Genomic DNA, 57,671 nt, shown 5'->3' with positions numbered 1-57,671 from the left:
CATGCAGTTGGCGTGGCCGGACCTGAACTTCAATCTGCCCTGGACCAGCTTCGGCCGGCTGCGGCCGCTGCATACGTCGGCGGTGGTGTTTGCCTTCGGCGGCAACGTGCTGATCGCGACCTCGTTCTTCGTGGTGCAGAAGACCTGCCGTACCAGGCTCGCCGGCGATCTTGCGCCGTGGTTCGTGGTGCTCGGCTATAATTTCTTCATCGTCATTGCCGGCACCGGCTATTTGCTCGGCGTCACGCAGTCCAAGGAATATGCCGAACCGGAATGGTATGCCGATCTCTGGCTGACCATCGTCTGGGTGACTTATCTGCTGGTGTTCCTGATGACGCTCGTGAAGCGTAAGGAACCGCATATCTTCGTCGCCAACTGGTTCTATCTCGCCTTCATCATCACCATCGCGGTGCTGCATCTCGGCAATAACCCTGCGCTGCCCGTCTCGGTCTTCGGCTCCAAGTCCTATGTCGCCTGGGCCGGTGTGCAGGATGCCATGTTCCAGTGGTGGTACGGCCACAACGCGGTGGGCTTCTTCCTCACCGCCGGCTTCCTCGCCATCATGTATTACTTCATTCCGAAGCGCGCCGAGCGACCGGTCTATTCCTATCGGCTATCGATTGTGCACTTCTGGGCGATCATCTTCCTCTACATCTGGGCGGGTCCGCATCACCTGCACTATTCGGCACTGCCCGACTGGACGCAGACGCTCGGCATGACCTTCTCCATCATGCTGTGGATGCCCTCCTGGGGCGGCATGATCAACGGCCTCATGACGCTGTCCGGCGCATGGGACAAGCTGCGCACAGATCCGGTGTTGCGCATGCTGGTGGTGTCGGTGGCGTTCTACGGCATGGCGACCTTCGAGGGTCCGCTGATGTCCATCAAGGTGGTCAATTCGCTCAGCCACTATACCGACTGGACCATCGGTCACGTGCATTCCGGTGCGCTTGGCTGGGTCGGCTTCGTCTCCTTTGGCGCGCTCTACTGCCTGGTGCCGTGGCTGTGGAATCGCAAGCAGCTCTACAGCCTGAAGCTGGTCGAGTGGCACTTCTGGATCGCGACGCTCGGCATCGTTCTGTACATCTCGGCGATGTGGGTGTCGGGCATCCTGCAGGGTCTGATGTGGCGCGCCTACACGTCGCTGGGCTTCCTCGAATATTCCTTCATCGAAAGCGTCGAAGCGATGCACCCGTTCTACATCATCCGTGCCGCGGGCGGCGGGCTGTTCCTGATCGGTGCGCTGATCATGGCCTGGAATTTGTGGATGACCGTGCGCGTCGGCGAGGCGGAAGAGGGCGCGCTGTCGAGCCCTGGCGCCACGTTGCAGCCGGCTGAGTGAGGATCAATCATGTCGTTCTGGAGTCGGCACCAAATCTTCGAGAAGAACTCGATCGTCTTGATCGTGGGTATCATTCTCGTCATCGCCATCGGCGGCATCGTCGAGATTGCACCTTTGTTCTATCTCAAGAGCACCATCGAAGCCGTCGAGGGCATGCGGCCTTACACGCCGCTCGAACTCGCCGGGCGTAACGTCTATGTCCGCGAGGGTTGCTATCTCTGCCATTCGCAGATGGTGCGGCCGCTGCGTGACGAGGTCGAACGTTACGGGCATTACTCGCTCGCGGCGGAGAGCATGTATGACCATCCGTTCCAGTGGGGCTCGAAGCGCACGGGGCCGGATCTGGCCCGCGTCGGTGCCAAGTATTCCGATGAATGGCACGTCACGCATCTGAGCAATCCGCGCGCCATCGTGCCGCAATCGGTGATGCCGTCCTACAAGTTCCTGGCCGAGACGCCTGTCAGCACCGAGAACGTCGCCGATCATCTGCGCACCAACCGCGCGGTGGGTGTGCCCTATACGGACGATCAGATCACCAATGCGGTGGCGGACCTGAAGACCCAGGCCGATCCCGACAATGGCGATACCGACGCGCTGCTCAAGCGCTATCCGAAATCGGTGGCACGTAACTTCGATGGCAAGCCCGGCACGCCCACCGAGATGGATGCACTGGTCGCCTATCTGCAGATGCTGGGCACGCTGGTCGATTTCAAACTTTACAACGAAAAAGCAAACCTCCGCTGAGGAGATGGAAGCATGCGCGCAATCCTGACCGTCGAGAACTTCGCGTCGAACCTCGTCCTCACATTCTGGACGCCGGTCTTTGTCGGAATCTTCATTGCAATTCTGACCTACGCATTGTGGCCCCGCAACAAGGCGATGTTTGACGCAGCTGCGCGTCAGCCGTTGCGAGAGGATTGATCAGATCATGAGCGATCACGAAGGTGAATTCGACAAGGCCACTGGCAAGACCACCACAGGTCACTCCTGGGATGGTATCAAGGAACTCAACACGCCGCTGCCGCGCTGGTGGGTGATGACTTTCTATCTCACCATCGTTTGGGCGATCGGCTATTGGGTCGTGTATCCGTCCTGGCCGCTGGTGCAGAGCTACGCGACGGGCGTCATGGGCTATTCGTCACGCGCGGATGTCGCCGTCGATCTCGCTAATCTTGAGAAGATCCGCGGAGGCAAGATGGCGGCGCTCGGCGCTGCACCGCTCGCGGAAATCGAGAAGGATCCGGCTCTGCTGGCACTGGGGCGCGCCAGAGGCCGTGTGGTGTTCGGCGACAATTGCGCGCCGTGTCACGGCACTGGTGCGACCGGTGCCAAGGGCTTCCCCAACCTGAACGATGACGACTGGCTGTGGGGCGGCACGCTGGAGCAGATCGAGAAGACAATCCAGTTCGGCGCGCGTTCCGCCCATGCGGAATCGCATGAAGGATCGATGTTGGCCTTTGGCCGCGACGGCATGTTGAAGAAGCCGGAGATCGAGACGGTTGCGAACTACGTGCGCTCACTGTCTGGATTGCCGACGGCCAAGGGTTACGACGCGAATGCCGGCCAGAAGCTGTTCGCCGACAACTGCGCCTCGTGTCACGGCGACGCCGGCAAGGGAAATCCCGACATGGGTGCGCCGAACCTGACCGATAATATCTGGCTCTACGGGTCGGATGAAGCGACCATCGTCGAGACCATCACCAATGGCCGCAACGGCGTGATGCCGGCCTGGATTGGCCGTCTCGATCCGGCGACCATCAAGGCACTGACGATCTATGTCCATTCGCTGGGGGGTGGACAATAAGTCATAGCGCGCGCGGCCAATCCCGCGCGTGCCTTTGACGTACATCAATTGCATCGCACCGGCGAAGTCTAGGGTCATTCCAAAGACGAGAGTGACCTCCATGAACAAGCCCGTTGCACCCGAGGAATTCGACTACGGCCCGCTCTATGCGGCGCAGAAGAAAGTCTATCCGCAGAAGGTCTCCGGCAGGTATCGCAACGTCAAATGGGCGCTGATGGCGGTTTGCCTTGGCATCTATTATCTGCTGCCCTTCGTGCGTTGGAATCGCGGTCCCGGTGCCCCCGATCAGGCGGTGCTGGTCGACCTGCCGAACAGCCGCTTCTATTTCTTTTTCATCGAGCTGTGGCCGCAGGAAGTTTATTTCTTCACTGGCCTGCTGATCCTTGCCGCCCTCACGCTGTTCCTGATGAATGCCATCGGTGGTCGCGTCTGGTGCGGTTATCTCTGTCCGCAGACAGTCTGGACCGACCTGTTTTTCGCCGTCGAGCGTTTGATCGAAGGCGACCGCCGTGAGCGGATGAAGAAGGAGGCCGAAGGGCTCACGCTGCAGCGTGTCGTCGAACTGACGATGAAGCATTCGATCTGGCTCCTGATCGCATGGTGGACCGGCGGCGCCTGGGTGCTCTATTTCAACGATGCGCCGACACTGGTGAGGGAACTCGTCACCTTTCAGGCGCCCGCGCTGGCTTATATCTGGATCGCGATCCTGACGGCGACGACCTACACACTGGCAGGCTGGATGCGCGAGCAGGTCTGTCTCTATATGTGCCCGTGGCCTCGCATCCAGGCGGCCCTTACCGACGAATGGGCGCTCAACGTCACCTACAAGACCGATCGCGGCGAGCAACGCACCTCGTTGAAGAAGGCGGCCGAGCTGCGCGCGCTCGGCCAACCCGCAGGCGACTGCATCGACTGCTATCAATGCGTGAATGTCTGCCCGGTCGGCATCGATATCCGCAATGGATTGCAGATGGATTGCATCCAGTGCGGGTTGTGCATCGACGCCTGCGACGGCGTGATGAGCAAGATCGGCCGGCCGACCCGGCTGATCGGCTATGACACCGACATCAATATTGCCAGGCGCAAGGCGGGCAAGTCCGAAATCTATCGTATCATCAGGCCGCGTACGGTGGCCTATGTCGGCATGATTGTCGCTGTCGGTGCGGTGATGCTCTACGCGCTGCTGAACCGTTCGCTGCTCGACATCAACGTGTTGCATGATCGCAATCCGGTTGCCGTGCGCCTCAGCGACGGTTCGATCCGCAATGCCTATACGGTGCGCCTCTTGAACAAGCGTGGCGCCGGCCGCGTGGTCACGCTCGATGTCAACGGGCCGGTTAACGCCACGGTGCATGTGGTGGGCATGGATGCGGTGTCATCGGGCTGGCCGGAGATCGTGCTTGGCCGCGACCAGACTACCGAGCTGCGCGTACTGGTGACGGCGCCCGCGGCAATCAATTCCGAAAAGTCGCTCCCGCTCGTGATGCGTGTCACCGATGCCGTCCATGGCGACATGGCGTCGGCGACCGATCATTTCGTTGCACCGTGAAGGAGAACAGTATGAGCGCCGCCGTTGCCGCACCTCGTCCGATCACTGGCCGGTTCGTCCTGATCTGCCTGATTTTGTTTTTCGGCATGATCATCGGTGTCAATGTCGTCATGATGAAATTCGCGCTGGAGACGCTGCCGGGTGTCGAGGTGGATAGTCCCTATACAGCGAGCCTCGCTTACGGCAACGAGATCGAGGCCGCGCGCGGCCAGAGCAGTCGCGGCTGGAAGGTCAGCGCGCATGTCGAGCGCGATGCTGCAGGTGATGCTGCCGTCCGCGTCGAAGCGCGCGATCGCAACGGCAATCCGATCACGGGGCTGAGTTTCACCGGTCGGCTGGAGCGGCCGGCCGATCGCCGCGCCGACCGGCCGGTTGAGCTCGTCGGGGCTGGCGGTGTGCTGTATCGTGGCAAGGTCGCCGAACTTGCGCCGGGACTGTGGGATCTGGTGCTTGAAGGCGAGGCCGGTGGACAGCGCATGTTCCTGTCTAAGAACCGCCTCGTGCTGAAATAGGTCCAACCATGCAGTCCCTCGTCGTCCTCGTGCCGCTGGCGCTCGCGCTTGGGTTGCTCGGCCTCTGGGCCTTCATGTGGTCGCTGAAAAGCGGACAGTATGAGGATCTGGAAGGTGCGGGATGGCGCGCGATTCTCGATGAGGATCCGCCGGCGAAGAAGCCTGGCGATCCCCTCTGAGGCGGCTCTTTCCGTTCAATCCATCACCGCCACAACTTGTGGCCATATTTTTCCAACCGCCATGCCTTTGCCGCGCGTTGCCTCTGCAGCGCGCGTGCTGGCGTCTGCTGTGCACCGGGCGCATAATGGCGGGGAACGAATTTTGCACGCGTTCGCCTGGTCGAGACCGGCGCGATGCGCCGCAGCAGAAAGAAATGAAGCACTATGTATGATGTGATCGTCGTCGGCGGTGGATCTGCCGGCGCTGCCGTGGCTGCCAGGCTCTCCGAAAATCCCGCTACACGTGTGCTGCTGCTTGAAGCCGGGCTCGACTGGCGTGCGGCGGAGGCGCCGTGGGAAGTGACCACGGCGAACCCGATCCCGATCATTCACCAGCGCGAATTCCAGGAAAAGTGGCAGTGGCCGCAGCTGCATTCGCGTCGCGTTGCCGGGCAGGAGCAGCGCTTCTACTGGCGCGGCAAGGGTCTTGGCGGCTCGTCGATGATGAACGGCCAGATTGCGATTCGCGGCGTCGCCGATGCGTTCGATGAATGGGCGTCGTTGGGGTGCATCGGCTGGTCGGCGAAGGAGATCATGCCACTGTTCTCGGTGATCGAGGACGATCTGGACTTCGGCGACAGGCCCGGCCATGGCCGTGGTGGTCCGCTGCCGGTCTACCGCGCGCCGCCGCAGACATGGGGGCCGATCGACAAGGGTCTGCGCGATGCAGCACTGGCCTCGGGTTATGCGTGGTGCGACGACGTCAACGGGCCGGATGGCGAGGGCGTTGCCTGCTACCCGATCAACAGCCGCGATTTGCGGCGTATCTCCACCAATGAAGGCTATCTGGAGCCGGCGCGCGGCCGCGCCAATCTCGAAATCCGCGGTCATGCGCTGGTCGATCGCGTCGTGATCAAGGACGGTCAGGCGACCGGAGTGATCGTGCACTTCGAGGGGCAAGGCACGCAGGAAATCAGCGCGCGCGAGATCGTGCTATGTGGTGGCTCGATCCACAGCCCGGCGATCCTGCTGCGCTCGGGCGTTGGTCCGGCGGACGAGCTGAAGGACATGGGCATCGCTGTCGAGTGCGATCTGCCCGTCGGCCAGGATTTCTTCGATCATCCGCTATTCCGTACGACGATCAAGCTGCATGATGATGTCGCGCCGAAAGACAAGGACACTCGCCACACCAATTGCTGTGTGACCTATTCGTCGGGTTTGGCTGAGGGCGGCAAGCGCGACATGATCCTGATCGCGTTCAATCACCGTGGCATCGGCAATCCCGGTGCCATCGGCGCCGGCCTGTTCAATGCGTTCTCGCGCGGCACGCTGAAGCTCGCATCGACCGATGCGTCGATCGACCCGATCATCGAGGAGAACATGCTGGCAGACCCCCGCGACATGCTGCGGATGGTCGATGCCGTGAAGCGGCTTGCCGTGATCACCACGCAGCCGGCGCTCGCCGGCATCGCGGACTGGATCCGCCTCACCGATACCGACCTGACGCTGACGCAGGCGGCGGCGCTGCCGACGCGCGAGCTCGAAGCCGTGCTGCGCCGTGACACCGGCGATATCCAGCACGCCGCCGGCACCTGCCGCATGACCGGCTTCAAGGACACGGGTGGCGTGGTCAATCCGGATGGCACCGTGAAGGGCCTCAAGGGTCTGCGCGTTGCCGATGCGTCGATCATGCCGTCGGATTGCCGCGCGAACACCCACTTCACCACGGTGGTGATCGGCGAAGCCATTGCGCGCATGATGATGCGCAGGCAGGACAGCGCCGCGCCTGCCGTGGCGATGGCCAAATAACAACGCGCAACGCAAGCGCTTCGAGAGTGACTGAAGGATTACGCATGTCGAACACTACCGAAACCCGAATCATCGAATGGCTGGCCTCGCAAAAGCAGCCGATGATCGACCTGCTGCGCGACGTCGTGAACATCGATTCCGGCTCCTTCGACAAGCAAGGCGTCGATGCCGTCGGCGCGCGCTTCGAGCAACATTTTGCCGAATACGGCATCGAGACCTGGCGCGAGCCCCATGATGTCTATGGCGATGCCGTGCATGGGCTGATCACCAAGCCCGGCAGCAATGAGAAGCCGGTCCTGCTCATGGGCCATCGCGACACCGTGTTTCCCAAGGGCGAAGTGGCCAAGCGTCCCTTCACTATTAAAGGCAATCTGGCCCATGGGCCTGGTGTCGCCGACATGAAGGCCGGCGTCGTCATCAACGTATTCGTGGCCGCCGCGCTAAAGAAGTTCGATGCTGCGCCGTGCCCCATCAAGCTGCTGATCACCGGCGATGAGGAGATCGCGTCGCGCTCGTCGCGGCCGATCATCGAGCGCGAGGGCCGTGCGGCGCGCGCCGTCTATAATTCGGAACCGGGACGTCCGACCGGCAATATCACCACGGGCCGCAAGGGCGGCGTGTTCATGCGCTTCGAGGTATTCGGCAAGGCCGCGCATTCCGGCAACAATTTCTCGGTGGGCATCAGTGCCATCGGCGAACTCGCGCACAAGATCGTGCAGATTCATGCGCTGACCGATATGGACAAGGGCATCACGCTGAATGTCGGCCTGGTGTCCGGCGGACAGTCGGTCAACACCACGGCGCCGCATGCCGAAGGCGAGATCGATTTTCGCTACATCGATCCGGCCGATCGCGCCACCATCATGGGCGCCATCGAAAAAATCATTGCGACGTCGACCGTGCCGGGCACGACGGCAAAGCTGCACATCAACGGCGAATTCCTGCCGCTGGTGCAGGACGCCGCCGCCAAGGCGATGTTCGAAGCCTATCAGGCGGCCGCTGTCGACTCGGGCCTTACCACGCTGACCGGCGAATTTGCCGGCGGCTGCGCAGATTCTGGTTTCACCGCCAGCGTCGGCACCCCGACATTGTGCGGGCTCGGCCCGGTCGGCGGCAATGTCCATACCGACCTGGAGTGGCTGGACATCGAGAGCATCGTTCCGCGTGCACAGACACTGGCGCGGGCGATCCTGCGCACGGAGATCTGACGACGGGAGATGCCGCATGGCATGGTTCTGGCACGGCGATGGTTGCTGACAACGCCTTTGTTTGAAGAGACACTCGCCTGACCATGACATCACCTTCTCCCAATATTTCGGTTCCCATCCATCTCGAAGCCGATGTTCTCGTGATCGGCGCCGGTGGTGCTGGCATGTATGCGGCGCTGGAAGCGGCGAAGGGTGGCGCGTCCGTCATTCTTGCCGATCGCAGTTTGATCGGGCGCGGCGGCGCCACTGTCATGGCGCAGATGACGGTCGCAGCCGCTTTGGGCGAGCAGACACCAGATCACTGGGAACATCACTTTGCCGATACGCTCGCGGCCGGCCGCGGGCTGTGCGACGAACGTCTTGCGGCGCTGCTTTGTGAAGATGGCCCGCAGCGGCTGCGCGAAATGGATGCGTGGAAGGTCGGCTGGGCGCGCGAGGACGGCCATATCAAGCAGGCGCAGGCGCCGGGCCATGATCGGCCGCGTTGTGCCTATGTGGATTTTCTCTCGACGGGCCCCGCAGTGTCGAAGACGCTGCGCACGCAGCTGAATAATGCGAGCGGCATTCGCCGCATAGGCGATCTCACCATTGTCGATATCGCATTGCGTGATGGCGAAGCCTGCGGCGCCACGGCCTTGCATCTGCCGACCGGGCAGGCGGTGACGCTGGCGGCGAAAGCCGTTGTGATCGCGACAGGCGGGCTCACCGGTCTCTATCGGCGTAACAGCGCGTCATCCAATATGGGGGGCGACGGCTATGCGCTCGCATTGCGTGCCGGGGCCGAATTGATCGACATGGAATTCGTGCAGTTTTTCCCCATCGGTCATCTCGCGCCGCGTCTCGTCGGTATGGATCCGATCATGTGGGACCCGTTCCGCTACAAGCTCGGCGGCAAGCTGCTCAATTCCGAGATGCGCGAATTCGAAGAGGACTATGCAACGCGTGACAAGCGCAGCGACGGCACCTATGTGCTAACGCGTGATCTCGCCACCTATGCGATTACCAAGGAGGTCGAAGCCGGCCGCGGCAGCCCCACCGGCGGCGCCTATCTGAGCTTCCAGCATGTGCCTGAGGCCGAGATCCGCAAGGCGTTCGGGCCGGTGGTGGACCGGCTCGCCGAAAACGGCATCGATCTGGCGCAGCGCCCGGTCGAGGTTGCCCCGATCGCGCATTATCATATGGGCGGCATCCGCGTGGACGAGATGATGGCGACCGGCGTACCCGGGCTCTATGCCTGCGGCGAAGCGGTCGGCGGCGCCAATGGCGCCAACCGGTTGTCGGGCAATGCGATCACCGAAGCCTTCGTGTTTGGCGCGCGGGCAGGACGCAGCGCCGCCGAGCGTGCCAAGCAGGGCACTGCGACGTGGTTTGCCGATGCGGCGAAGCCGACCATCGATCTGCTGCGCAGTGCCAGCAAACGTGATGCGCCAAATCCCGCAGCGGTCATCGCGAAGCTGCAGGCCGTGATGGCCGACGATGTCGGTCCGTTCCGCACCGATGCGAAACTGCGGTCGGCGATTTCTCAGATCGCGCAATTGAAGGCCGATATCGGCGATACGCCGTTCGCGTCAGCGGAAAGCTTCGATCCCGTGCTGGCCGACTGGCTCGATCTGCGCAACATGCTCGCTGTCGCGCAATCGGTTGCCATACCGGCGCTGGCGCGTACCGAAAGCCGCGGCGCGCATCAGCGTGATGATCATCTCGGTCTGAACGATGCGTGGAGCGTCAACCAGATCGTGTCGATGTCGGATGGCGACATGACCCTGCGCAAAGTGATGCCCACCACCGGAAAGGCCGCCGCATGAAGGCGACACTCAGCATTCAGCGCGGCGCACTCGGCGAAGCGCCGCATCAGGACACGTTCGACATTCCCTTTGAACACGGCCAGTCCATTCTCGATGGCTTGCGTGCCATCAGGCGCAGCATGGATCCTTCGCTGGCGTTTCGCTTCTCCTGCATCAATGCGAATGCGTGCAAGGAATGCATGATGCTGATCGATAGCAAGGTCGATTACGCCTGCACGGTTCGGCTCAAAGAGGGAATGACGACGCTCGCGCCGCTGCCGAAAAAGGCGCTGATCCGAGATCTCGTCACTGAAATCGCACCGCCTGATGAACGGCTGATGCTGCGGTCCTGAATAATTGTCTGCCTGCGTGGCGATCAGGCTGATTAATTTATAGCCGTTCTAATCTGGCGAAACTTGCTGTGAGCACCCTCATTCCGCGAGATCGGGCGCCGCATTGCGGCTGGCATTCTCTGCGACGATGCGCTGCATCAGGTCGATGAAGGTGGCCTGCTCCGTCTTCGAGAGGCTGCCCAGGGTCGCGCGATGTGCGTCGCGAGCGGCGGCTTCGATCTTGTTCAGCAGTGTGGCACCGGCCGGTGTGAGCCGGCAGACGCGGGCGCGGCGGTCGTCGTCGCTGACTGGGCGCTCGACCAGCCTGCGTGCTTCGAGTCGCTTCAGCGCGCCCGTCGTCGTCGTGCGATCCAGAGCAATATCAGCAGCTAAGCTGGTTTGATCGGCCGTTCCGCGCGCAGCCAATGCGGACAGCAGGCTGTACTGGAGTGGTGTCATCTCGAAGGCACTGCAGGCTTCCTGGAACAGCGCGACATGGATCTGGTGTAGCCGTCTGATCAAAAACCCCGGTCGCTGGGCCAGCGGCCAGGGCTTGTGGACGGGCTTGTCACGGCGCGGCTTGGCCTGGGGCAACGCAGTCTCTCCTTGTGTCGGCTACGACTCGTATGGTGCGAGCGCGTTGAAAAACTACCGCATCGCAATGTTTATGGCACGGACTTTGCTTTTGTAAAATACGAAGTATGCTTCGTATTTTGGTGGATCTCTAATGTCCGCCGGAACGCAAGGAGACCGCCATGTCCGTTACCGCCTCATTCGACCTGCTGCTGCGCGGTGGTCGTGTTATCGATCCCGCCGCCGGTGTTGACGGCATCAAGGATGTTGCCATTCGCAACGGCAAGATCGCCGCCGTGCAGTCCGATATTTTGCCGACCAGCGCAAAGGAAGTGGTGGATGTGACCGGCAAGCTGGTACTGCCGGGCTTGATCGATACCCACGCGCACGTCTTTCAATATGTCAGCGGTCGTTTCGGCATGCAGCCCGACATGGTCGGCGTGCAATCCGGCGTCACCACGCTGATCGACCAGGGCGGCCCGTCCTGCATGACGCTGCCCGGCTTTCGTCACTTCATCGCCGAGCCCGCGAAATCGCGGGTCTACGCGTTTCTCTCTGCCTATCTCGTCGGTGGTCTTGAAGGCCACTTCTATCCCAACCTCTACAGCCCGGACGGCGTCGACATCGACGCCACCGTGAAGTCGGCGATTGCCAATCGCGATCTGGTGCGAGGCATTAAGGCCCATGCGGAAATCGGCGGCTTCGCGCGCTGGGGCATTCGCGTGATGGAAATGGCGGCCGAAATCGGCAAGCGCGCGGAGTTGCCGGTTTACGTGCATTTCGGCCAACTCTGGGGTCTGCCGGAGTCAGGCAATAATGGCGAGGACGTCGATACGATTCTGGAGCGCGTGATTCCGCTGCTGAAGGAAGGTGACGTGCTCGCCCATCCGTTCACGCGGCATCCTGGCGGCTTCGTCAATCGCGAAGGCGAGGTGCATCCGGTGATCCAGGCGGCGATCGATCGTGGCCTCAAGATCGATGTCGGCCATGGCAGCCACTTCTCCTATCGCCTGGCAAAGAAGGCGATTGCGGCCGGCATTGTGCCGAACACGCTCGGCGCCGACATCCACGGTTACAACACCGAGGTGCCTGCGCCTGCCGGCACGCCGGATGAGCACGAGGATGACGAGAACCATCCGTTCAAGGGCCAGGCCAAGTTCAGCCTGGTGCAGGCGATGAGTTCGATGATTTCGCTCGGTCTCACGCTGGAACAGGTGGTGCCGATGGTGACGTCGAACCCGGCCAAGATGATCGGCCTGTCCGACAAGATCGGCTCGCTCAAGGTCGGCATGGATGCCGACGTTTCGGTGCTCGTCGAAAAGCCCGGTCGTTACATCCTGCGCGACAACGAGAACACCGACGTGATTGCGAACGGCCTGCTGCAGCCGGCCTTCTGCCTGCGCGCGGGCACCCGCTTCGATCCGATCGCTCCGATCCTTCCTCAGGCCGTTGCGGCCTGAGCTTTGCAAGCCAGCTCGCTAGTCAATCCGGAAGACGCCGGGAGTTCGTCGATGCGCAATGAGCGAGATATCTCGCCCGCCGCGCCTGCTTCAAAGCAGGGCGTCGGCGCGCGCGTACCGCGCAAGGAGGACGATCGCCTCATGCGCGGGCGTGGGCAATTCGTCGGCGATATCAGACTGGCGGGATTGCAGGACGTCGCGTTCGTGCGCAGTCCGCTAGCGCATGCGCGAATCCGGGCGATTCATATTCCCGAGCGTTACCGCGATGTGGTGTTCACGTCTGCCGATCTTGTCGGTATCAAGCCGATCCGCGCGATCACGGGATTGGCCGGCTTCAAGCCGTCCGATCAACCCATTCTGGCCACCGACAAAATTCGTCAGGTCGGCGAACTCGTCGCCATGTGCGTCGCGCCGACGCGTGCCGAGGCTGAAGATATCGCGGCCTCCGTCACGCTCGATCTCGAAGAGCTGCCCGCCGTCTACGATATGCTCAAGGCGCGTGAGGCCGGCTCGCCTCTGGTGCATGAACACTGGGGCGACAACGTCTTTCTCGAAAGCTTCTTCGAACTCGATATTTCCGGCGCGCTCGACGCACCGATCAAGGTGACGCGCGAGATCTCGACCGCGCGACAATGCATGTCGCCGCTCGAAGGTCGGGGTGTCATCGCCACGTTCGATCATCGTCTCGATCAGCTCACGCTCTATACGGGCAGCCAGATGCCGCACATTGTGCGCAACGGTCTGTCCGATTGCCTTGAGATGGATCAAGGACAGATCAGGATCGTCTCGCCGGATGTCGGTGGCGGCTTCGGTCACAAGGGCATCTTGCTGCCGGAAGAAGTCTGTCTGTCATGGCTCACCATGAAGCGCGGCTTCCCGGTGCGCTGGATCGAGGATCGCCGCGAGCATTTGGTCGCCAGTTCCAACTGCCGCGAGCATCACTACAAGATCACCGTCTATGCCGATCGCGACGGCACGCTGCGCGGCATCGATTGCGAAGCCACGGTCGATTCCGGCGCCTATTCGTCTTACCCGTTCTCGGCCTGCCTCGAAGCGGCGCAGGTGGTCAGCATCTTGCCCGGCCCCTATCAGATGCCGGCCTATCGCTGCCGCACCTATTCGGTGGCCACCAACAAATGTCCGATCCTGCCCTATCGCGGCGTCGCCCGCACTGGTGTGTGTTTCGCGCTGGAGCTGATGCTCGATCTCGTCGCGGCGGAAGCAGGGCTTGAGCCCGGCGACGTCCGGTTGCGCAATCTGGTGCGGCCGGAGCAGATGCCGTTCGACAACATCACCAAGAAGCATTTCGACAGCGGCGATTATCCCGAAGCCTTGCGCCGTGCGGTGGCGCAGATCGATATCGATGGCATCCGCGCGCGCCAGCGCAAGGGTGAAGCCGACGGACGGCTCATAGGTGTCGGTCTCTCGATCTATTGCGAGCAAGCCGCACATGGCACCTCGGTCTATTCCGGCTGGGGCATTCCCATGGTGCCCGGCCATGAACAGGCCACCGCGCGACTGACGCCGGATGGTGGACTCGAACTGAAGGTCGGGGTGCATTCGCATGGGCAGGGCCTGGAGACGACGCTGTCACAGGTCGCATTCGAGATGCTCGGTGTCGATGTCGGCAAGATTCGCGTGGTCCATGGCGACACGGCGATGACGCCCTATTCGACCGGCACCTGGGGCTCGCGCTGCATGGTGATGGCCGGTGGTGCTGTCGCCACGGCCTGTCACGAACTCGGCGAACGCGCCAAGAAGATCGGCGCCAAGCTGCTGCAGGTCGACGAAGCCAATGTCGTCCTGGTCGATGGCGAAATTCGCGGGCCGAACGGCAGCGTGACGCTGAAGGAAATCGCACACACCTGGTATCGCCGCCCGCAGGATCTGCCGGGCGATGTCGATCCCGGCGGGTTGGAAGCGACCTCCGGTTACAAGCCGCAGCGTGACAGCGGCACGTTCAGCTATGCCGCCCATGCGGTCACCGTCGCCGTCGATCCTGATTTGGGCGATGTGGAAATTCTCGATTACGTCATCGTTGAGGACGGCGGCGTGCTGGTCAATCCGATGATCGTCGATGGCCAGATCTATGGCGGCCTCGCGCAGGGCATCGGCACGGCGCTCTATGAGGAGATGCCGTTTGATCGCGCCGGTCAGCCGCTGAATACGACGCTGGCCGATTATCTGCTGCCCGGCCCGACCGAAGTGCCGGCGCCATGGCTGGATCACATGGAAACGCCGTCGCCTTACACCAAGTTCGGCGTCAAGGGCATCGGCGAAGGCGGGGCCATCGCGCCGCCGGCGGCGATCGGCAATGCGGTGAACGATGCGTTGCGCGGTCTCGGCGTCGAGATGCTGCAGTCGCCGATCACGCCGCGCCGCGTGCTGGAAGGCATTCTGGCCGCCCGCGATGCGAAGAGGACCGCCGCATGAAGCCGGCACCTTTCGCCTATGAACGCCCGCGCGACGTCGCCTCGGCCTTAGCCGCAATGGCTGGCGATGGCGTGGTCAAGGTCATGGCCGGAGGCCAGTCGCTCGGACCGATGCTGAACCTGCGTCTGGTGGCTCCTGACACCATCGTCGATATCACCGGCCTCGCCGAGCTGAAGCATGTGGAAGTCGCCGGGGAAGAGCTGGTGATCGGCGCCTGCGTCACCCATGCCGATATCGAGGATGGCCGCATTCCCGACGTGACGCGCGGTGCGATGCAGCGCGTGGCCAGCGCGATCGCCTATCGCGCGGTGCGTAATCGCGGCACGATCGGCGGTTCGCTCAGCCATGCCGATCCATCGGCCGATTGGGTCTCCACCTTCGCGGCGCTCGGCGCAACGCTCTCGCTGCGCAGCGCCAAAGGCGCGCGCCTGGTAGTGATGAAGGATTTCATGCTGGGTGCACTGGAAAGTGTGCTGCAGCCCGGCGAAATGCTGGAAGCCGTACGTGTGCCGGTGATGTCCCCTTCGGCGCGCTGGGGTTATGTGAAGAGCTGCCGCAAGACGGGTGAATTCGCGCATGCCATCGGGGCGGTGCTGATCGATCCCGAGGCAGGCAGCGCGCGTGTCGTCATCGGCGCGGTCGAGGCCGCTCCCATCATCGTTGAGAATGCCGACGAGATGTTCGGTGGGCGTGTCACCTGCGATTTCAAGTCGCGCTTCGATGGGCGCGTCGCCGACACCCTGCTGTCGAAGGCCGGCATGAGCGATGCCGCGGATCGGCATATTCACGTCACCATTCTGCGCCGCGCTGTTGCGGAGGCCGCGGCATGAACTCGGTCGAACTCACCGTCAACACCCGTGCCGTGAAGAGGGATGTCGAGCCGCGCACGAGTCTCGCCGACCTGATGCGCGACACGCTGGATCTCACCGGTACGCATCTCGGCTGCGAGCATGGCGTCTGCGGCGCCTGCACCATCCTGGTCGATGGCGTACCGACGCGCTCCTGCATCACCTATGCGGTGGCATGCGATGGCGCCGATGTCACCACCATCGAAGGTCTTGATGATGACGAGATTGCCACGGAGCTGCGCGCCGCCTTTACCCGCGAACACGCGTTGCAATGCGGCTACTGCACCCCGGGTATGCTGGTCTCGGCGCGCGATCTGGTGAAGCGCCTGCCGGATGCCGACGAGAAGCAGATCCGCATCGGTATGTCAGGCAATCTCTGCCGCTGCACCGGCTATGTCGGTATCGTCCGTGCCGTGCAGTCGGTTATCACCGAGCGCCGCGCGCGCGATATCGCGCCGGAGCCGGATGGCGGGCGCAAGGTGCTGGGACCGGCAGGGTCAGGGCACAAAGCCTGTGTCAGCTCCCTGAAGCTGATGCCCGCGCAGCCTGCTGTATCCGAACCGGCTGCCGCCGTCGCACCGCTGGACATTCCAGACTTCACGCCATCGACCACGCTGGATCAACAGTTCACCGTCGCGCATCCACCCGCGAAAGTATTCGCACTGTTCGATGACATCGCGGCCGTCGCCTCGTGCCTGCCGGGCGCCACGCTGGTGGGCACGCCCAGACCCGAGCGGGTCGAAGGCGCGATCCGCGTCAAGATCGGGCCGATCTCGGCCAACTTCAACGGCGCCGCCCGCGTTGAGCGCAACGAGGCCGATCTCGCCGGCCGCATTCTCGGCATAGGCAGTGACCAGCGCAGCCGCTCCACCACGCAAGGCGAAATCCGTTACCGGCTGGTGCCGCAGGACGACGGCGTTGCCACGCGTGTGGAGCTTTCCATCGGCTACAGCCTCACCGGCATGCTGGCACAGGTCGGTCGCAGCGGGCTGGTGCGCGATCTTGCGGGCCGGCTGGTCGCGGAATTCGCCGGCAATCTCGATCGCCGCTTGTCGGGCGATGTGACGTCGGCGCCGTCAGCGGCCGCCGATCTGAATGGTGTTTCGTTGATCCTTGGTCTCCTGCGTGAGCGCGCGACGAATGTCGTTCGCCGACTCACCGGGCGTGGAGGATCGGCGTGAGAGATCGACGTTCGCGCGGACATGCGAGCGGCGGGGTTTGGACTGCGCAAGCTTCATCAGCGTAACACTGGAGGACCACATGATACGGACCATCAAAGCCGCCTCGGCGACCGCCCTGGCCATTGCTTTCCTGAGCAGCGCCGCCACTGCGCAAACCATCAAGATCGGCGTCAATGAGCCCCTGACCGGCGCCTTCGCCGCATCGGGCACCTATGTCGTCAACGGCGCCAAGATCGCCGCCGATGAAATCAATGCCAAGGGTGGCCTGCTCGGCAAGAAGATCGAACTCGTCATTGAGGACAACAAGAGCAACCCGACCGAAGCCGCTGCCGTCGCCGAGAAGCTGATCACGCGCGACAAGACGCCAGTCATGCTCGGCGCCTGGGGCTCCAGCCTCACCCTCGCGGTGATGCCGAAGCTGGTCGAATACGAAACCGCGATGGTCGTCGAGACCTCGTCGGCGAGCAAGATCACCACCTCGGGCAATCCTTACGTGTTCCGTATCTCGCCACCGTCCTTTGTCGAGGCGGCTGCGTTCAAGAACATCGTCGACAAGCTGGCGTTGAAGAAAGTCGACTTTCTCGTGATCAACAATGACTGGGGCCGCGGCACCGCCGAGGACTTCAGCAAGATGATGAAGGAGAAGGGCATCACCATCGGCTTGGTCGAGACCATGGATCAGTCAGCGCAGGACATGAGCGCGCAGCTCGCCAAGATCAAGGCAACGGACTCCGAGACCGTGATCATCACCGCCGCGGTCGACCAGCTCACGCTGATCTTCAAGCAGGCCGCAGCACTCGGCCTGAAGAAGCGCATCATCACCACCGGTGGTTCGCAGAACCCCGACCAGATCATCGCGCAGGCCGGTGCCGCCGCGAACGACACCATGCATCTGACGACCTTCCTGCCCTGGATGCCGGAGAAAACGCCCAATCCGGAAGCCACCACCTACTTCATCGGTGAGTGGAAGAAGCGCGGCTTCGATTTTGCCGGCTGCACCGAGAGCTTCCGCGGCTATGACGGCATCCGCACCATTGCGGCCGCCATCGAGAAGGCTGGCAAGGCTGAGCCCGCGGCGATCAAGGACGCGCTCTGGAAGATCGACGTCAAGGGACTGAACGGCGACATCATCTTCAAGAAGTCGGGCCCTGCAGGTCAGGAGAGCGGCCAGAGCTTCCCGAACGTCTATCTAGTCGAAATCTCCGGCGGCAAGATCGTGATGAAGGATCTGTGATCCAGACGAACTCCGGCAGTGAGCTCCCTCTCCCCGCTTGCGGGGAGAGGGGTGGGGTGAGGGGCACTTGCGAGTGAAACACTGGCTCCCCCTCACCCGAAGCCTCGCTGTCGCTCGGCTCCGACCTCTCCCCGCCCGGCGAAGCAAAGCTTCGTTAGGCGGGGAGAGGTTAGCACCATACTCGAACCTTTAGGGCCGCTCGTGGACCAGCTCCTGCAACACCTCGTCAATATGCTCGTGCTCGGCGGCACCTATGCGCTGCTCGGCATCGGGCTGACGCTGATCTTCGGCATCATGAACGTGGTGAACTTCACCCACGGTATCCTCTACACGTTCGGCGCCTATATGATGTTCATTGTCGTGCATCAGCTCGGTCTGAATTTCTTTGTCGCGCTGCCGGTAGCGATCGTCGCGGGCTGGCTGCTGGGCGCCGTCATCGAGATCACGCTGCTGCGGCCGCTGCGCGGCGCGGACATCGACACCACCATGTTGGTGATGATCGGCGCCTGGATCGCGATGCAGTCCGGCGCGCTGTGGATCTGGGGTGGCGTTGCCAAGTCGATCGACAATCCGTTTCCCGACGCGCCGCTGGTGATCGGACCTGTGTCCGTGTCCTGGCTGCGCCTGTTCGTTCTGTTCGCAGCGGCGCTGCTGATCGTACTGGCTTACTCGCTGATCAATCTCACCAAACTCGGCAAGGCGATGCGCGCGACCTTCCAGGATTCAGACACCGCCGCACTGATGGGGGTCAATGTCAGCCTGATCTACACCTCGACCTTTGCCATCGGATCGAGCCTTGCCGCCGCCGCCGGTGCCTTGCTCGGTCCGGTCTATGTCGTGTTCCCGCAGATGGGCGATCTCGCCGCGGTGAAGGCCTTCGCCATCGTCATTCTCGGCGGCCTCGGCAATATCACCGGCGCTGTCATCGGCGGCTTCATTCTTGCACTCGCTGAAGAGCTCGGTGCTGGCTACATCTCGTCGGGCTATCGCGATGCCATGGGCTTCCTGATCATCATCATGGTGCTGATCTTCAAGCCGACAGGACTGTTCGCACGGGCGGAGCGCGTCGGATGAAACAGATCGTCACTCTCCTCTGTCTCGCCTTCTTTGCCTCCGTGCCCATGTGGCTGACGGATCCGTATCTGCTCAACGCGCTGATTACGACCGGCATCTTCATCATCGGCGCCATGAGCCTCAATCTGCTGCTCGGCTTTACTGGACAGCTCAGCCTCGGCCATATCGCCTTCTTCGGCATCGGCGCCTATGTCAGCGCGCTGACATCGCTGGGATTCGATGTGCCGATCTACGGTGATTTCCATATCGTCCACGTGCCGTGGCCGCCGATTGCGGGCTTCTTTCTGGCGATCCTCATTTCGGGCTTCTGCGGCTATCTGGTCGGACGCCTGTCCTTCAGCGTGCGCGGCGCTTACTTCGTCATCGTCACGATCTCGTTCGCCGAAGTTGTCAGGCTGGTGGCGCTGAACTGGGTCGAGCTGACGCAGGGCCCGTTGGCGCTGACCAATATCCCGTCGATCACCATTGGTCTGCCGGGGCTTGGTTATCTCGTGCTGAAGACCAAGTTTCACAATTACTATCTTGTGCTCGCTGTCGCCGCGATCTCGTATTTCCTGATCTCGCGCCTCGTTCATTCGCACTACGGCCGCGCCATGCGCGGCTTGATGGAGAACGAGACGCTGGCTGTCGCCGTCGGTATCGACGTTACCAAGACGCTGACACTGGCTGCCGTGATCTCTGCCGGTATCGCCGGCGCGGCGGGAAGCCTTTACGCGCATTACATCCGTATCATCGATCCCGACGTCTTCGCTTTCATCTCGACGGTGACCATGGTGATCATGGTGGTGTCGGGCGGCAAGGGATCGCTGGCCGGGCCTGTGGTCGGCGGCGTCATCTTTGGCCTGCTGCCTGTGTTCCTGCGGCCGATCATGCCCCCTGAGGCGCAGTGGATTACCTATGGTGTGGTGCTCATCGTCATCCTGTTCGTGATGCCGCGCGGCATCGTGCCGTCGCTTGCCGCGAAACTCGGTTTGGCCCGTGCCGGCGGAACCAGACGGGCGTCCATCGCCGTCTCCGAACGCACCGCCGAGGAGCACGCGTGATGGCCGAGACAGTCCTCAGCATTGAACATGTCGCGGTCCATTTCGGCGGCCTTGTCGCAATCTCGGACATGAATTTCCATGTCGACAAAGGCGAGATCGTCAGCCTGATCGGGCCGAACGGTGCCGGCAAGACCACGGCCTTCAACGTCATGACCGGCTTTCTCACGCCTACGAAGGGCGCGGTGAACTATTGCGGCGCGGACCTCAAGGGCAAGAAACCGCATGAAATCGCGGATCTCGGTCTGATCCGCACCTTTCAGCGCACCAGCGTGTTTCCGAACGACACCGTCTACGACAACGTCCTGATCGGCCTGCATCGCCAAGGGGAGCTTAAAGGCAAGCTTGGCCTCGCCGAAGCCATTCTCGGCCTGCCGCGCGCCCGCGCATCGGAGAAAGCGCAGCGCGCCCGTGCCGCCGAACTGGTGCGCTGGATCGGGTTGGAAGCGCGCGCCAACGATCTTGCGGGCTCGCTGTCCTACGGCGAGCAGCGTCTCGTCGGTGTCGCGCTGGCGCTCGCCGCGCAGCCGAAGATGCTGCTGCTGGACGAGCCTGTGTCCGGCATGAACGCGTCGGAGACGCATACTTTCGTGCAGCTGATCCGCAATATCCGGGATCGTGGCGTCACGATCCTCTTGGTCGAGCACGACATGCCGATGGTGATGAGCGTGTCGGATCGCATCGTCGTGCTGAATTACGGCCGCATCATCGCTGAGGGGCCGCCCGACGAAATCCGCAAGAATCCCGCAGTGATCGAAGCCTATCTCGGTCAGAGCGCGAAGGATGTGGTCAAGGAGGTCGCAGTCCATGCTTGAGATCCGTGACATGGTCTGCGCCTACGGCCAGATCTCGGCCCTCAAGGGCATTTCGCTTTCGGTCAAGGCTGGCCAGCTTGTGGCGCTGATCGGCGCCAACGGCGCCGGCAAGAGCACGACGTTGCGCGCGATCTCGGGCCTCGTGCCGTCGCGCTCCGGCAGTCTTCATTTCGACGGTGAAGACATCACCGGTATTGGCGCGCAGCGGGTGCTCACCAAGGGCATAGCGCATTGCCCGGAAGGGCGTCGTGTATTTCCGCATATGACGGTGGCCGAAAATCTCGACATGGGCGCCTATCTGCGCTCGGACACGAGCGATGTCGCTGTTGACCGCGACCGCATCTATGGCGAATTCCCGCGCCTCGCCGAGCGACGCAAGCAGGCGGCTGGTACGCTGTCAGGCGGCGAGCAGCAGATGCTGGCCATCGGCCGTGCATTGATGTCGCGCCCGCGCCTTGTGATGTTCGATGAACCCTCGCTCGGTCTCGCGCCCAACATCGTCGAGCGTACCTTTGCGATCATTCGCGCGATCCGCGACGCCGGCACGACTGTTTTGCTCGTTGAGCAGAACGCCTTCGCCGCGCTCGAGATGTGCGATCATGCCTATCTGCTGGAGTCCGGCCGCGTCGTGCTGTCCGGCGCAGGAGCGGAGTTGATCGAGAACGAGCATGTCCGACGGGCCTATCTTGGCGGATGACGGAGATCCCGCCCGATGGGTCGCGGTCTGTTCGCGCGAGCGCCTGACCGAACAGACAATCGTCTGCGTCAACGTGGCTGCCCTCGGTGTTCTCATCGTTCAGGATGGCGAGACAATCTACGCCTGCGAGCGCGCCTGTCCGCATGAGCAGGCCGATCTCAGCCTTGGCCGCGTCGCCGATGGCCGGCTGCACTGTCCGCGTCATCTGGCCTGGTTCGATCTGGCAGACGGCAGCATGTCGCCGGGTTGGCCGAGCAGGGGTTTGCGACGCTATCCGGTGCGTGAAAGCGATGCGCAAATCTGGGTCGATGCACAGGCCGTCGTCCCGAAGTAACAAGCCTTCGCGCGAGTTACGCGGCATCGGGCCTGGATGCAGAATTCGTTGGCGCTGCAGCATTCAATTGGTGCAGTTGCGGTATAATAATCATGCTTGCCCCCTCGTAAAGCGCGGATAATACTGCTGAAAAGTCGGACTCCTGAGTGTGTCTGGCAGTACACAAATGGGCGCAAGAGCCATGCTTCTCGTCGATCTTTCAAGCGATCTCCGTCAAGGGCCAGGGATGTGACCATTATCGATTTCGGCAGGGCCATCCCATCGTCGCAGGGGCGCGGCTGGCAGCAATGGCCTGGCCATGAAGACTTTTCGCTGCAGTTCTTGCGCGTGCTGCGCGCGGCGCAGGAAGGCGGAAGTACCGTTTCGGAATGTTTCCTGGCGGCGGAGCGTATCAATCCGCGCGATGACGAGAGCTGGTATCGCGAATGGTATAGCGCGGCTGATATCAACCGTGAGCGCGCCGCGGAGGCGCTGGCCAGCGGCCACATCCCGACGGCGCTGAGCAACTGGCTGCGCGCGGCCAACTACTATCGCACTGCTCAGGTCATGCTCGCTTGCAGCGATCCGCGGCAGGGCGCCGCCATCGCCTTGATGCAGGATTGTGCCCGACTTTACGTGCAGCATGCAACGCCTGCCGGCGAGGTCGTCGAGATCCCGTGGCGGGACGGTGTGTTGCAGGGATACTTCGTTCCTGCGCCGCGCGTGACGCGGCCGCTGCCGGTCGTTCTCTGCGTCGTCGGGCAGGGCCACTACAAGGAAGAGCATCTGCACAGGGTGCCCAGCTACGCGCTGGAACGCGGTCTCTCGCTGTTGCTCGTCGATTTGCCCGGTCAATCCTATAGCCAGGAGATGATCGGATCGCCTTGTCGGTATGAGGTCGAAACGGCGATCAGCGGCTGGGTCGATTTCCTGGCTGACCGCAGCGATATCGATCAGGAGCGAATTGCGATCTTCGGAGACGGCCTGGGAGCTGCCTTTGCGACGCGCGGCGCCAATCTCGACGACCGCTTTGCAGCAGCTGTTTGCGATGCCGGAATCTGGGAGCTTCACGAGCGCGCGTTTATTGCCAGCCGCATTTCAGGCCGCGCAGGTCTGGGCTGTCCGAGTGAAATCGAGGGCTTCAACAGCAGCAGCGTTGCCGCCAATATCAAATGCCCGGTCCTAGTTGCGATGGGCGAGCGCGACTGGCTCGATGTCGATCACGTCACGGAATGTTGCCGCGTCATGAAACAAAACGGCCTCGACATCGAACTGAAGATCTTCCGCGCGTCGGAAACGGTGGCCCCGCCCGCCCAGATCGATATTCCGACAGTGGGCAACGAGTTCATTTTCGACTGGATTGTCGATCGTCTGGACTCACGAACGAAGTAGGGCGCGGCGGGGTCGATTGATCCGCCACTCACCCGGCGATGGTCAGCTCTCGACTTCCAGCATCAGTGTCGCTTTTTCGAGGCGACTCTTGAGCCGGGACATGTGCTGTCCGATCTCCTTCAAGGCCTGCTCGTCGAAATCGCTGAGAATGAAATCCCCGAGCGACTCTCTACGAGCTGATAGCGCGGAGATCTTCTTGCTGGCCTTTTCGGACAGCGACATCAGTACGACGCGGGCATCCTCGCGGGACGCAACGCGCCGCATGAAGCCATTCTTCTCGAGCATTTTGGATTGGGTGGTAACGAAAGAGGGGTCGACGTGGAGCATGGCGGAGACATCTTTGACCGGCACGCCGTTGCCGCGATCGAGGTCGCTGACGGCCATCAGGATCATCCATTGCGGTCCGCTGATGCCGAGCTCCTTGGCCCAGAACTGGCGGATTCCCTCAAGATGAACGTTGATCGACGCGATGTCCCAGATGAACTGTCGGATGATCTCCTGATTCTGGCCGGTCACCCAAATCGAAAGCTCATTTTCGTTCCAGCCCGCAGATCCCCCACGCATAGTCACCACTGCCCCGCCGGCCATTCCATCGTCCCACACTTCTCAGAATTCTATAATTGTATCAGTGAATTGTGACGCGCAAACCACGATTTCGTGTGTTGCCGGGAAACCACACTGCATCGCGATAAAGTTACCTGAGTTCATAAAGTATTTTGCTTCTAAGAATTGCGCAGGCATTCTCAGTTCCGGCGATGGGGAAACCCTCAGTCGTCCCGTTGAAGTAGTTCGCTTGAGTGCCTCGCGTTATGCGGGTGTTTCCGAAAGCGCGAAGTGCTCTAGCGGTTAGTTTGGGGACTTGGGGGACTAAATCTTCGGGCGCACGCGCCTGGCAGATCCGGAACCTTCCCTTTTGGACAACTTGGAGGTTTAACATGACGATGATTAAGAGCCTTATCCTCGGCTCGGCGGCGGGTCTGATCGCCATCGGCGGAGCTCAGGCAGCCGATCTTCCGGTGAAGGCCAAGGCAGTGGAATACGTGAAGATCTGCTCGCTCTACGGCGCAGGCTTCTACTACATCCCGGGCACCGATACCTGCATCAAGATCGGCGGCGCGATCCGTTTGGACGTTGCGTTCAACGGCAGCACCTACGACGTTCCGTTCTGGCAGGGTGGTGCCGGCGGCAACAATCTCTGGACCAAGAACTATTTCTCGACCCGTGAACGCGTCAACTTGACGACGGACACCCGCACCGCGACCGAATACGGCGTGGTTCGTACCTACGCGAACATTCAGTTCGACTTCCTCCAGGATCGTGAATCGATCGCTGGCGGTTACACCGAAGTCGACTACGCGTTCATCCAGTTCGCCGGCTTCACCTTCGGTAAGGCCGTCTCGCAGTTCGATCCCCAGTGGGCGCTCGCCAAGCCGTACATCTCGTCGGGCTTCAACGCTGGTTCGAACAACGCGACCGGTATCCCGCAGCTCGCTTACACCGCTTCGTTCGGTAACGGCGTGTCGGGCACGATCTCGATCGAAAACGCATCGCCCTACCGCAACGCCGGCCTCTGGAACACCAACGCGTTCATCGTTGGCCCGGGCGCGGGCACGTTCGCCGGTACGTTCTACGGCACGAACTCGAACACCTTCGTGGGCAATTCCTACGGTGGCAACCACATTCCTGACATCGTTGGCAACATCCGCCTCGACCAGGCTTGGGGCACCCTGCACTTCGGCGCTGCGATGCATGCGATTACCCCCGGTTACTACGGCTCGACCGACGCTACCGGTCATGCTGATGACAGCTACGGCTTCGCAGTTACCGGCGCGGTCGAATTCAAGAACCTACCCACCGGCGCAGGCGACAGCTTGAAGATCGAAGCGTCGTACGGCAAGGGCGCAGCCAAGTACGTCTTCGGTGGCACGACCGACACCACGGGTGGCGGCCGCTACGCGAAGGTTGATGGTAACAGCCTTGGCTTCGGCTACGTGCTCGATGGCGTCTACACCACCAACGGCCAGATCATCCAGAGCTCCGCTTGGGAAGTCAGCGCTTTCTACGAGCATTACTGGACTCCGGCTTGGCGTACCTCGCTGTTCGGTAACTACAGCCATATTTCGTATGGTTCCGGCAACGACCTGATGATGGCCGCCTTCCAGGGCCTGACCACCGGTGGCCCGGGCTTCAGCTCGTCGACGGCTGCTGCTGCTCGTGCAGGCGTGTTCGCCGGCACCGGCAACTTCGACCTGGGTCTCGCCCAGATCGGCACCCGTACAGCCTGGACCCCGGTTCAGAACCTGACCCTGTCGGCTCAGTTCACCTACAGCCGCCTCGATCAGAACCTGAACGGCACCTACACCACCAATACTGGTGGTATGTCGGGCAAGCCGGCTGGTACGGTCTTCAATACCGCCGACCAAAACCTCTACAACGGTTCGGTGCAGATCCTGCGCTCCTTCTAATTCTGATCGTCTCACGACGACCAGTCTTTGAAACAAAGACCCCCGGCAGAAAACTGCCGGGGGTTTTTGCTTGATGAACCTTAACTGTGCTCGACGAACGCGGCAGCCTCACCATCGAGCCAGTCCTCTGCTTCTCACGGTGGTTGCGCTGGAGCGCCGCTTCACCAACACCAGCCGAGCGCGCCTGCGCCTTACCCTCTCTTTCTTTGACTGATATGTGTCTGTACCCTTCGATCCACGTTGCTCGACTGTTTCTGATGGAATCGTTTGGCCTTTACCGACGAAGGTGATGGCACTACTTAAGGTTCGGGCTGCCTGTCGTGGCAGGTGAGAATGCTTGAGGGGCGATGGCTCAATCGGATACGGGGAAACATTTCTTTTTCGCAGCTTTGGATCAACTTGATGCGAAGAACTTTGCGGAGGCCGAGCGGCTGTTCCGCGCCACACTTGAGGTGGTCCCGAACCACCTCTCCTCGCTTAATAATCTCTCGATTACGCAGCTCGAGCAGGACAAATTTTCCGACGCAGCGGCAACGGCTCGGATAATTCTCGGCCTGGACCGGAACAATCTGGCCGCCCTCACGATGCTGTCGACCTGCGAACTGCACGACGGGCGTGCTGCCGATGCCCTTGCAGCATGCCGGGCGATCGTGGCGATTGATCCGCGGAATGCTGAAGCCCATCACAAGATTGGGCTGATCAAGACAAGCGAAGGCGCATTCACCGAAGCACTCGCGGCTTTCGATAAGGTGCTGGAGATCCAGCCCGGCGCTGCCGAGACCTGGCTGCGGCGCGGACATCTCGCGACGGAACTGGCGCGCTATGGCGATGCCCTCACGTCCTACGACAGCCATCTTGAACTCGTGCCGGATTCGATACCGGCCATGCTCGGCCGCGGCTATGTCCTCAGCGTAGGTGCGCGTTTCGAGGAGGCGCTCGATGCCTTCGACCGTGTGGTTGCGCTGGATGCTGGCCACGCCCCCGCGTGGCTCGGCCGCGGCCATGTTCTCGTGTCGCTGGATCGCCTCCCGGAGGCGGCGGCATCCTATGAAAAGGCCGTTTCGCTGGGCGGCAGCGCGGCCGAAGCGTGGATCGCACTAGGCGATGTGATGAACCGACATCATGATTTCCACGCAGCGTTACGCGCCTTTGATGCCGTGATCGCACTGGCGCCGAAGGCGGGTGCGGCGCGCCGCGGCCGCGCTGCCGCGCTGTTTCGTCTCGGTCGCCACGCTGAGGCTGAAGCGGAGTTCCGATCGGCGCTGACGCTTGTGCCCGGCGATAGTGACCTGTGGATCAGCTTCGGCAATCTGCTGACCTCATTGTCACGCTTCGACGACGCGCTTGCTGCGTATGGCGAGGCAAGAAAGATCGATCCTATGCATCCGGGCGCGTGGCTTTGCCGGGCGAATGTGCTGGGCCTCGTCAAACGCTATGACGAAGCGCTCGACTGCTACCGAGAGGCACTGCGTCTGAAGCCCGATGATACCGATGTATTCGACAGCCGTGCAAACATGTTCCTGCAGATGAAGCGTTTCGAGGATGCACTGTCAGACTACGACACCGCCCATCGCTTGCGTCCGGACGCCTTCCATATCGAAGGTGAACGTTTGCATGCTCAACTGCATATCGCCGACTGGACCGATGTCGAGGTGCGACTTGCCGGTCTGGAGGCTGCTATTCGCGATGGCAGGGAGCTATCGACGCCATTCGTGTCTCTTGGCTTGCTGCCGTCGGGCGAACTGCACAAGCGGCATGCGTCGCTATGGGCTGAGCGCCTGCCACGCGCGTCGACCGAACCGTTGTGGAACGGCGAGCGCTACAAACATGCGAAGATCCGACTCGCTTATGCATCCGCCGATTTTCACGAGCATGCGACCTCGCAACTGATGGCTGGCCTGTTCGAGCGACACGATCGGTCGAGATTTGAGCTTCTGGCAGTCTCGTTCGGTCCAGACGATCGGTCGGCCATGCGGAAGCGCATCCTCGCCCCCTTCGATCGCGTGATCGATGTGCGCGACCGTACCAACCCAGAGGTGGCGCAGGACATCAGGTCCGCCGAAGTCGACATTCTGGTCGATTTGAAAGGCTATACGGGAGACAGCCGTCCCGGCATTTTCCTTCACCGGCCCGCGCCGATACAGGTGAGCTATCTCGGTTATCCCGGAACGCTCAGCCTGGATGCGATGGATTACATCCTGGCCGACAAAATCGTCATTCCCGAAAGTGCTCACGGACATTACACGGAGAAAATTGCCTATCTCCCGCACAGCTATCAGTCCAATGACGAGAAAAAAGTCATTGGCGCGCGCCACTTAAGTCGGACGGGAGTTGGTCTGCCGGAGGACGGTACCGTATTCTGCTGTTTCAACAATGTTTACAAGATTTTGCCCGATGTCTTCGACTGCTGGATGGCTATCCTCAAGCGTACTCCGAACAGTGTACTGTGGCTGCTCCGGCCAAATGCGATAGCCGAACGGAACCTGAATCGCGAGGCCGCAGCGCGCGGCATCGATCCGGTGCGACTGGTCTTCGCTGCGCGCGTTCCTCTGGCGGATCATCTCGCCCGGCATGGTCTCGCCGATTTGTTTCTGGATACCCTCCCTTACAATGCGCACACCACTTCCAGCGATGCGCTCTGGGCCGGCCTCCCCGTGCTGACGCAGCGGGGAGAGACCTTCGCGGGGCGGGTATCCGCCAGCCTGTTACATGCGGTGGGCCTCGCCGAACTCGTTGCCAACGATCGTCAGAGCTATGAAGATCTCGCGGTGCTGCTGGCCACCGATTCCGCCCGCCTGAATGGCATCAAGGCCAAACTAGCGGCCAGCCGCCTCGCCAGTCCGCTATTCGATAGCTTCCGCTTCACCCGTGATCTTGAGGGGCTGTACGAACAGATGTATCGCCGCCACCTCCACGGCCTGCCGCCCGACCATATTGAGGCCGGCCGTTAGGACCATCGATAGATAGTAAGATAGGCGGGCAATGTAGTTGCGCCGCTCCGGGCGTTCTCGACGCCGCGGAGGCGGACGTCTATACCGGGCGGCGTGGCCCCCGGCCATGCAAGCCGCAAAGCCCGAAGTCCGCAGGATCATGGCGTCTCCAGCTGAACTGTTTCAAAACGCATTCGCCGCCTTCCAGCAGGGCCGCCTCCAGGAGGCCGAGCGCGGGTTCAGCAAGTTCTTGCGCAAGGATCCAAAGCATTTCCCGGCGCTGAACATTCTGGCCATCGTCCTGGTCGCGCTGAAGCGCCATGCGGAGGCCGAGCCGCATCTGAAGGCGGCTCTACGCATCAATGCGACATCGGATGCCACGTTCTACAATTACGGCCTGGTGCTGAAGGCGCTGAACCGGCCGGATGAGGCGCTGCAGCGTTTTACCGAAGCGCTGGCGCTCAATCCCGGCAATGCCGAAACGCTGAATAACCGTGGCACGGTTCTGAACGATCTGCGCGACTACCCCGCCGCGCTGGCTGACTTCGATCGCGCGTTGGCGCTCGACCCGCGCTATGCCGCAGCCTTCTTCAACAAGAGCAAGTCGCTGGCAGAGTTGAAGCGCTATGACGAGGCGCTTGCAGCCTGCGAGTCGGCGCTCGCCTTGCAGCCCGATCTGGCGGAAGCCTGGTTTGGCCGCGGCTACATCTTTGGCCAGATGCGGATGCCGCCTGAAGCGGTGGAGGCCTATGGCCGCGCACGCCAGCTCAATCCGGACCTGCCACTGCTCAAGGGCAATCTGCTGCATCAGAAGATGCTGGCCTGCGACTGGCAGGGGACCGACGCGCTGATTGCCGAGATCGAGGCCGATCTTGCCGCGGGCAAACTGGCCGCCGAGCCGTTTGGCTGGCAAGGCGTGGCCACTTCGGAACGCAGCCTGCAGCGCTGCGCCGAATTGACCAACGCCTCGCGTTTTCCCACGCAAGCCCCGCTGCTGCGTGCTTCCCCGACCGGGCCGAATGCAAAAATCCGCATCGGCTATCTCTCGGGTGAATTTCGTCAGCAGGCGACGTCGCTGCTGCTGGTCGGTGTGCTGGAGCAGCACGACAAAAGCGCGTTCGAGATTTTCGCCATCGACAACGGGTATGACGACGGCAGCGACATCAGGCGACGCATCGCTGGCGCCGTGGATGGGATCGTCGATATCTCCACACTGAACGATCCGCAGGCGGTGGACGCCATTCGCGCGCAGCGCATCGACATCCTCGTCAATCTCAACGGCTATTTCGGCGAGCAGCGCACCGGCGTGTTCGCGCGCAGGGCCGCGCCGGTGCAGGTCAATTATCTCGGCTTTCCCGGCACGCTCGGCGCAAGTTTTATGGATTACATCCTCGCCGATCAGCACGTCCTGCCGCCCGAGCACCGGCAATTCTATAGCGAGAAGGTGGCCTGGCTGCCGAATTGCTATCAGGCCAATGACGATCGCCGGGAGATATCGGTACGTGCATTCGCGCGCGCGGAGGCCGGTTTGCCTGCGCAGGGCTTCGTGTTCTGTTGCTTCAACAATGCCTACAAGATCACGCCCGATGTCTTCGACAGCTGGATGCGGATCCTCTCAGCCGTTGACGGCAGCGTTCTCTGGCTGTTGGAGGACAGCGCTGCGGCTGTGGCGAATCTGCGCCGCGAAGCGGAATTGCGGGGCATCGACCCCGCGCGTCTGGTGTTTGCCGCGCGCATGCTGCCGGCCGAGCACCTGGCGCGGCATCGTTGTGCGGATCTATTTCTCGATACGTTGCCGTACAATGCGCATACCACAGCGAGCGACGCATTATGGGCTGGATTGCCGTTGCTGACGTGTCGTGGAGAAACCTTTGCAGGGCGCGTTGCCGCGAGTCTTCTGCAGAATCTGGGTGTGCCGGAGTTGATTGCCGCGAAGCGAGATGCCTATGAGCGTATGGCGATCGAGCTGGCGGAAAATCCCGAGCGGTTGTCGTCGATCCGGGAGAAATTATCGGCCAATCGTCTGAACATGCCGGCCTTCGATACCCGGCGTATGGCGCGTGATATCGAAACCGCATTTCGCAAAATGGCCGAACGGGTCCGGGCAGGGCTGGCGCCAGCCCACATTATGTTTCCCGCTAACGATAGCGGCCAATAATATATTTGATTGAGCAAATCAGGTATTGCGCTCAACATTCTGGCTCATGTAATATTTTCGTGCGCAGCCGGCAAATTTTTGACGGCCCTAAGTCTTCGAGGAGACTCGCGCACTCTGCTGTAAATCTCCGAAACCACCGGCAATGCCCTGCCGGTGGTTTTTCGGCTTTTTTGGGGCCAGTTTCGAGTGGCCCGCTGGTATTCCAGGATTATTGCTAACGCGGAAAGGGCGCGGGAACTGTGTCATGCCGGCACGCCCTTGAATCAGTCCAACCCCCTCTGAAAACGGCAGAATTGCTGCTGACCAGATCGGCAGCATGAGATGGAATCTGTCGCAGAGACATCCAAATTATGACCTGTTGCCCATCGTTGCATATCAGGACTGACGAGCTATCTGACCGAAATTGCTAGAGATTTCTTGCTTTTTGAGCAAGTTGTGGCTAAAAGCCGCTCATCGTGGAGAGTATGAATAATGGCGCATAACTACGCAATTAATGAGGACGTTCACCACCAGCTGCAGGGGCCGCAGGGCCGTTCCACCATCAAGGAACGCAGCATCTACACCATCACCTCTCGCCTTCCGATCGAAGCCGATGGTCGCCCGCGTTACCGGATCAAGAGCAAGTCCGAGAACATCGAGCGTGTCGTGACCGAAGAGCAGATCAGCCGCCTGGGTTGATCTCGGATCAGCCTTCTTGCTGATCGTACTTGCCGTTTGCTGTCGTCGCCGGGGCCTTGGACCCCGCGACGAAGCAGACCGCCCCAAAGACCCCAACCAGATTCTATCTTGAAGCGGGAAGCTTGGCCGGGGCTGATCTCTACTCGTCCTGCTGCGATGGTTGCGGCAAAGCGGCTTCGCACCATATGCTTTGCCCCGAGGGCGGGTACCGAAGGCCACACACGTGATCGTCGCGCCGCACCTCGGCAAAAATGATGTGGTCGGAGCGGGGCGTCCCTTGATCGAAAAACTTGAACTGCTGTTGTCGCTGGCGAAGGAACGGCATTTCGGCCGCGCCGCCGAAGCTTGCGGCGTGACGCAGCCCACCATGTCCACCAGCCTCAAGCAGCTCGAGGACATGCTCGGCGTGATGCTGGTGCAGCGCGGCTCGCGCTTCCAGGGGTTTACGCCGGAAGGCGAACGCGCACTCGATTGGGCACGCCGCATCGTCGGCGATGCTCGCGCGATGAAGCAGGAAATCAACGGCCTCAAGGACAGTCTATCCGGCGAGATCCGCATCGCCGCAATTCCTACGGTGCTCGGCATGGTCGCCTCACTGACGACGCCGTTTCGTGCGCGGCATCCCGATGTGCGGTTTCGCATCGTGTCCTGCACCTCCACGGCCGTGCTCGGTCTGCTTGAAAATCTCGAAGTCGATGCGGGCCTGACCTACATCGAGAACGAACCGCTCGGCAAAGTGCGTTCGATCCCGCTTTATAAAGAAAGCTACCGGCTGCTGACCTCGCCGGACAGCATGTTCGGCGATCGCAAGAGTGTCACCTGGTCCGAAGTCGGCCAGGTGCCGCTATGCCTGCTGACCCCCGACATGCAGAACCGGCGCATCATCGATCGTGCCCTGAAGTCGGTCGGCGCCGAGGCGATGCCGATGCTGACGTCGAATTCGATTATCGTGCTCTATACCCATGTGAAGACCGGCCGTTGGGCCAGCGTGATGCCGGCCAAGCTGGCGGAGACGCTGGGTCTGACCGCCAACGACTCGGTCCGTATGATCCCGATCGTCGATCCTGTGGTGAATTACGGCGTCGGCCTCGTGGTGCCCCAGCGCGATCCCATGACCCCGCTGGTGGCGACTCTGGTCCAGATCGCCCGGGAGGTTGCGCCGTCGCTGGAGGCGTAAGACCTTCGTTTCGGGTGCTGCAATTGCTGCGCTGCAACCGAGCTAACCATTTCAAATTCATCGATTTCGCCGGGTGTCGATACCGTTTCCGTATCGCAGCATGAGACAGCTTTATTGATCTTTGGATCGATTCCAATTTTGATTGGTTCTCCAGTCATAAGATCAATTGAGTACCGGGATGAACGCAGCCTACGAGCCGAATGCTTATGAGCCTTGGAGTGCCGACCGAGGCACCGAGATCATCGAGAGCCTGTCCCATGTGGAAGGCGGCGTGATCGTGATTCTGCATGCGATGCAGGAAGCCTTTGGTTATGTGCCAGAGGCGGCAATCCCGATGATCGCGCTAGCGCGTAACCTGTCGCGCGCCGAGGTCCATGGCGTGTTCACCTTCTATCACGACTTCCGGCATGAACCGGCTGGCAAACATGTGCTGAAGATCTGCCGGGCCGAGGCTTGCCAGGCGGCTGGCGGCGATGCACTTGCGGCGCGCGCGGAAGCGAAATTGGGTGTAAAGTTTGGAAACACGACGGCGGATCAGCGTGTTACGTTGGAGCCGATCTATTGCCTCGGGCTCTGCGCCACGGCGCCATCGGCGATGCTCGATGGCCGTCTGGTTGGCCGCCTCGATGAGAAGCGCATCGATGCGCTGGTCGCGGAGGCACAGCGATGACATCGTCTGATAAAACTCTGAAGATCTACATTCCGCGCGATGCGGCCGCCGTTTCCGTCGGCGCCGATGAACTCGTCAGTGCCTTCGAAGCGGAGGCTCAAAAGCGCAAGCTTGCAATCGAGATCATTCGCCCCGGTTCGCGCGGATTGCTGTGGCTGGAGCCGATGATCGAAGTCGCGACGCCGGAAGGCCGTGTCGCCTTCGGGCCGGTCGAAGAGAAAGACGTTGCGTCGGTGCTCGATGCGATGGTCGCAAACGGTTCTCACGCGCTGCGTCTTGGTGTCGCGGAGGAGATTCCGTGGCTCAAGAAGCAGACGCGTCTGACCTTTGTGCGCTGCGGCGTTGTCGATCCCCGGTCGGTCGAGGATTACATCGCGCATGATGGCTACAGGGGCCTCACGCGCGCGCTGACGCTGGATAGCGCCGGCATCATTGCCGACGTCACCACATCCGGCCTGCGTGGCCGCGGTGGCGCTGGCTTCCCGACCGGTATCAAGTGGAAGACCGTTGCCGATACCAAAGCCGATCGTAAATTCATCGTCTGCAATGCGGACGAGGGCGACAGCGGCACCTTCGCCGACCGCATGATCATGGAAGGCGATCCCTTCGTGGTGATCGAAGGCATGACCATTGCCGGCATCGCGGTGGGCGCCACCAAGGGCTACATCTATATCCGTTCGGAATATCCGCATGCCGTCGAGGCGATGAATGAGGCTATCGCTGCCGCCAAGCGCGCCGGTTATCTCGGCGACAAGATTCGCGGCTCGGCGCACGCATTCGATCTCGAAGTCCGCGTCGGCGCCGGCGCCTATGTCTGCGGCGAGGAGACCTCACTGCTGGAGAGTCTCGAAGGCCGTCGCGGCATCGTCCGCGCCAAGCCGCCGCTGCCGGCGCATAAAGGCCTGTTCGGCAAGCCGACGGTCATCAACAACGTCCTCTCGTTTGCGGCGATACCGTTCATCCTCGACAACGGCGCCAAGGCCTATGCGGATTACGGCATGGGCCGCTCGCGCGGTACGATGCCGATCCAGCTCGCGGGTAACATCAAGTTCGGCGGCCTCTTCGAAGTCGCTTTCGGCATCACGCTGGGTGAGCTGATTGATGATATCGGCGGCGGCACCTTCACCGGCAAGCCGGTCCGCGCGGTGCAGGTCGGCGGTCCGCTCGGTGCCTACTTCCCGCGCGAATTGTTCGACACGCCGTTTGACTACGAGGCTTTCGCCAAGCGTGACGGCCTGATCGGCCACGGCGGCATCGTGGTGTTCGACGACACCGTCGATATGTCGAAGCAGGCGCGCTTTGCGATGGAATTCTGCGCCATCGAATCCTGCGGCAAGTGCACGCCGTGCCGCATCGGCTCCACCCGTGGCGTTGAGACCATCGACAAGATTCGCCGCGGCGAACGCGTCGCCGAGAACATCGCCGTGCTGCAGGACCTCAGCAACACCATGAAGTTCGGCTCGCTCTGCGCGCTGGGCGGCTTCACGCCGTATCCGGTGATGAGTGCATTGAAACATTTCCCCGGAGATTTCGGCCCGGCGCCCACGCGCCTTCAGGCCGCAGAGTAAAGGAGCAACACATGTCGCTCGTTCACGAAATCGATTTTGGTACGCCGCGTTCGAAGTCCGAAAAGATGGTCACGCTGACCATTGACGGGCAGAGTGTCTCGGTGCCCGAGGGCACCTCCATCATGCGCGCCGCCATGGAGATGGGCACGCAGATTCCGAAACTCTGCGCCACCGACATGGTGGATGCCTTCGGCTCCTGTCGTCTCTGTCTCGTCGAGATCGAAGGCCGCGCGGGCACGCCGGCCTCCTGCACCACGCCGGCCATGGAAGGCCTCGTGGTTCATACCCAGAATGCGCGGCTCGCGGCGCTGCGCAAGGGCGTGATGGAGCTCTATATCTCCGACCATCCGCTCGACTGTCTCACCTGCGCCGCCAATGGCGATTGCGAATTGCAGGACATGGCCGGCGCCGTCGGCCTGCGCGACGTGCGCTACGGTTATGACGGCGAGAACCATGTGTTCGCCAAGTCTGGCCCGAAGCACAATCACAATTCGCCGGAAGCCTGCGAAAATGATCACTGGATGGCGAAGGACGAGTCGAATCCGTACTTCACCTATGACCCCTCCAAGTGCATCGTCTGCTCGCGCTGCGTCCGCGCCTGCGAAGAAGTACAGGGCACTTTCGCGCTGACGATCTCCGGCCGCGGCTTCGAGAGCCGCGTCTCGCCGGGCATGAGCGAGAGCTTCCTGGGTTCGGAATGCGTGTCCTGCGGCGCCTGCGTGCAGGCCTGCCCGACCGCGACGCTGACCGAGAAGGCCGTGATCGAGATCGGCCAGCCTGAGCACTCCGCTGTGACCACCTGCGCCTATTGCGGCGTCGGCTGTACCTTCAAGGCGGAAATGCGCGGCGAGGAACTGGTGCGCATGGTGCCGTACAAGGACGGCAAGGCCAATCGAGGCCATTCCTGCGTCAAGGGCCGCTTCGCCTGGGGCTATGCAAACCACAAGGAGCGCATCCTCAATCCGATGATCCGCGAGAAGATCAGCGATCCATGGCAGGAAGTGTCATGGGATGAGGCCTTCAATTTCGCGGCCAAGAAGTTCAAGGGCATCCAGGCCAAACACGGCAAAGACTCCATCGGCGGCATCACCTCGTCGCGCTGCACCAATGAAGAAGTCTTCGTGGTGCAGAAGCTGATCCGCGCCGGCTTCGGCAACAACAACGTCGATACCTGCGCGCGCGTCTGCCATTCGCCGACCGGCTACGGCCTGTCCTCGACCTTCGGCACCTCGGCCGGCACGCAGGATTTCGACTCGGTGGAAGACACCGATGTCGTGATGATCATCGGCGCCAACCCGACCGATGGCCATCCGGTGTTTGCATCGCGCCTGAAGAAGCGTTTGCGCGCCGGCGCCAAGCTGATCGTGGTCGATCCGCGCCAAACCGATATCGTGCGCTCGGCCCATATCGAGGCACAGCACCATCTGCCCCTGATGCCCGGCACCAATGTCGCCGTGCTCACTGCGCTGGCCCATGTCATCGTCACCGAAGGCCTCGCCGACGAGACATTCATCCGCGAGCGCTGTGACTGGAGCGAGTTTGAGGACTGGGCGGCCTTCGTCGCACAGCCGAACCACAGCCCCGAAGCCACCGCCATCATGACCGGCGTCGATCCGAAGGAGCTGCGCGCCGCCGCCCGTTTGTTCGCCACCGGTGGCAACGGTGCGATCTATTACGGTCTCGGCGTCACCGAGCACAGTCAGGGTTCGACCACCGTAATCGCGATCGCGAACCTCGCGATGGCGACCGGCAATATCGGCCGTCCCGGCGTCGGCGTGAATCCGCTGCGCGGCCAGAACAACGTGCAGGGCTCTTGCGACATGGGCTCGTTCCCGCACGAGCTGCCGGGCTATCGCCACATCTCGGGCGATGCGGTGCGCGAGCAGTTCGAAGCGATGTGGAACGTCAAGCTCAACAGTGAGCCGGGCCTGCGCATTCCCAACATGTTCGATGCCGCCACCGAAGGCACTTTCATGGGCCTCTACGTGCAGGGCGAAGACATCCTGCAGTCCGACCCCAACACCAAGCATGTGGTCGCGGCGCTGTCGGCGATGGAATGCGTCATCGTCCACGACCTGTTCCTGAACGAGACCGCCAACTACGCCCACGTGTTCTTCCCGGGCTCCACCTTCCTGGAGAAGAACGGCACTTTCACCAATGCCGAACGTCGCATTCAGCGCGTCCGCAAGGTGATGTCGCCGAAAAATGGTCTTGAGGATTGGGAAGTGACCTTGGGATTCGCCAAGGCACTCGGCTATGAGATGTCCTACAATCACCCCTCGGAGATCATGGACGAAATCGCGGCGCTGACGCCGACTTTCGCCGGTGTCTCCTATGCGAAGCTGGAGGAGGTTGGTTCGGTGCAGTGGCCGTGTAACGAGAAGCAGCCTCTGGGCACGCCGATTATGCATATGGACGGCTTCGTGCGCGGCAAGGGCAAGTTTATGCTCACCGAATACATTGCCACCGACGAGCGTACCGGGCCGCGCTTCCCGCTGCTGCTCACCACCGGCCGTATTCTCAGCCAGTACAATGTCGGCGCGCAGACACGGCGCACCGAGAATGTGGTCTGGCATGAAGAGGATCGTCTGGAGCTGCATCCGCATGACGCCGAACTGCGTGGCATCCGCGACGGCGACTGGGTGAAGCTGCAGAGCCGCGCCGGCGAGACGACGTTGCGTGCGCTGCTAACCGAGCGTATGGCGCCGGGCGTGGTCTATACGACCTTCCATCACCCGACCACGCAGGCCAATGTTATCACCACCGAGTTCTCGGACTGGGCGACCAATTGCCCGGAATACAAGGTGACGGCGGTGCAGATCTCGCCGTCGAACGGTCCGTCCGAGTGGCAGAAGGAATATGACGAGCAGGCTCGCCAGTCGCGCCGGATCGCCATGCCTGTCGTGGAAGCAGCGGAGTAGGTCTGGAGACCAGACATGCACGAGCCGGTTCGCTCAGTCCCCCGCAAGATCTGGCGCCAGTCCGGCGTCAGCGAGGGGTTGCGCGCGGTGCCGGAAGAGACCGCGCTGGCGATCACCTATAATGGCGGCACCTATGCCGTCATGATGGGGACGCCGCAGGACTATCGCGACTTCGCCTATGGCTTCAGCCTGAGCGAAGGCGTGGTCACCTCGATCAACGAGATCGAGAGTTTCGAGGCCGTTGAATTCGACGATGGCGTTGAGCTGCGCATGTGGCTCGCAGGCGAGAAGGCCGAGAGCATCAGCGCGCGGCGCCGGCAGATCGCCGGGCCGACGGGCTGCGGTCTGTGCGGCATCGACTCGATCTCGGAAGCCGTTAAGCCGGCGGCCATCGTCGCGCCCGGCGGCGTGTTCTCCTTCGACCAGATCATGGCGGCGATGGAGACGCTGTCGCCGCTGCAGAAGGTCAACATCCAGACCCGCGCCGTGCACGCCGCGGCGTTCTGGACGCCGGCCGACGGCATCGTCGCGTTGCGTGAGGATGTCGGCCGTCACAATGCGCTCGACAAGCTGGCCGGCGCGCTGGCGCAGGCCAAGGTCGATGCAGGGCAGGGCATGGTCCTGCTCACCAGCCGCGTCTCCGTCGAGATGGTGCAAAAGACGGCTGCCATCGGCGCGCCGCTCATGGTGTCGGTCTCGGCCCCCACCGCACTGGCCATCCGTATGGCGGAAGCCGCAGGCATTACGTTGGCCGCGATCGCGCGCAGCGACGGGTTCGAAGTTTTCACACATCAGCATCGCGTGCGTCAGCACGGCGTCACCGCGGATGCATCAGGGCAAGAGCATGGACACCCACACATCGACGTCGCCTGACCGGCTGATCTATATGGCCAACCAGATCGGCGACTTTTTCAACAGCCAGGGCCACGATCACGCCGTGGCCGGCATTGCCGAGCACATCAAGAAGTTCTGGGATCCGCGCATGCGGAAGAAGATCTTCGAACATCTGGATGCGGGCGGCGCCGGGCTGAAGCCGAACGTCCTCGAGGCGATCGCGTCGCTGAAGAAGTAGGACCAGCCCACACTCGTCATTCCGGGGCGGGGGCGCGTCTTCGTGCGCGCGAACCCGGAAGCTGGACATGGCTTGGCGCTGTTGGAGACTCCCATGCTGAGATTCCGGGTTCGCGATCGCCGAGTGGCGCTCGCGCCCCGGAATGACGGTGTAGGGTGCCGCGACGAAACCTAGCCCGCTTCCTTCGGCGTCTGCGGTTTCAGCGCCAGCGCATGTACCGTTCCCGCAAGTTCCGCCGCCAGCAGTTCGTTGATCATGCGATGGCGGTCGATCCGGCTCTTCCCTTCGAAGGCCTCCGACACAATATTGACCCTGAAGTGGGTTTCACCCTCCGGGCGGTGGCCCATGTGACCGGCATGCAGATGCGATTCATCTGAAACGTCGAGGCTGAGGGGCGCGAAAGCCTCTGTCAGCTTCTTTGTGATGTTATCTTTCATGGTCATGATGGCCGGCTTAGCGGTTTGCCCCGCTCATGGTCAATCACGATGTGGCGACCATATTGGTGCGGCGCAGGGCGCCGAATGAGGTAATCGGAATGTCAAGACTTGAAGCTTTTTGCATTGCGTTGTCATAGTCAGCCATGCCCATCGACTCATCCAAATTCTTCGACAGCATCCGTATCAAGCCGAACAAGCTGAGCGCGAAGCAGCAGGCCGCTGCGCGCGAAGAAGCTATTATGTGCGAGTGGCCCGAGTGCAAGAACAAGGGTCCGCATCGCGCGCCCAAGGGCCGTGCGCAGGACAAGGAATACTGGCACTTCTGCCTGAACCATGTCCGCGAATACAATCAGGGCTACAACTTCTTCCAGGGCATGGCCCCAGACGCGGTCGCCAAGTACCAGAAGGATGCGCTGACCGGCCATCGTCCGACCTGGAAGATGGGCGCCAACGGCTCTGCGGACAAAACCAAGGCCGGGCAGCCCGACCTCGACGGCGCGATCGATCCGTTTGCCATGTTCAACGAGATGAACGGCATGGGTATGGGGCGCGGCCGGGCCCGCAAGCCGCAGCAGCCGATCAAGGAAGAAACCCGCAAGATCTTCAATGCCGAGCGCAAGGCGCTGCAAGTCATGGGTCTCGGCCCCAGCGCGACGCTGGACGACGTCAAGGCGCAGTACAAAGCGCTGGTGAAGCAGCACCACCCCGACGCCAATGGCGGCGACCGCTCCACCGAGGACCGGTTGATCGAAATCATCAAGGCTTACAACTACTTGAAGACCGTGGTCCGGGGCTCCTGAGGCGCTCCGAGGTTGTCCACGCCCTTGCCAATGTTCGTCGTGCCCGGCCAGCGCGAAGCGAGCTTCGCTGGATGTGCCGGGGCATCCACGTCTTTGGCGGCGAGTGAACAAAGACGTAGGTGGCCGGGACAAGCCCGGCCATGAGGGTCGAGAGCGCTGCCAAACTATTAAGCATAACCCATCGCCGCCTGCTTAATTCGCCTTCCCGCCAGATACCGCCGCAATTCCGCCCGGCCTGAGATCTTCAATCTCTGTTGACCATCGCCGGAACGGAACCTGTTGCTCACGGCCAGTTGCCTTGCGAGCAAGGGGCCTTAAGGCTAATATTTGCGTACGAATAAGGGCTCATTTGTCTTTATTCCTTGGGGTGTCGACGTCCCGTCGGCTGCGGAGCTTGGCTTTGAAACATCGCTCGCTTGTTCGCGCGCTGCTGACGTCGGTCGTACTTGCGACAGGCGTGGTGCTGGCCGGCTGCAACGGCGAAGACATGTCGCTCGCCAGCAACGCGAAGGCCAACCAGCCCGTTCCGCCCAAGCTCGTCGCCGAGATGACTGAAAAGGACATGGACCTGCAGTCGCCGATGCTGGTTCGTGTGTTCAAGCAGGAAGCCGAACTCGAAGTCTGGAAGCAGAACCGCTCCGGCCAGTTTGCGCTGCTGAAGACCTATCCGATCTGCCGCTGGTCCGGCGACCTCGGTCCGAAGGTCAAAGAAGGCGATCGCCAGGCACCGGAAGGTTTCTATGCGATCACGCCGGCGCAGATGAATCCGCGCTCGTCCTATTATCTCTCGTTCAATACCGGTTTCCCCAACGCCTTCGACAAGTCGCTGGGACGCACCGGTTCGCAACTGATGGTGCATGGCGATTGCTCGTCGCGGGGCTGTTTCGCCATGACCGACGAACAGATCGCCGAGATCTATTCGCTGGGCCGTGAATCCTTCTTCGGCGGACAGCGCTCGTTCCAGTTCGCGGCGTTTCCGTTCAAGATGACGCCGGTCAACATGGCCAAGCATCGCAACAACCCGAACATGCCGTTCTGGAAGATGATCAAGCAGGGCTATGATCATTTCGAAGTGACCCGGCAGGAGCCGAAGGTCGAGTTCTGCGAGAACAAGTATGTGTTCGATCCGGCCGCGCCTGCGGGATCGACCAAGCCGCTGGTGTTCAATGCCTCGGCCAAGTGCCCGGTCTACCAGATCCCGTCCGAGATCGCCGATGCCGTCAGCGCCAAGCAGGCGCAGGATGATGCGAAGATTGCCGAACTGGTTGCCAAGGGCACGCCGGTCGCACAGCGCCGTCCCGATATCGACGGCGGCATGAACCGCGTCTTCGCCTCCAAGTTGCCCGATGGCGCCACCGGCCTGTCGGATCCGGAGCCGCCGGGTGTGCAGACCGCCGCCTATTCGCGCGCACCGGGCACCATCCCGCCGCACGTCAATCCGCCGAAGGCGACCGCTGCGGCGACAACCTCCTATTCGGCGTCGCTGTTCGCAGCATCGGAAGAACCCGTCGTCGCCGTGCCCTCCACACGTGTTGCGTCGGCCTCGTCGGATGGTGGCTTCTTCAGCAATCTCGCCAAGAAGGTCGGCATCGGCGGCTCGGAAACGACCGCGACCGCAACTACGGCGCCAGCCGCTCCGGTGCCGACACCGGCCGCCAAGCCGAAGGCCGTCGCCAGCAAGTCTGGTCCATCGCCTGCTCCGGCTGCGACTACTCCCGCTGCGCCTACCTCCGTAGCCGCGAAGCCGGCACCCGCACCGCTCGTCGCCACCCCACGCCCGCCGCTCAAGCCGACGCTGTCGGCCGAACCATCCACGCCAGCCTCCGGCGGCGGCGCCGGCACAGCCGCGCTGTCAGGCGCTGCACCCGTCGTGTCCGCGAATTCGTTCACGGATCGCTTCTCGGCGATGCGCTGAGGCGCGCTCGATTTTCCATCCACTCGATTCGCGCGAAGCTGACGATTTTGTTGTCAGCTTTTTCTGTGCTGAAATCCTGACAGGCGACGTCAGATCCAGTCGAGACGATTGCGATGGAAGATCGTCAAAGATACTTCGCGCGCAAATTACGGGCTGAGCCCACCAATGCCGAGCGTGTTCTATGGCCGCGGCTTCGCCATGACATCGCGTTCGCAGGTTCGCATTTCAGGCGTCAGGCGCCGATTGGCCCATTCATCGTCGATTTCGCGAGCCGAAAGGCGAGGCTCGTGATCGAGCTGGATGGTGGCCAGCACGACTGGCAGCGGGAGGCTGATGCCAAGCGCACGGCGTATATCGAAGCCCGCGGCTATCGCGTATTGCGCTTCTGGAATCACGATGTGTTGGAGAATATCGACGGAGTGCTTCAGGTCATTCAGAGCGTGGTGACCCCCATCCCCGACCCTTCCCCGCAAGGGGGAAGGGAGCACTAATAGCGTCGCCAACTTACTGCGAATTTGAGCAGTGCAGAGCGCGGGACATCTCAAAGACTGTGGTGGTCGCTTTCGCCTGAGCCGAACGCTGTGACTCCCTTCCCCCTTGCGGGGAAGGGTTGGGGATGGGGGTACCGCAGGCGATGAACTATCCGTTCAAACCAACAGCAGCCCCGCTCGCCCAACTCGGCTTACGCATACCGCCCGTGGCAGTGCTTGAACTTCTTGCCGGAGCCGCACGGGCAGTCCTCGTTGCGGCCGACCTTGCCCCAGGTATCCTGGTTGTTCGGATCGCGGGCGACGGCGGGCTGCTGCTGTCCCATTGGCGCGAGCGCCGCATTGGCGAAAGCCATTTCGTCTTCGCCGGTGTTGTAGTCGAGCTTGTGCGCTTCCATGACAGGCAGTTCTGGCTGCACGTCCGGCGGCACGATTTCGACGCGCATCAATTGCGCGGTGACGGCTTCGCGCAGATTGGAAATCATGGCCTCGAACAGGTTGAAGGCTTCCGCCTTGTATTCCTGCAACGGATCGCGCTGGCCGTAGCCGCGTAGGCCGATGACCTGACGCAGGTGGTCCAGCATCACCAGATGCTCGCGCCACAGATGATCCAGCGTCTGCAACAGGATCGTCTTCTCGACGTAACGCATCACGTCGGGGCCCCACTGGGCGACCTTCGCGGCCATGTGCTCGTCGGCCTTCTGCTCGATACGGTTGAGCAGCTCCTCGTCAGCGATGCCTTCTTCCTTGGCCCATTCGTCGACCGGAAGATCGAGATCGAGCACGCGCTTGAGCTCTTCCTTCAGGCCGACCACGTCCCACTGCTCGGCATACTGGTTTTCCGGCACGTGTTTGGTGACGAGGTCCTCAACGAAGGCGCGGCGCATATCGTTGACGGTCTCGGCGACGCTGTCGTTCTGCATCAGATCGACGCGCTGCTCGAAGATCACCTTGCGCTGGTCGTTCTGCACGTCGTCATATTTGAGCAGGTTCTTGCGGATGTCGAAGTTGCGCGCTTCGACCTTCTGCTGGGCCTTCTCGAGCGCCTTGTTGATCCACGGATGGATGATCGCTTCGCCTTCCTTCAGGCCGAGGCGCGTCAGCATCGTATCGAGACGATCCGAGCCGAAGATGCGCATCAGGTCGTCTTCCAGCGACAGGAAGAACTTGGATCGACCGGGGTCGCCCTGACGGCCGGAGCGGCCGCGGAGCTGGTTGTCGATGCGGCGCGACTCGTGGCGCTCGGAGCCCATGATGTAGAGGCCGCCGGGCTTCTCGACGGTCTTGGCCGGCTTGCTGCCCTTGGCGGGTTCGATCTCGACCACTTCCTTGGCGTTCAGCACGATCTCGCGGAAACGCTCGATCTCGGCCTTGATCTCGGCGATCTTGGCGGCCTTCTCGGCCTCGTCGGCGATCTCGGCCGTTTCGATCTGCGCGCGCATCTCGACCGAGCCGCCGAGTTTGATGTCGGTACCGCGGCCGGCCATGTTGGTGGCGATGGTGATGGCGCCGGGAACGCCGGCTTCGGCGACGATATAGGCTTCCTGCTCGTGGAAGCGCGCATTCAGCACCGCGAACAGTTTCGCCGGCTTGCCGGAACGCGCGGCCGCATAGAGCTTGTCCATCGCCTTCGGCTTGGTGAAGTCGATCAGCTTGTAGCCGTTCTTGAGCAGATACTCGCCAAGCACTTCCGATTTTTCGATCGACGCGGTGCCGACCAGCACCGGCTGCATCCGCGCATTGGCGCGCTCGATTTCGGCGAGGATGGCGGCGTGCTTCTCGTCTTGGGTGCGATAGACCTCGTCGTCCTCGTCCATGCGGCCGATGCCGACATTGGTGGGCACTTCGACGACTTCGAGCTTGTAGATGTCGAACAGCTCATCCGCTTCGGTCAGAGCCGTACCGGTCATGCCGGCCAGTTTCTTGTACATGCGGAAGTAGTTCTGGAACGTGATCGAGGCCAGCGTCTGGTTTTCCGGCTGGACCGTCACATGTTCCTTGGCTTCCAGCGCCTGGTGCAGGCCTTCCGAATAACGGCGACCTTGCATCATGCGGCCGGTGAACTCGTCGATGATGATCACTTCGTCGTCGCGGACGATGTAGTCCTTGTCGCGGTTGAACAGCGAGTGGGCGCGCAGCGCCTGATTGATGTGATGCACGACGGAGACGTTCTCGACGTCATACAGCGTCTCGCCCTTGAGCTGGCCGGCATCGCGCAGCAGGGTTTCGATCTTCTCCATGCCTGCTTCGGTCAGCGTCACGGTGCGCTGCTTCTCGTCGACTTCGAAGTCGATGACCTTTTCGAGCTTGGGCAGGAAGGTGTCGATAGTGTTGTAGAATTCCGAGCGGTCGTCGAGCGGGCCGGAGATGATCAGCGGCGTCCGCGCTTCGTCGATCAGGATCGAGTCGACTTCGTCGACGATGGCATAGAAGTGCTTGCGCTGGACCATGTCCTCCAGCCGGTACTTCATGTTGTCGCGCAGATAGTCGAAGCCGTATTCGTTGTTGGTGCCGTAGGTGATGTCGCAGGCATAGGCCGCCTGGCGCTCGGCATCGTCGAGGCCGTGAACGATCACGCCGGTGGTGAGGCCCAGGAAGCTGTAGATCTGGCCCATCCAGCCGCTGTCGCGCTTGGCCAGATAGTCGTTGACGGTCACGACATGCACGCCCTGGCCGGCGAGCGCGTTCAGATAGACGGCGAGGGTGGCGACCAGCGTCTTGCCTTCGCCGGTCTTCATCTCGGCGATGTCGCCCTCATGCAGCACCATACCGCCGATCAGCTGCACGTCGAAGTGACGCTGGCCGAGGGTGCGCTTGGCGGCTTCGCGGACGGTGGCGAAAGCGGGAACGAGGAGATCGTCGAGAGTCTTGCCGGCTTCGAGTTGCGCCTTGAACTCGGCGGTGCGCGCTTTGAGCGCATCGTCCGACAGCGCTGCGACCTCAGGTTCCAGCGCGTTGATCGCGGCAACACGCGATTGATATCCCTTGACGCGGCGGTCGTTGGCAGAGCCGAAGAACTTGCGGGCGAGCGCGCCGATCATCACGAAATCCTGTCTTTAGCAATGCGGCCCGAGGGCCGTGGAATGGTGCAGCGGTCGCCCAGCCTCGTCATATCCAAAGTCTGTGGCGGATTGCTGTCTGGACCCCGGTGCGGGAGTGCCAAAAAAGCAAGACCCCGGGAGATGAGTGGGAGCAGGGCAATCAGGGGTTCAATGACCACGGCGCAGCCGAAATCGCGCCTTCGCCACCGGCCCGGTCGGGGAGAGATATGGCCCGTATGGGGGGTTGTCAACGGCGCGAACCTCTCAAGGATTTCATCATTTTGACAGAGTTTTCGCGTTGCCAAGACGGTACGTTTGGGAGAGTGTCCGCCGTCCCCAACAGGCTCTTATCCGAGATAAGGATTTTCCATGACCTTCGTATCGCTCGCCCTGACGCCGGGCCTGCGCCCGGGCCGCACCCTGGCTGCCCTGACCGGCGCCGTTGCGGTGGCCTTTCTCACCAGTTTCCCGGTTTACGCGCAGGACGCCAATCCGGTCCTCGCCAAGGTCAATGGCCAGGAAATCCGCCAGAGCGACGTCACCATTGCCGAGGAGGAGCTCGGTCCGAGCCTCGCCCAGATGGATCCCGCGACCCGGAAGGACAATGTGCTGTCGTTCCTGATCGATATGAAGATCGTCGCCAAGGCCGCCGAGGACAAGAAGATCGCCGATCGTGAGGATTTCAAGTCCAAGCTGGCCTTCGCCCGTAACCGCCTGCTCATGGACAACCTGTTGGCCGTCGAAGGCAAGGAAGCCCTGACCGACGACAACATGAAGAAGGTCTATGAGGACGCGGCCAAGCAGATCACCGGCGAAGCCGAAGTCCATGCCCGCCACATCCTGGTAGAGAGCGAGGCCGAGGCCAAGACGGTCGCCGACGAGCTGAAGAAGGGCGCCGATTTCGCCGAACTCGCCAAGAAGAAGTCGAAGGATCCGGGCGCGGCCGATGGCGGCGATCTGGGTTTCTTCACCAAGGACCAGATGGTGCCGGAATTCTCCGCCGTCGCCTTCGCGCTGGAGCCGGGCAAGATCTCGGACCCCGTGAAGTCGCAGTTCGGCTGGCACATCATCAAGGTCGAGGAAAAGCGCAACCGCAAGGCGCCGGAATTCGACCAGGTGAAGCCGCAGATCGAACAGTATGTCGTGCGCAAGGCGCAGGCCGACTACGTCACCAAGCTGCGTGAAGGTGCGAAGGTTGAGCGTATCGATCAGGCCGCCGCAACGCCTGCTCCGGCGGCACCCGCCGCGCCTGCTGCCAAGGACGCGCCGAAGCCGGCCGACAGCAAGATGGCTCCGGCGAAGAAGTAATTCTGGACCCGAAAAGCCCGCCCTCTGTCGAGAGGGCGGGCTTTTCGCTGCCTGTAACACATACGCTGTCATGGCGGGGACAAGCCCGGGCATGACGGAGTTTTAGTTGCCGGGCTTGGCAGATAATCTCCGGCCGAGCCGACAACGTCTATGCCGGCACGGTCACCCGATAGCGCGGCGCTGGCGTCGCATGACCGAATTTGGTCGAGAGGGCGCGGCGATCTGCTTCGAAGCGGGTCCAGTTCGCGCCGTCCTGCAGGCCCGGAATGGTGACGCGTTCACCCTGGTCGAGGCCCGCCAATGCAGCATCGACCATGTTGTCCGCGCGCATCACGATGGCCTGATCCATATTCTGGTGTGGGAAGCCCGCGATGTCCCAGAACTCCGTGGCCGTTGCACCCGGCAACACTGCCTGCACGCGGATGCCCTTGTCGGCCAGTTCATGCACCAGCGAATGGCTGAAACTGAGCACATAGGCCTTGCTCGCTCCGTAGACGCCATTGAGCATCTCCGCGGCGATGCCGACGATCGATGAGATGTTGATGATCGTGCCTTTGTTGCGCGCGACGAAGCCGGGCACGGCGGCATAGGTCAGCCGTGTCAGTGCGGTGACGTTCAGCGTGATCATGTCTTCCATTTTGTCGACATCGGCATTGAGCAACGATGCCACCGCGCCGACTCCGGCATTGTTGACCAGCATCGTAATGCTCGCGTCGTCGCGCAGCGCGGCTTCGACCTTGGCGAGATCGGCCTTGTCGCCGAGATCGGCGGCCAGCGTGCGGACCGATCGTCCGGTCTCGCTGGTCAGTCGCTCGGCGAGGGCCGCCAGACGGTCCTGGTTCCTCGCCACCAGAATGAGGTCGTAGCCGCGCTTGGCCAGCCGGTCCGCATAGACGGCGCCAATGCCCGTCGAAGCGCCCGTAATCAGTGCCGTGCCCTGATGTGAATTCGTCATTGTCGTTCTCCTGAATGCTCTCGGCCGCAGCGGCCGTGTCAGGAAAGCTAGTCTTGCGCGAGCGTGTCTTAAATGTCATATAAGCGGCGTTTTAGGACGTTTTGTCTTGAGAGAGCTGACACATGCAGCGCATCGGCCTTGTTGTTTCCCCGGGATGCTCGCCCATCAGCCTTGCGGCGATGTCGGTCTTTGAACTAGCCAATATGCTGACCGATCCGCCCACCTACGATCTGCATGTGTTGTCGGAGCGGGGCGGTCAGGTCGGCACCTCGCTGGGCATGAGTTTGACCACCGAACCGTTCAATGCGGCTGATGCCTATGACACGCTGATCATTGCCGGCGGTCTGACGGTCGAATCCGCGACGCCCGGCCTGATCGATTTCGTGCGACAGGCGCCCAAACATGCGCGGCGTGTTGCGTCTATCTGTATCGGCGCCTTCGTGCTCGCCGAAGCCGGCATTCTCGATCAACGGCGCGCGACCACGCACTGGTTCTATGCGCGCGACATGCAGAAGCAATTTCCGAAAGTGAGGGTCGATGAAGACCGCATCTTCGTGAATGACGGTCCGGTCTGGACCTCGGCGGGCATGACCGCGGGCATCGATCTCGCACTGGCGATGGTCGAGGCTGATCTCGGCGAGGACGTTGCACGCAACATCGCGAAAAAGATGGTCGTGTATCACCGCCGTGCCGGCGGTCAGTCGCAGTTTTCCGCGCTGCTGGAATTGGCGCCGAAGTCGGACCGTATCCAGAAGGCGCTCGCTTTTGCGCGAGACAATCTGCAAAAGCCACTGACGGTGAATGATCTCGCCGATGCTGCGAGCCTGAGCCCGCGGCAGTTCAGCCGCGCCTTTCACGCCGAGACAGGCCAATCGCCCGCCAAGGCCGTCGAGCATCTGCGGCTAGAGGCCGCGCGGTTGATGATGGAGCAGAGCCGGCATCCCATCGACACCGTCGCGCAGCAGACGGGGTTTGCCGATCGTGACCGCATGCGCCGCGCATTTCTGCGCGCCTATGGCCAGCCGCCGCAGGTGATCCGCCGAAATGCGCGGTCTCAGATGGACGCGTGAGAGAACGTCAGCTCAGCCGATCTTGCGGCCGATATCCAGAAACTTCTGCCGGCGCTGCTGACGAATAGTCGCCGCGTCCATGCCGCGCATGTCGTTGAAAGCCTGGGCCATGGCGTCGCCGGTGATAGCAATCATGGCGGCGGGGTCGCGGTGTGCGCCGCCCGGCGGCTCTTTCAGGATGGAATCGATCACGCCGAAACGCAGCAAATCCTGCGCGGTGATCTTCATATTGGTCGCGGCTTCCTGCGCCTTGGATGAGTCGCGCCACAGGATCGACGATGCCGCTTCCGGCGAGATCACGCTGTAGATGGCGTGTTCCAGCATCAGCACCTTGTTGGCGGTGGCAATGGCGATGGCGCCGCCCGAGCCGCCTTCGCCGATGATCACGGCGACATTGGCAACGCCGAGGCCGAGGCAGGCATCGGTCGAGCGTGCGATGGCTTCAGCCTGGCCGCGCTCTTCCGCACCGATGCCGGGATAGGCGCCGGCGGTGTCGACCAGCGACAGCACGGGAATGTTGAAACGGTCGGCCATCTCCATCAGGCGAACCGCCTTGCGGTAGCCTTCGGGGCGGGCCATGCCGAAATTATGCTTGAGGCGGCTCTCGGTGGTGTTGCCCTTTTCCTGGCCGAGTACGCAGACGCTCTCGCCGCGGAAACGGCCGAAGCCGGCCACCAGCGCTTCATCTTCGCCGAACTTGCGGTCGCCGGCGAGCGGCGTGAATTCGGTGATCAACGCTTCCACGTAATTCATGCAATGCGGGCGCTGCGGATGCCGCGCGACCTGGGTCTTCTGCCACGGCGTCAGGTTCGCATAGAGCTCGTGCAGAGCGGCGACGGCCTTGTCCTCGATGCGCACGATCTCTTCGCCGATGTCGCTGCCGCTGGCGGCCAGCGTGCGCAATTCATCGATCTTGGAATCCAGTTCGGCGACGGGCTTTTCAAAGTCGAGATAGCTGCGCATGGGTTCGGACATTCACTGGATATGGGAAGGACGGACGGCGGGCGAAACTGCCGGTGCAGGCTTTTCAAGTCAATCGGGGCTGCAAGTCAAGCCGCGAAGGTGTCATTTACTTTGAAAAATCAAAGAGATATTTCAACGTTCAAGCGCCTTTTTATGACGTTTCCATTGCTGTGTTGCGCTTGCGGCGATGCCACCACCAGATGGTGGCACCGGCCAGCACGGCCGCCACGATCACGGCCTGAATCCAGTAGTGTTTGGCTTGGCCTTCGAGGCCGGCAATGCCGCCATAGCGGTCCAGCACCGACACTGCGAGCACGCCGGGTAACACGTGCGCCGGCGCCCAGAGCAATGCTGCGGGGATGTTTACGGCATAGAATTTCGCCGGTGCGGTCCCCAATGCTCCGGCCGTGACCGGCACGAAAGCGCGGATGGGCGGAACGAAGCGGCCGAGGAACACGGCCAGCGTGCCGAAGCGATGGAAGAAGGCCTCGCTCTGCGCCACCACGCCCGGATAATTCGAAAGCGGCCACGCGTCGAGCAGTTGTCGTTGCCGGACATGCCCGATCCAGAATGCGCTCCCGTCGCCGAGCACGGCGCCCGCCACGGCGGCCGCCAGCACCGCCACGAGATCGAGGTCGCCTGCCGGAATCAGGGCGCTCAGCGCCAGAATGACCGTGGTGCCTGGGATGAATGTTCCGAGCACCGGCACGGCTTCCAGCAGGGCAGCGAGGAAAATAGTGAGGTAGCCCAGCCAGGCATGCGCGGCGACAAAATGGGTCAGGGAATCGATGAAGGACGTCACGAAATTCCGATCCAGCGCGGGGTGCCTCAGCCAACTGACAGCATATATGATTGAAATGGCCGGCCGCGCCGTTCGATCCCCAAATACCGCTGCAAATTGATCGGCCCGGAGCATCGGCTGATTCGCAGGGCAGACTTCCAAAAATTGCCGTTAGAACCTATCTCGATGATAACATTCGGGAACTTTGATGAAGAGCTGGGCTTTGTCCAGCCGCGGCTCTCTGATACGTTCCACAAAGCACCCCATCCGCAGCCATTACTAGACTGGTTTCGGGATATCCGGGACCACGGAGGATTGATGACCGCCGCCTCGACCAAACTGCAAGAAAAGACCGACGCGTTGATTGGCATTCCCGACAAGATGGTGTCGGTGCGCAAGTTGTTCGGCATCGATTCCGACCTCGAAGTGCCTGCCTTCTCCGAATCCGATCCGCATGTGCCGGACACCGATCCCGATTACCGGTTCGATCGCGCCACCACGCTTGCCATTCTCGCCGGCTTCTCGCGCAATCGCCGCGTGATGGTCACGGGCTTCCACGGCACCGGCAAATCGACCCATATCGAGCAGGTCGCTGCCCGCCTCAACTGGCCCTGTGTGCGCGTCAATCTCGACAGCCACATCAGCCGTATCGACCTCGTCGGCAAGGACTCCATCGTGGTCCGCGACGGCAAGCAGGTCACCGAATTCCGTGACGGCATTCTGCCCTGGGCGTTGCAGCACAATGTGGCGCTGGTGTTCGACGAATACGACGCCGGCCGTCCGGACGTGATGTTCGTGATCCAGCGCGTGCTGGAAGTCTCCGGCCGCCTGACGCTGCTCGATCAGAACAAGGTCATCAAGCCGCATCCGGCGTTCCGTCTGTTTGCGACCGCGAACACCATCGGTCTCGGTGATACGTCGGGCCTCTATCACGGCACGCAGCAGATCAACCAGGGCCAGATGGACCGCTGGTCGATCGTCACCACGCTGAATTATCTGGCGCATGACGAGGAAGTCGAGATTGTACTGGCGAAGGCCAAACACTATCAGAATCCCGAGGGCCGCGACATCGTCAACAAGATGGTGCGCCTCGCGGATCTCACGCGTAACGCCTTCGCCAATGGCGACCTGTCGACGGTGATGAGCCCGCGTACGGTGATCACCTGGGCCGAGAATGCCGACATCTTCAACGATATCGGCTTCGCGTTCCGCGTGACCTTCCTGAACAAGTGTGACGAACTCGAGCGTCCGCTGGTCGCCGAATTCTATCAGCGTTGCTTCAATGCAGAGCTGGCGGAAAGCTCGGTGAATGTGGCGCTGAGCTGATGTGATGGCGAAGGTCACCGTGGAGCGCACGATTGGAGCAACCAAGCGCGCGGTTCAAGGTGGCCTGTTTCGCTACAATGTCGAGAAGATGGGGAAGCAGAAGCACAAGAGCTTCGCCATCTCTTTGCGCGACAAGAAAGAGGTCGTCGGCGGCATTGTTGGCGAAGTCTGGATGACCGTGCTGTTCATTCAGCTCTTCTGGATCGATCAACAGTTTCGCGGCAAGGGTCATGGCAAGGCGCTGATCGAATCGATCGAGGATCAAGCGCGAAACTTCGGCGCGGTGCGTGCCTATGTTGATACGATGAGTTTTCAGGCGCCAGACTTCTACCGCGCCTGTGACTATGAAGCTTTAGGCACCATCGATGGTTATCCAGGCGGCGTGACGCGCCACTGGTTTACCAAGGCGCTGTAGGGACTGGCGATGAGCACGACGACGACCAACAAATTCCGCCCCGGCTCCAAGGAAGCGCCGACCGAGCCGTTCAAGCGCGCGGTGACGTCGTGTTTGCGCGCCATCGCCAAAGCGCCCGAGCTTGAAGTGACCTTCGCGGCCGAGCGGCCGGGTCTCTCACCGGGCAAAGCCCGTCTTCCTGAACCCGCGCGAAAAATGAGCAAGCGCGACGCCGCCATCGTGCGCGGCCACGCGGATTCGATCGCGCTCAAACTCGCCTGTCACGATCCCAAGGTTCACCGCAAGCTGATGCCGGGCAATCCACAGGCGCGCGGCGTGTTCGAAGCCGTCGAGCAGGCCCGCGTGGAAGCGCTCGGGTCGCGCCGCATGGCCGGCGTGGCCAAGAACCTCACGGCGATGCTCGACGATCATTTCCATCGCGGCAAGTTCGACGAGATCACCGACCGCGCCGATGCGCCGCTGGCCGACGCGCTGGCGATGCTGGTGCGCGAGCGTTTGACCGGCATGGCGCCGCCGGCCGCCGCGAAGAAGATGGTCGACCTCTGGCGGCCGGTTCTCGAAGACAAGATCAGCGATCGCCTCGACCAGCTTGATCGGTTCGCGGAGAACCAAGCCAAGTTCGGCGATGCCGTGCATGACCTGCTGTCGGCGCTGGAGCTCGGCGACGACCGCAATGCCGAACCGGATGACGAGGAGAGCGAGGACGACGAGCGCCAGGGCGAGAACGATCAGGCCGGTGCCGAAGGCTCGCCGGAGAGTGACGCCTCGCAGGAAATGAGCGCCGATCAGGCGCAGCAGTCGTCCGACGAAATGTCGGACAGTTCGATGGAGAGCGCGCAGGCCTCCGCATCGGACACGTTCGACGAAGACGGCGAGATAGGCGACGACGAAACGCCCGGCGAAGCTACGCGTCCGAATTCGCGCGGCGCGAACGAGCCGCGCGGTCCCGAATATCACGCCTTCGCGCCGAAATTCGACGAGGTCATCGCCGCCGAAGACCTCTGCGATCACGACGAGCTCGAGCGGCTGCGCTCCTATCTGGACAAGCAGCTCGCACACCTGCAGGGCGTGGTCGCACGCCTCGCCAATCGGCTTCAACGTAAGCTCATGGCGCAGCAGAACCGCGCCTGGGACTTCGACCTCGAGGAAGGCATCCTCGATCCCGCGCGCCTGTCGCGCGTGGTGACCGACCCGCATCATCCGCTGTCCTTCATGCATGAGAAGGAAGCGACGTTCCGCGATACGGTGGTGACGCTGCTGCTGGACAATTCCGGCTCGATGCGCGGGCGCCCGATCACCGTGGCTGCGACCTGCGCCGACATTCTCGCACGCACGTTGGAGCGCTGCGGCGTCAAGGTCGAGATTCTCGGCTTCACGACGCGTGCGTGGAAGGGCGGGCAGTCGCGCGAGGCGTGGCTCGGCGCCGGCAAGCCGGCCAATCCCGGCCGCCTCAACGATCTCCGCCACATCATCTACAAGTCGGCCGATGCGCCGTGGCGCCGCGCGCGCAAGAATCTCGGCTTGATGATGCGCGAAGGTCTGCTCAAGGAGAACATCGACGGCGAGGCGCTCGACTGGGCGCACAAGCGCCTGCTCGGCCGTCCCGAGCAGCGCAAGATCCTGATGATGATTTCCGACGGCGCGCCGGTGGACGACAGCACATTGTCGGTCAATCCCGGCAACTATCTGGAGCGCCACCTGCGTCATATCATCGAAGAGATCGAGACCCGCTCGCCGGTCGAATTGATCGCCATCGGCATCGGCCATGACGTGACGCGCTACTATCGCCGCGCCGTGACCATCGTCGACGCCGAAGAGCTCGGTGGCGCCATCACCGAGAAGCTGGCTGAATTGTTCAGCGAGACGGCGGGACCGGCGCCGACCCATGGTCGGCGACGCAAGACGCATTAGGCTTTACAGGATGGGTTTTGCTTTGCTCTACCCATCCTCCGGGGCCATCGCTTGACTGCTCATCTCACCCGTCGTCACTTTCTTGCAGTCGCGGCTTCAGCAGCCGCGCTGCCATCTCTTGCCCGTGCGCAGCCCGTGCTGGCGCCGGCAACGCCATCGGCCCGTGCGCCGGTGTCGATCGAGATCGAAGCGCGGCCGATCCCGGCTTTCGATACGCGCGACCGCGCGCATACACGGTTCGGGTCGCTGCAATATCGCAGCGGATTGGTCCTGACGTCGCGCTACAAGGACTTCGGCGGCATCTCCGGTCTTCGCCTGGACGACAAGGGCGAGGGTTTCATCGCCATCAGCGACAAGGGCAACTGGTTTACCGGCAAGATCGCCTATAGCGGCGATGCCATGGTCGGCATTGTCGATGTCGAGGCGGCGCCGATGCTGGGCGCCGACGGCAGGCCGATCACCGCGCGCGGCTGGTACGATACCGAGTCCATCGCGGTGGACGGACCGACGGTCTATATCGGCCTCGAACGCGTGCACCAGATCCTGAAATTCGACTTCGGCCGCGATGGCGTGCGCGCCCGGGGCGAACCGATCCCGCAGCCGCCGGGCATGCGCAAGCTGCCCAGCAATGGCAGTCTCGAAGCCCTGGTGATGGTGCGCAGGGACAGGTTCAAGACCTCGCCGCTGGCCGGCATGCTGCTGGCGATCTCGGAGCGCGGGCTCGACAGCGCCGGCAACATCTCAGCCTGGATCATTGGCGGCAAGGCACCTGCAACATTCTCGGTCCGCCGCACCAAGAATTACGACATCAGCGATGCGGCGCTGCTGCCATCCGGCGATCTGCTGCTGCTGGAACGCAAGTTCTCGCTGTTCGGCGATACCGGCGTCCGCATCCGCCGCATTCTCCTCGCATCGATCGTGCCGGAGGCCGTCATCGACGGTCCCACCATCTTCGATGCGGATCTCGGCTACGAGATCGACAATTTCGAAGGGCTCGATGTCCATGTGACGCCGGAGGGCGACACGGTGCTGACGCTGATCTCGGACGACAATTTCTCGATGCTGCAGCGAACTCTGCTGATGCAGTTCACGCTGCTGGAATAGGCGATCAGGCCGCAGCCTCGGACTGCTTGGCCTGATGGGCGATCAACAGATCCCGCAATTCTGCTGCGGGCTTGGCGGGGCTGAACAGATAGCCCTGCATCTCGGTGCAGCCGAGCGCGCGCAGCAGCTCCTTCTGCCGGGGCGTCTCGACGCCTTCGGCCGTCGTCGTCATGTTGCGCGAACTCGCGATATTCACCACGGCCTGCACGATGGAGGACGACCCCTGTGCATCGGCGATATCGGTCACGAAACAACGGTCGATCTTGATCTTGTCGAACGGGAAACGCTGCAGATAGCTCAGGCTGGAATAGCCGGTGCCGAAATCGTCCAGCGCAATGCGCACGCCGATCTCGCGTAGCCCGTGCAGGATTTCCAGTGCGGTCTCGTCGTCGCGGATCAGCACGGCCTCGGTAATTTCGAGCTCCAGTCGCCGCGCCGGCAGTCCGGACGCGGCGAGGGCGGAGGTCACCTTCAGGGCGAGCGACGCGCAGCGGAACTGAACCGGCGAGACATTGACCGCCACCCGGATGTCGTCGGGCCAGTTGGCAGCCTCGGCGCAGGCGGTGTTCATCACCCATTCGCCGAGCTCATTGATGATGCCGATATCTTCGGCGACCGGAATGAACTCGGCCGGCGAGATCATGCCGCGTTCGGGATGACGCCAGCGCAGTAGGGCCTCGCAGCCCACGATGGTGTCGTCGCGCAGCGTCAGCAGCGGTTGATAATAGACTTCGAAGCCGCCTTTGGCGAAGCCGCCATCACCGGCCGCGTGACGCAGTTCAAGCTCCAGCGAGCGACGGGCCTGCACCCGCGCATCCATTTCGGGCTCGAAGAAGCGGAAAGTGCGGCGGCCGTCGGCCTTGGCGCCATACATCGCAAGGTCGGCGTTCTTCAGCAGCGTATCGAGGTCTGCGCCGTCGCGCGGCGCCAGCGCGATGCCGATCGACGCGTCGGTGAGCAGGCTGTGGCCGAGACAATCGAATGGCTGGCGGATCGCATCATAGATGCGGCCGACAAGATCCGTGATATCGGAATGGCTCTCCACACCGGTCTGCACGATGGCGAATTCGTCGCCGCCGAGCCGCGCCACCACGTCGGAGCTGCGCACGCAGCCGCGCAGCCGCAGTGCAATGCCCTTGAGCAGTTCGTCGCCGACGGGATGGCCGAGCGAGTCGTTGATGCCCTTGAATTCGTCGATGTCGATATAGAGCACCGCGCATTGCGCGCCGCGCGCGACGCGCTTCAATTCGCGTTCGAGTTCGTTGCGGAACAGCGTGCGGTTCGGCAGGTCGGTCAGCGCATCGTAATGCGCCAGATGCGCGATCTTCTCCTCGGCATTGCGCCGTTCGGTGATGTCTTCATGGGTCGCGACCCAGCCGCCGTCGGCCACCGGTCGCGACGAAATCTGGATGGTGCGGCCATCGGCGGTCTGCATGATCTGGATGTGCGACCGCCCGACGTCGGGCAACACTTCCGCCACATAGGCGTCAACGCTGCCAGCGAAGGAGCCCGTTTCCTTGCGATGCGCGATCACGTCACGGAACGGACGGCCGGGTGTGATGACCTCGCGCGATAGACCGTACATGTCGAGATAGCGCTGATTGCACACCACCACGCGTGCCTGCGCATCGAACAGCAGCAGGCCTTGCGTCATGTTGTTGATGGCGGTGTCGAGGCGGTTCTTCTCCAGCGTCATCTGCAACTGCGCTGCACGGCTCTGCCGCTGGATGTGACGGATCATCAGATAAAGCAGGCCAGCCAGGATCAGGGCCGACAGTGACGCGAGGATCACGAGAAATTTGGTCTGGTCGCGCCAGTTGGCCAGTGTGCCCTCGACCGTCGTGGTTGCGACCAGCGCGACCGGAAAGTTTTGCAGCAGGCGGATCGAGCCGAGCCGATCGATATTGTCGATGGGGCTGACGGTGCGGATGGTTGCGGGCGCGTCGCTGAAGCGCAGATG

49 protein-coding genes (2 of these 49 cut by a window edge) are annotated in these 57,671 nt (G+C 62.1%); 41 read left to right on the top strand and 8 right to left on the bottom strand.

The genetic code is table 11. The features are described from left to right. The 11 genes from ccoN to CHC01_RS29085 form a co-directional block, all read left to right on the top strand. A protein-coding gene (gene ccoN, locus CHC01_RS29140; protein WP_089267867.1) for a cytochrome-c oxidase, cbb3-type subunit I crosses the window boundary here: on the top strand, nt 1-1,342 show its 3' portion. Its footprint begins 290 nt before the window's first position; only the last 1,342 of its 1,632 coding nucleotides appear in the window; its start codon lies off the left edge, out of view; the stop codon is at nt 1,340-1,342. Nucleotides 1,343-1,351: 9 nt separating this feature from the next. Beyond that, the gene (gene ccoO, locus CHC01_RS29135) at nt 1,352-2,086 is read left to right on the top strand and encodes a cytochrome-c oxidase, cbb3-type subunit II (protein ID WP_089267805.1); all 735 of its coding nucleotides are present in this window, start codon (nt 1,352-1,354) and stop codon (nt 2,084-2,086) included. Nucleotides 2,087-2,098: 12 nt separating this feature from the next. Next, entirely contained in the window at nt 2,099-2,263 is a 165-nt protein-coding gene (locus CHC01_RS29130; RefSeq protein ID WP_068729582.1) for a cbb3-type cytochrome oxidase subunit 3, read from the top strand. 7 nt (nt 2,264-2,270) lie between these two features. Beyond that, on the top strand, nt 2,271-3,146 hold the full coding sequence (gene ccoP, locus CHC01_RS29125; protein ID WP_089267804.1) for a cytochrome-c oxidase, cbb3-type subunit III: 876 nt from the start codon (nt 2,271-2,273) through the stop codon (nt 3,144-3,146). Nucleotides 3,147-3,246: 100 nt separating this feature from the next. After that, entirely contained in the window at nt 3,247-4,695 is a 1,449-nt protein-coding gene (ccoG, locus tag CHC01_RS29120) for a cytochrome c oxidase accessory protein CcoG (RefSeq protein WP_089267803.1), read from the top strand. An 11-nt stretch (nt 4,696-4,706) separates the two neighbouring features. Further along, nucleotides 4,707-5,207, top strand: coding sequence for a FixH family protein (locus CHC01_RS29115; RefSeq protein ID WP_089267802.1), 501 nt, complete (start codon nt 4,707-4,709; stop codon nt 5,205-5,207). Between the two features lie 8 nt (nt 5,208-5,215). Beyond that, a complete protein-coding gene (ccoS, locus tag CHC01_RS29110) occupies nt 5,216-5,386 on the top strand; it encodes a cbb3-type cytochrome oxidase assembly protein CcoS (protein WP_089267801.1) in 171 nt (56 codons plus the stop codon). Between the two features lie 204 nt (nt 5,387-5,590). Then, on the top strand, nt 5,591-7,174 hold the full coding sequence (locus tag CHC01_RS29100) for a GMC family oxidoreductase (protein WP_089267799.1): 1,584 nt from the start codon (nt 5,591-5,593) through the stop codon (nt 7,172-7,174). Between the two features lie 44 nt (nt 7,175-7,218). After that, nucleotides 7,219-8,382 (top strand): M20 family metallopeptidase, encoded by a 1,164-nt coding sequence (locus CHC01_RS29095; RefSeq protein WP_244558563.1) that lies wholly within the window; start codon nt 7,219-7,221, stop codon nt 8,380-8,382. 83 nt (nt 8,383-8,465) lie between these two features. Further along, nucleotides 8,466-10,187, top strand: coding sequence for an FAD-binding protein (locus CHC01_RS29090; RefSeq protein ID WP_089267798.1), 1,722 nt, complete (start codon nt 8,466-8,468; stop codon nt 10,185-10,187). Then, nucleotides 10,184-10,519, top strand: coding sequence for a 2Fe-2S iron-sulfur cluster-binding protein (locus CHC01_RS29085; RefSeq protein ID WP_089267797.1), 336 nt, complete (start codon nt 10,184-10,186; stop codon nt 10,517-10,519). The genes CHC01_RS29090 and CHC01_RS29085 overlap by 4 nt, the downstream gene beginning before the upstream one ends. 78 nt (nt 10,520-10,597) lie before the next feature. Here CHC01_RS29085 and CHC01_RS29080 read toward each other — a convergent pair whose 3' ends face one another. Then, nucleotides 10,598-11,092 (bottom strand): MarR family winged helix-turn-helix transcriptional regulator, encoded by a 495-nt coding sequence (locus CHC01_RS29080; protein ID WP_244528044.1) that lies wholly within the window; start codon nt 11,090-11,092, stop codon nt 10,598-10,600. Between the two features lie 161 nt (nt 11,093-11,253). On the opposite strand from CHC01_RS29080, the gene CHC01_RS29075 reads away from it, so the two are divergent. From CHC01_RS29075 to CHC01_RS29025, 11 genes are all read left to right on the top strand, one after another. After that, on the top strand, nt 11,254-12,531 hold the full coding sequence (locus tag CHC01_RS29075; protein ID WP_089267796.1) for an amidohydrolase/deacetylase family metallohydrolase: 1,278 nt from the start codon (nt 11,254-11,256) through the stop codon (nt 12,529-12,531). Between the two features lie 51 nt (nt 12,532-12,582). Beyond that, entirely contained in the window at nt 12,583-14,964 is a 2,382-nt protein-coding gene (locus tag CHC01_RS29070; protein ID WP_089267795.1) for a xanthine dehydrogenase family protein molybdopterin-binding subunit, read from the top strand. Further along, the gene (locus CHC01_RS29065) at nt 14,961-15,794 is read left to right on the top strand and encodes an FAD binding domain-containing protein (RefSeq protein ID WP_089267794.1); all 834 of its coding nucleotides are present in this window, start codon (nt 14,961-14,963) and stop codon (nt 15,792-15,794) included. Before CHC01_RS29070 ends, CHC01_RS29065 begins: the two co-directional genes overlap by 4 nt. Continuing rightward, nucleotides 15,791-16,993: a xanthine dehydrogenase family Fe-S subunit gene (locus CHC01_RS29060; RefSeq protein ID WP_089267793.1), complete on the top strand. Its 1,203-nt coding sequence runs from the start codon at nt 15,791-15,793 to the stop codon at nt 16,991-16,993. Before CHC01_RS29065 ends, CHC01_RS29060 begins: the two co-directional genes overlap by 4 nt. Before the next feature lie 79 nt (nt 16,994-17,072). Beyond that, nucleotides 17,073-18,227, top strand: coding sequence for an ABC transporter substrate-binding protein (locus CHC01_RS29055; RefSeq protein WP_089267792.1), 1,155 nt, complete (start codon nt 17,073-17,075; stop codon nt 18,225-18,227). Between the two features lie 201 nt (nt 18,228-18,428). Then, nucleotides 18,429-19,301 (top strand): branched-chain amino acid ABC transporter permease, encoded by an 873-nt coding sequence (locus tag CHC01_RS29050; protein WP_176454739.1) that lies wholly within the window; start codon nt 18,429-18,431, stop codon nt 19,299-19,301. After that, on the top strand, nt 19,298-20,344 hold the full coding sequence (locus CHC01_RS29045) for a branched-chain amino acid ABC transporter permease (protein ID WP_089267791.1): 1,047 nt from the start codon (nt 19,298-19,300) through the stop codon (nt 20,342-20,344). The genes CHC01_RS29050 and CHC01_RS29045 overlap by 4 nt, the downstream gene beginning before the upstream one ends. Beyond that, nucleotides 20,344-21,156 (top strand): ABC transporter ATP-binding protein, encoded by an 813-nt coding sequence (locus tag CHC01_RS29040; RefSeq protein ID WP_089267863.1) that lies wholly within the window; start codon nt 20,344-20,346, stop codon nt 21,154-21,156. The genes CHC01_RS29045 and CHC01_RS29040 overlap by 1 nt, the downstream gene beginning before the upstream one ends. Next, nucleotides 21,149-21,853: an ABC transporter ATP-binding protein gene (locus CHC01_RS29035; protein ID WP_089267790.1), complete on the top strand. Its 705-nt coding sequence runs from the start codon at nt 21,149-21,151 to the stop codon at nt 21,851-21,853. The genes CHC01_RS29040 and CHC01_RS29035 overlap by 8 nt, the downstream gene beginning before the upstream one ends. Continuing rightward, nucleotides 21,825-22,187, top strand: a complete 363-nt coding sequence (locus CHC01_RS29030; protein ID WP_089267789.1) for a Rieske (2Fe-2S) protein — start codon at nt 21,825-21,827, stop codon at nt 22,185-22,187. The genes CHC01_RS29035 and CHC01_RS29030 overlap by 29 nt, the downstream gene beginning before the upstream one ends. 228 nt (nt 22,188-22,415) lie before the next feature. Then, nucleotides 22,416-23,558: an alpha/beta hydrolase family protein gene (locus CHC01_RS29025; protein ID WP_244528042.1), complete on the top strand. Its 1,143-nt coding sequence runs from the start codon at nt 22,416-22,418 to the stop codon at nt 23,556-23,558. A 42-nt stretch (nt 23,559-23,600) separates the two neighbouring features. Here CHC01_RS29025 and CHC01_RS29020 read toward each other — a convergent pair whose 3' ends face one another. Continuing rightward, the gene (locus tag CHC01_RS29020) at nt 23,601-24,074 is read right to left on the bottom strand and encodes a MarR family winged helix-turn-helix transcriptional regulator (RefSeq protein WP_244558562.1); all 474 of its coding nucleotides are present in this window, start codon (nt 24,072-24,074) and stop codon (nt 23,601-23,603) included. 419 nt (nt 24,075-24,493) lie between these two features. On the opposite strand from CHC01_RS29020, the gene CHC01_RS29015 reads away from it, so the two are divergent. From CHC01_RS29015 to CHC01_RS28970, 10 genes are all read left to right on the top strand, one after another. Further along, nucleotides 24,494-26,023 carry a porin gene (locus tag CHC01_RS29015; RefSeq protein ID WP_089267788.1) on the top strand — a complete coding sequence of 510 codons (1,530 nt, stop codon included), beginning with the start codon at nt 24,494-24,496 and terminating at the stop codon, nt 26,021-26,023. 347 nt (nt 26,024-26,370) lie between these two features. After that, nucleotides 26,371-28,974 carry a tetratricopeptide repeat protein gene (locus tag CHC01_RS29010; protein ID WP_089267787.1) on the top strand — a complete coding sequence of 868 codons (2,604 nt, stop codon included), beginning with the start codon at nt 26,371-26,373 and terminating at the stop codon, nt 28,972-28,974. 139 nt (nt 28,975-29,113) lie between these two features. Beyond that, nucleotides 29,114-31,111: an O-linked N-acetylglucosamine transferase, SPINDLY family protein gene (locus CHC01_RS29005; RefSeq protein WP_089267786.1), complete on the top strand. Its 1,998-nt coding sequence runs from the start codon at nt 29,114-29,116 to the stop codon at nt 31,109-31,111. 471 nt (nt 31,112-31,582) lie between these two features. After that, nucleotides 31,583-31,789, top strand: a complete 207-nt coding sequence (locus CHC01_RS29000) for a hypothetical protein (protein ID WP_068729538.1) — start codon at nt 31,583-31,585, stop codon at nt 31,787-31,789. A gap of 277 nt (nt 31,790-32,066) precedes the next feature. After that, nucleotides 32,067-32,966, top strand: coding sequence for a LysR family transcriptional regulator (locus CHC01_RS28995; RefSeq protein WP_068729536.1), 900 nt, complete (start codon nt 32,067-32,069; stop codon nt 32,964-32,966). A gap of 178 nt (nt 32,967-33,144) precedes the next feature. Then, entirely contained in the window at nt 33,145-33,636 is a 492-nt protein-coding gene (locus tag CHC01_RS28990) for a formate dehydrogenase subunit gamma (RefSeq protein ID WP_089267785.1), read from the top strand. Continuing rightward, nucleotides 33,633-35,204, top strand: a complete 1,572-nt coding sequence (locus tag CHC01_RS28985; RefSeq protein ID WP_089267784.1) for a formate dehydrogenase beta subunit — start codon at nt 33,633-33,635, stop codon at nt 35,202-35,204. The genes CHC01_RS28990 and CHC01_RS28985 overlap by 4 nt, the downstream gene beginning before the upstream one ends. An 11-nt stretch (nt 35,205-35,215) precedes the next feature. Continuing rightward, nucleotides 35,216-38,125, top strand: coding sequence for a formate dehydrogenase subunit alpha (gene fdhF / locus CHC01_RS28980; RefSeq protein WP_089267783.1), 2,910 nt, complete (start codon nt 35,216-35,218; stop codon nt 38,123-38,125). 15 nt (nt 38,126-38,140) lie between these two features. After that, nucleotides 38,141-38,998, top strand: coding sequence for a formate dehydrogenase accessory sulfurtransferase FdhD (gene fdhD / locus CHC01_RS28975; RefSeq protein ID WP_089267782.1), 858 nt, complete (start codon nt 38,141-38,143; stop codon nt 38,996-38,998). Next, nucleotides 38,970-39,197 (top strand): formate dehydrogenase subunit delta, encoded by a 228-nt coding sequence (locus tag CHC01_RS28970; RefSeq protein ID WP_068729526.1) that lies wholly within the window; start codon nt 38,970-38,972, stop codon nt 39,195-39,197. The genes fdhD and CHC01_RS28970 overlap by 29 nt, the downstream gene beginning before the upstream one ends. 170 nt (nt 39,198-39,367) lie before the next feature. Here the strand turns inward: CHC01_RS28970 and CHC01_RS28965 are convergent, their stop codons facing one another. Continuing rightward, on the bottom strand, nt 39,368-39,640 hold the full coding sequence (locus CHC01_RS28965) for a BolA family protein (RefSeq protein WP_089267781.1): 273 nt from the start codon (nt 39,638-39,640) through the stop codon (nt 39,368-39,370). 137 nt (nt 39,641-39,777) lie between these two features. Between CHC01_RS28965 and CHC01_RS28960 the strand changes: the two genes are divergently transcribed. The 3 genes from CHC01_RS28960 to CHC01_RS28950 all read left to right on the top strand — a co-directional run bounded on the left by CHC01_RS28960 (nt 39,778) and on the right by CHC01_RS28950 (nt 42,840). Further along, nucleotides 39,778-40,434: a J domain-containing protein gene (locus CHC01_RS28960; RefSeq protein ID WP_089267780.1), complete on the top strand. Its 657-nt coding sequence runs from the start codon at nt 39,778-39,780 to the stop codon at nt 40,432-40,434. 400 nt (nt 40,435-40,834) lie between these two features. Next, nucleotides 40,835-42,349: a L,D-transpeptidase family protein gene (locus CHC01_RS28955; protein WP_089267779.1), complete on the top strand. Its 1,515-nt coding sequence runs from the start codon at nt 40,835-40,837 to the stop codon at nt 42,347-42,349. 113 nt (nt 42,350-42,462) lie between these two features. Continuing rightward, nucleotides 42,463-42,840 carry an endonuclease domain-containing protein gene (locus tag CHC01_RS28950; protein ID WP_089267778.1) on the top strand — a complete coding sequence of 126 codons (378 nt, stop codon included), beginning with the start codon at nt 42,463-42,465 and terminating at the stop codon, nt 42,838-42,840. Nucleotides 42,841-43,031: 191 nt separating this feature from the next. On the opposite strand, the gene secA is transcribed toward CHC01_RS28950, so the two are convergent. After that, nucleotides 43,032-45,878: a preprotein translocase subunit SecA gene (gene secA / locus CHC01_RS28945; RefSeq protein ID WP_089267777.1), complete on the bottom strand. Its 2,847-nt coding sequence runs from the start codon at nt 45,876-45,878 to the stop codon at nt 43,032-43,034. 369 nt (nt 45,879-46,247) lie between these two features. Between secA and CHC01_RS28940 the strand changes: the two genes are divergently transcribed. Then, nucleotides 46,248-47,186 carry a peptidylprolyl isomerase gene (locus CHC01_RS28940; protein WP_089267776.1) on the top strand — a complete coding sequence of 313 codons (939 nt, stop codon included), beginning with the start codon at nt 46,248-46,250 and terminating at the stop codon, nt 47,184-47,186. 148 nt (nt 47,187-47,334) lie between these two features. On the opposite strand, the gene CHC01_RS28935 is transcribed toward CHC01_RS28940, so the two are convergent. Then, a complete protein-coding gene (locus tag CHC01_RS28935; protein ID WP_089267775.1) occupies nt 47,335-48,141 on the bottom strand; it encodes an SDR family NAD(P)-dependent oxidoreductase in 807 nt (268 codons plus the stop codon). 122 nt (nt 48,142-48,263) lie between these two features. Between CHC01_RS28935 and CHC01_RS28930 the strand changes: the two genes are divergently transcribed. Beyond that, nucleotides 48,264-49,211: a GlxA family transcriptional regulator gene (locus tag CHC01_RS28930; protein WP_089267774.1), complete on the top strand. Its 948-nt coding sequence runs from the start codon at nt 48,264-48,266 to the stop codon at nt 49,209-49,211. Between the two features lie 12 nt (nt 49,212-49,223). On the opposite strand, the gene CHC01_RS28925 is transcribed toward CHC01_RS28930, so the two are convergent. After that, on the bottom strand, nt 49,224-50,186 hold the full coding sequence (locus CHC01_RS28925; RefSeq protein ID WP_089267773.1) for an acetyl-CoA carboxylase carboxyltransferase subunit alpha: 963 nt from the start codon (nt 50,184-50,186) through the stop codon (nt 49,224-49,226). Nucleotides 50,187-50,325: 139 nt separating this feature from the next. Next, the gene (locus CHC01_RS28920; RefSeq protein WP_089267860.1) at nt 50,326-50,976 is read right to left on the bottom strand and encodes a DedA family protein; all 651 of its coding nucleotides are present in this window, start codon (nt 50,974-50,976) and stop codon (nt 50,326-50,328) included. Nucleotides 50,977-51,273: 297 nt separating this feature from the next. Between CHC01_RS28920 and cobS the strand changes: the two genes are divergently transcribed. Genes cobS through CHC01_RS28900 form a run of 4 tightly spaced genes read left to right on the top strand, consistent with a single transcriptional unit; the run spans nt 51,274 to nt 55,711 of the window. Beyond that, on the top strand, nt 51,274-52,281 hold the full coding sequence (gene cobS, locus CHC01_RS28915; protein ID WP_068729504.1) for a cobaltochelatase subunit CobS: 1,008 nt from the start codon (nt 51,274-51,276) through the stop codon (nt 52,279-52,281). A gap of 4 nt (nt 52,282-52,285) precedes the next feature. After that, the gene (locus tag CHC01_RS28910) at nt 52,286-52,696 is read left to right on the top strand and encodes a GNAT family N-acetyltransferase (RefSeq protein WP_089267772.1); all 411 of its coding nucleotides are present in this window, start codon (nt 52,286-52,288) and stop codon (nt 52,694-52,696) included. Nucleotides 52,697-52,705: 9 nt separating this feature from the next. Further along, nucleotides 52,706-54,607: a cobaltochelatase subunit CobT gene (gene cobT / locus CHC01_RS28905; protein ID WP_089267771.1), complete on the top strand. Its 1,902-nt coding sequence runs from the start codon at nt 52,706-52,708 to the stop codon at nt 54,605-54,607. A gap of 51 nt (nt 54,608-54,658) precedes the next feature. After that, nucleotides 54,659-55,711 (top strand): esterase-like activity of phytase family protein, encoded by a 1,053-nt coding sequence (locus tag CHC01_RS28900; RefSeq protein WP_089267770.1) that lies wholly within the window; start codon nt 54,659-54,661, stop codon nt 55,709-55,711. A 4-nt stretch (nt 55,712-55,715) separates the two neighbouring features. Here the strand turns inward: CHC01_RS28900 and CHC01_RS28895 are convergent, their stop codons facing one another. Continuing rightward, nucleotides 55,716-57,671, bottom strand: partial view of a bifunctional diguanylate cyclase/phosphodiesterase gene (locus CHC01_RS28895; protein ID WP_089267769.1) — the 3' portion only. Its footprint extends 774 nt past the window's final position; the window shows 1,956 of its 2,730 coding nt (coding positions 775-2,730); the start codon falls outside the window, past its right edge — the gene reads right to left on this strand; the stop codon is at nt 55,716-55,718.

The sequence above is a fragment of the Tardiphaga sp. OK246 genome, assembly GCF_900188215.1.
GTDB classification, from domain to species: Bacteria; Pseudomonadota; Alphaproteobacteria; order Rhizobiales; family Xanthobacteraceae; genus Tardiphaga; species Tardiphaga robiniae.
This window is presented reverse-complemented; position numbering and strand designations above follow the sequence as displayed.

Bases quoted from the DNA above. Each gene is read 5' to 3' on its own strand.
- ccoS (WP_089267801.1), top strand. From the start codon at position 5,216: ATGCAGTCCCTCGTCGTCCTCGTGCCGCTGGCGCTCGCGCTTGGGTTG.
- CHC01_RS28935 (WP_089267775.1), bottom strand. From the start codon at position 48,141: ATGACGAATTCACATCAGGGCACGGCACTGATTACGGGCGCTTCGACG.
- CHC01_RS28965 (WP_089267781.1), bottom strand. From the start codon at position 39,640: ATGACCATGAAAGATAACATCACAAAGAAGCTGACAGAGGCTTTCGCG.
- CHC01_RS29035 (WP_089267790.1), top strand. From the start codon at position 21,149: ATGCTTGAGATCCGTGACATGGTCTGCGCCTACGGCCAGATCTCGGCC.
- CHC01_RS29000 (WP_068729538.1), top strand. From the start codon at position 31,583: ATGGCGCATAACTACGCAATTAATGAGGACGTTCACCACCAGCTGCAG.
- CHC01_RS29115 (WP_089267802.1), top strand. From the start codon at position 4,707: ATGAGCGCCGCCGTTGCCGCACCTCGTCCGATCACTGGCCGGTTCGTC.
- CHC01_RS28970 (WP_068729526.1), top strand. From the start codon at position 38,970: ATGGACACCCACACATCGACGTCGCCTGACCGGCTGATCTATATGGCC.
- CHC01_RS28990 (WP_089267785.1), top strand. From the start codon at position 33,145: ATGAACGCAGCCTACGAGCCGAATGCTTATGAGCCTTGGAGTGCCGAC.
- CHC01_RS28940 (WP_089267776.1), top strand. From the start codon at position 46,248: ATGACCTTCGTATCGCTCGCCCTGACGCCGGGCCTGCGCCCGGGCCGC.
- cobT (WP_089267771.1), top strand. From the start codon at position 52,706: ATGAGCACGACGACGACCAACAAATTCCGCCCCGGCTCCAAGGAAGCG.
- CHC01_RS29010 (WP_089267787.1), top strand. From the start codon at position 26,371: ATGGCTCAATCGGATACGGGGAAACATTTCTTTTTCGCAGCTTTGGAT.
- ccoO (WP_089267805.1), top strand. From the start codon at position 1,352: ATGTCGTTCTGGAGTCGGCACCAAATCTTCGAGAAGAACTCGATCGTC.
- CHC01_RS29055 (WP_089267792.1), top strand. From the start codon at position 17,073: ATGATACGGACCATCAAAGCCGCCTCGGCGACCGCCCTGGCCATTGCT.
- CHC01_RS29040 (WP_089267863.1), top strand. From the start codon at position 20,344: ATGGCCGAGACAGTCCTCAGCATTGAACATGTCGCGGTCCATTTCGGC.
- CHC01_RS28985 (WP_089267784.1), top strand. From the start codon at position 33,633: ATGACATCGTCTGATAAAACTCTGAAGATCTACATTCCGCGCGATGCG.
- secA (WP_089267777.1), bottom strand. From the start codon at position 45,878: ATGATCGGCGCGCTCGCCCGCAAGTTCTTCGGCTCTGCCAACGACCGC.
- CHC01_RS28930 (WP_089267774.1), top strand. From the start codon at position 48,264: ATGCAGCGCATCGGCCTTGTTGTTTCCCCGGGATGCTCGCCCATCAGC.
- CHC01_RS29015 (WP_089267788.1), top strand. From the start codon at position 24,494: ATGACGATGATTAAGAGCCTTATCCTCGGCTCGGCGGCGGGTCTGATC.
- CHC01_RS29090 (WP_089267798.1), top strand. From the start codon at position 8,466: ATGACATCACCTTCTCCCAATATTTCGGTTCCCATCCATCTCGAAGCC.
- CHC01_RS29045 (WP_089267791.1), top strand. From the start codon at position 19,298: ATGAAACAGATCGTCACTCTCCTCTGTCTCGCCTTCTTTGCCTCCGTG.
- cobS (WP_068729504.1), top strand. From the start codon at position 51,274: ATGACCGCCGCCTCGACCAAACTGCAAGAAAAGACCGACGCGTTGATT.
- CHC01_RS29100 (WP_089267799.1), top strand. From the start codon at position 5,591: ATGTATGATGTGATCGTCGTCGGCGGTGGATCTGCCGGCGCTGCCGTG.
- CHC01_RS29075 (WP_089267796.1), top strand. From the start codon at position 11,254: ATGTCCGTTACCGCCTCATTCGACCTGCTGCTGCGCGGTGGTCGTGTT.
- CHC01_RS29060 (WP_089267793.1), top strand. From the start codon at position 15,791: ATGAACTCGGTCGAACTCACCGTCAACACCCGTGCCGTGAAGAGGGAT.
- CHC01_RS29030 (WP_089267789.1), top strand. From the start codon at position 21,825: ATGTCCGACGGGCCTATCTTGGCGGATGACGGAGATCCCGCCCGATGG.
- CHC01_RS29095 (WP_244558563.1), top strand. From the start codon at position 7,219: ATGTCGAACACTACCGAAACCCGAATCATCGAATGGCTGGCCTCGCAA.
- ccoP (WP_089267804.1), top strand. From the start codon at position 2,271: ATGAGCGATCACGAAGGTGAATTCGACAAGGCCACTGGCAAGACCACC.
- CHC01_RS29065 (WP_089267794.1), top strand. From the start codon at position 14,961: ATGAAGCCGGCACCTTTCGCCTATGAACGCCCGCGCGACGTCGCCTCG.
- CHC01_RS29130 (WP_068729582.1), top strand. From the start codon at position 2,099: ATGCGCGCAATCCTGACCGTCGAGAACTTCGCGTCGAACCTCGTCCTC.
- CHC01_RS28910 (WP_089267772.1), top strand. From the start codon at position 52,286: ATGGCGAAGGTCACCGTGGAGCGCACGATTGGAGCAACCAAGCGCGCG.
- ccoG (WP_089267803.1), top strand. From the start codon at position 3,247: ATGAACAAGCCCGTTGCACCCGAGGAATTCGACTACGGCCCGCTCTAT.
- CHC01_RS28925 (WP_089267773.1), bottom strand. From the start codon at position 50,186: ATGTCCGAACCCATGCGCAGCTATCTCGACTTTGAAAAGCCCGTCGCC.
- CHC01_RS29005 (WP_089267786.1), top strand. From the start codon at position 29,114: ATGGCGTCTCCAGCTGAACTGTTTCAAAACGCATTCGCCGCCTTCCAG.
- CHC01_RS29085 (WP_089267797.1), top strand. From the start codon at position 10,184: ATGAAGGCGACACTCAGCATTCAGCGCGGCGCACTCGGCGAAGCGCCG.
- CHC01_RS28960 (WP_089267780.1), top strand. From the start codon at position 39,778: ATGCCCATCGACTCATCCAAATTCTTCGACAGCATCCGTATCAAGCCG.
- fdhF (WP_089267783.1), top strand. From the start codon at position 35,216: ATGTCGCTCGTTCACGAAATCGATTTTGGTACGCCGCGTTCGAAGTCC.
- fdhD (WP_089267782.1), top strand. From the start codon at position 38,141: ATGCACGAGCCGGTTCGCTCAGTCCCCCGCAAGATCTGGCGCCAGTCC.
- CHC01_RS29070 (WP_089267795.1), top strand. From the start codon at position 12,583: ATGCGCAATGAGCGAGATATCTCGCCCGCCGCGCCTGCTTCAAAGCAG.
- CHC01_RS28950 (WP_089267778.1), top strand. From the start codon at position 42,463: ATGGAAGATCGTCAAAGATACTTCGCGCGCAAATTACGGGCTGAGCCC.